The sequence below is a fragment of the Methylobacterium phyllostachyos genome, from assembly GCF_900103445.1.
GTDB lineage: Bacteria > Pseudomonadota > Alphaproteobacteria > Rhizobiales > Beijerinckiaceae > Methylobacterium > Methylobacterium phyllostachyos.
Window position 1 is genome coordinate 1 of sequence record NZ_FNHS01000021.1, and the last position, 54,810, is coordinate 54,810.

General features: G+C 69.4%; 58 protein-coding genes and 1 tRNA gene (1 of these 59 only partly in view). 33 read left to right on the plus strand and 26 right to left on the minus strand.

The annotated features are described in order from the left end of the window. From BLQ49_RS25305 to BLQ49_RS25315, 3 genes are all read right to left on the minus strand, one after another. Window positions 1–707: polysaccharide biosynthesis/export family protein (locus BLQ49_RS25305; protein ID WP_143012320.1), on the minus strand; the 707-nt coding region annotated here is incomplete at its 3' end. A 296-nt stretch (window positions 708–1,003) separates the two neighbouring features. Further along, on the minus strand, window positions 1,004–1,252 hold the full coding sequence (locus tag BLQ49_RS25310; protein WP_091721429.1) for a Flp family type IVb pilin: 249 nt from the start codon (window positions 1,250–1,252) through the stop codon (window positions 1,004–1,006). A 180-nt stretch (window positions 1,253–1,432) separates the two neighbouring features. Beyond that, window positions 1,433–1,708 (minus strand): DUF3072 domain-containing protein, encoded by a 276-nt coding sequence (locus tag BLQ49_RS25315; RefSeq protein WP_091721431.1) that lies wholly within the window; start codon window positions 1,706–1,708, stop codon window positions 1,433–1,435. Window positions 1,709–1,882: 174 nt separating this feature from the next. On the opposite strand from BLQ49_RS25315, the gene BLQ49_RS25320 reads away from it, so the two are divergent. From BLQ49_RS25320 to BLQ49_RS25350, 7 genes are all read left to right on the plus strand, one after another. Beyond that, complete coding sequence (locus BLQ49_RS25320; RefSeq protein WP_091721432.1) at window positions 1,883–2,449, plus strand: gluconokinase; 567 nt, start codon at window positions 1,883–1,885, stop codon at window positions 2,447–2,449. Continuing rightward, window positions 2,446–3,366, plus strand: a complete 921-nt coding sequence (locus tag BLQ49_RS25325; protein ID WP_091721435.1) for a Cof-type HAD-IIB family hydrolase — start codon at window positions 2,446–2,448, stop codon at window positions 3,364–3,366. The genes BLQ49_RS25320 and BLQ49_RS25325 overlap by 4 nt, the downstream gene beginning before the upstream one ends. Window positions 3,367–3,543: 177 nt before the next feature. Next, window positions 3,544–4,476 carry a transglycosylase SLT domain-containing protein gene (locus BLQ49_RS25330; protein ID WP_091721437.1) on the plus strand — a complete coding sequence of 311 codons (933 nt, stop codon included), beginning with the start codon at window positions 3,544–3,546 and terminating at the stop codon, window positions 4,474–4,476. Between the two features lie 334 nt (window positions 4,477–4,810). After that, window positions 4,811–5,695: a helix-turn-helix transcriptional regulator gene (locus tag BLQ49_RS25335; RefSeq protein WP_091721441.1), complete on the plus strand. Its 885-nt coding sequence runs from the start codon at window positions 4,811–4,813 to the stop codon at window positions 5,693–5,695. 278 nt (window positions 5,696–5,973) lie between these two features. Continuing rightward, a complete protein-coding gene (cysE, locus tag BLQ49_RS25340) occupies window positions 5,974–6,825 on the plus strand; it encodes a serine O-acetyltransferase (RefSeq protein WP_091721444.1) in 852 nt (283 codons plus the stop codon). A gap of 90 nt (window positions 6,826–6,915) precedes the next feature. After that, on the plus strand, window positions 6,916–7,131 hold the full coding sequence (locus BLQ49_RS25345; RefSeq protein ID WP_091721446.1) for a DUF3126 family protein: 216 nt from the start codon (window positions 6,916–6,918) through the stop codon (window positions 7,129–7,131). Between the two features lie 123 nt (window positions 7,132–7,254). Then, complete coding sequence (locus tag BLQ49_RS25350) at window positions 7,255–7,584, plus strand: DUF6949 family protein (protein WP_091721449.1); 330 nt, start codon at window positions 7,255–7,257, stop codon at window positions 7,582–7,584. 9 nt (window positions 7,585–7,593) lie between these two features. Here the strand turns inward: BLQ49_RS25350 and BLQ49_RS25355 are convergent, their stop codons facing one another. Beyond that, window positions 7,594–8,301, minus strand: coding sequence for a transglutaminase-like cysteine peptidase (locus tag BLQ49_RS25355; protein WP_091721451.1), 708 nt, complete (start codon window positions 8,299–8,301; stop codon window positions 7,594–7,596). A 317-nt stretch (window positions 8,302–8,618) separates the two neighbouring features. On the opposite strand from BLQ49_RS25355, the gene BLQ49_RS25360 reads away from it, so the two are divergent. Then, window positions 8,619–8,876: a hypothetical protein gene (locus BLQ49_RS25360; RefSeq protein WP_091721454.1), complete on the plus strand. Its 258-nt coding sequence runs from the start codon at window positions 8,619–8,621 to the stop codon at window positions 8,874–8,876. Between the two features lie 7 nt (window positions 8,877–8,883). Here the strand turns inward: BLQ49_RS25360 and BLQ49_RS25365 are convergent, their stop codons facing one another. From BLQ49_RS25365 to BLQ49_RS25405, 9 genes are all read right to left on the minus strand, one after another. Continuing rightward, window positions 8,884–9,516, minus strand: a complete 633-nt coding sequence (locus BLQ49_RS25365) for a transglutaminase-like cysteine peptidase (protein WP_091721457.1) — start codon at window positions 9,514–9,516, stop codon at window positions 8,884–8,886. Window positions 9,517–9,703: 187 nt separating this feature from the next. After that, the gene (locus BLQ49_RS25370) at window positions 9,704–9,940 is read right to left on the minus strand and encodes a hypothetical protein (RefSeq protein WP_091721460.1); all 237 of its coding nucleotides are present in this window, start codon (window positions 9,938–9,940) and stop codon (window positions 9,704–9,706) included. Window positions 9,941–10,013: 73 nt separating this feature from the next. Beyond that, window positions 10,014–11,747 (minus strand): AMP-binding protein, encoded by a 1,734-nt coding sequence (locus BLQ49_RS25375; RefSeq protein ID WP_091721463.1) that lies wholly within the window; start codon window positions 11,745–11,747, stop codon window positions 10,014–10,016. 44 nt (window positions 11,748–11,791) lie between these two features. Then, a complete protein-coding gene (locus BLQ49_RS25380) occupies window positions 11,792–12,229 on the minus strand; it encodes a hypothetical protein (protein WP_091721465.1) in 438 nt (145 codons plus the stop codon). 14 nt (window positions 12,230–12,243) lie between these two features. Continuing rightward, the gene (locus tag BLQ49_RS25385; RefSeq protein WP_091721468.1) at window positions 12,244–13,023 is read right to left on the minus strand and encodes an enoyl-CoA hydratase; all 780 of its coding nucleotides are present in this window, start codon (window positions 13,021–13,023) and stop codon (window positions 12,244–12,246) included. Next, on the minus strand, window positions 13,020–13,913 hold the full coding sequence (gene mmsB / locus BLQ49_RS25390) for a 3-hydroxyisobutyrate dehydrogenase (protein WP_091721472.1): 894 nt from the start codon (window positions 13,911–13,913) through the stop codon (window positions 13,020–13,022). Before mmsB ends, BLQ49_RS25385 begins: the two co-directional genes overlap by 4 nt. A gap of 284 nt (window positions 13,914–14,197) precedes the next feature. Next, window positions 14,198–15,259, minus strand: a complete 1,062-nt coding sequence (locus BLQ49_RS25395; protein ID WP_091721475.1) for an enoyl-CoA hydratase/isomerase family protein — start codon at window positions 15,257–15,259, stop codon at window positions 14,198–14,200. Next, window positions 15,256–16,401, minus strand: a complete 1,146-nt coding sequence (locus BLQ49_RS25400) for an isobutyryl-CoA dehydrogenase (RefSeq protein ID WP_091721477.1) — start codon at window positions 16,399–16,401, stop codon at window positions 15,256–15,258. Before BLQ49_RS25400 ends, BLQ49_RS25395 begins: the two co-directional genes overlap by 4 nt. Before the next feature lie 172 nt (window positions 16,402–16,573). Continuing rightward, window positions 16,574–18,070, minus strand: coding sequence for a CoA-acylating methylmalonate-semialdehyde dehydrogenase (locus tag BLQ49_RS25405; protein ID WP_091721480.1), 1,497 nt, complete (start codon window positions 18,068–18,070; stop codon window positions 16,574–16,576). A gap of 116 nt (window positions 18,071–18,186) precedes the next feature. Here BLQ49_RS25405 and BLQ49_RS25410 point away from each other — a divergent pair, with 116 nt between their 5' ends. Both BLQ49_RS25410 and BLQ49_RS25415 read left to right on the plus strand, forming a co-directional pair. Continuing rightward, a complete protein-coding gene (locus tag BLQ49_RS25410) occupies window positions 18,187–19,131 on the plus strand; it encodes a LysR family transcriptional regulator (protein ID WP_244507762.1) in 945 nt (314 codons plus the stop codon). Window positions 19,132–19,183: 52 nt separating this feature from the next. Beyond that, entirely contained in the window at window positions 19,184–20,347 is a 1,164-nt protein-coding gene (locus BLQ49_RS25415) for an iron-containing alcohol dehydrogenase (protein WP_091721485.1), read from the plus strand. A gap of 146 nt (window positions 20,348–20,493) precedes the next feature. Here BLQ49_RS25415 and BLQ49_RS25420 read toward each other — a convergent pair whose 3' ends face one another. Beyond that, window positions 20,494–21,723 (minus strand): ABC transporter substrate-binding protein, encoded by a 1,230-nt coding sequence (locus BLQ49_RS25420; RefSeq protein ID WP_091721489.1) that lies wholly within the window; start codon window positions 21,721–21,723, stop codon window positions 20,494–20,496. Window positions 21,724–21,981: 258 nt separating this feature from the next. Between BLQ49_RS25420 and cpaB the strand changes: the two genes are divergently transcribed. Genes cpaB through BLQ49_RS25455 form a run of 7 tightly spaced genes read left to right on the plus strand, consistent with a single transcriptional unit; the run spans window position 21,982 to window position 29,940 of the window. Further along, window positions 21,982–22,791, plus strand: a complete 810-nt coding sequence (gene cpaB / locus BLQ49_RS25425) for a Flp pilus assembly protein CpaB (protein ID WP_091721491.1) — start codon at window positions 21,982–21,984, stop codon at window positions 22,789–22,791. A gap of 5 nt (window positions 22,792–22,796) precedes the next feature. Further along, window positions 22,797–24,353, plus strand: coding sequence for a type II and III secretion system protein family protein (locus tag BLQ49_RS25430; RefSeq protein ID WP_091721600.1), 1,557 nt, complete (start codon window positions 22,797–22,799; stop codon window positions 24,351–24,353). A 19-nt stretch (window positions 24,354–24,372) separates the two neighbouring features. Further along, window positions 24,373–25,116 carry a CpaD family pilus assembly protein gene (locus BLQ49_RS25435; RefSeq protein WP_091721494.1) on the plus strand — a complete coding sequence of 248 codons (744 nt, stop codon included), beginning with the start codon at window positions 24,373–24,375 and terminating at the stop codon, window positions 25,114–25,116. A gap of 58 nt (window positions 25,117–25,174) precedes the next feature. Beyond that, on the plus strand, window positions 25,175–26,452 hold the full coding sequence (locus BLQ49_RS25440) for a CpaE/TadZ family protein (RefSeq protein ID WP_091721497.1): 1,278 nt from the start codon (window positions 25,175–25,177) through the stop codon (window positions 26,450–26,452). Between the two features lie 30 nt (window positions 26,453–26,482). Then, the gene (locus BLQ49_RS25445; RefSeq protein ID WP_091721501.1) at window positions 26,483–27,922 is read left to right on the plus strand and encodes a TadA family conjugal transfer-associated ATPase; all 1,440 of its coding nucleotides are present in this window, start codon (window positions 26,483–26,485) and stop codon (window positions 27,920–27,922) included. Between the two features lie 3 nt (window positions 27,923–27,925). Continuing rightward, window positions 27,926–28,918, plus strand: coding sequence for a type II secretion system F family protein (locus BLQ49_RS25450; protein WP_091721503.1), 993 nt, complete (start codon window positions 27,926–27,928; stop codon window positions 28,916–28,918). Between the two features lie 44 nt (window positions 28,919–28,962). After that, window positions 28,963–29,940: a type II secretion system F family protein gene (locus tag BLQ49_RS25455; protein WP_091721506.1), complete on the plus strand. Its 978-nt coding sequence runs from the start codon at window positions 28,963–28,965 to the stop codon at window positions 29,938–29,940. A gap of 21 nt (window positions 29,941–29,961) precedes the next feature. Here the strand turns inward: BLQ49_RS25455 and BLQ49_RS25460 are convergent, their stop codons facing one another. Next, window positions 29,962–30,195: a GcrA family cell cycle regulator gene (locus BLQ49_RS25460; protein WP_091721509.1), complete on the minus strand. Its 234-nt coding sequence runs from the start codon at window positions 30,193–30,195 to the stop codon at window positions 29,962–29,964. A 404-nt stretch (window positions 30,196–30,599) separates the two neighbouring features. On the opposite strand from BLQ49_RS25460, the gene sseA reads away from it, so the two are divergent. Together sseA and BLQ49_RS25470 are read left to right on the plus strand one after the other, a co-directional pair. Continuing rightward, window positions 30,600–31,445, plus strand: coding sequence for a 3-mercaptopyruvate sulfurtransferase (gene sseA / locus BLQ49_RS25465; RefSeq protein WP_091721511.1), 846 nt, complete (start codon window positions 30,600–30,602; stop codon window positions 31,443–31,445). A gap of 111 nt (window positions 31,446–31,556) precedes the next feature. Then, window positions 31,557–32,033: a hypothetical protein gene (locus BLQ49_RS25470; protein WP_091721514.1), complete on the plus strand. Its 477-nt coding sequence runs from the start codon at window positions 31,557–31,559 to the stop codon at window positions 32,031–32,033. Between the two features lie 126 nt (window positions 32,034–32,159). Here the strand turns inward: BLQ49_RS25470 and BLQ49_RS25475 are convergent, their stop codons facing one another. Genes BLQ49_RS25475 through BLQ49_RS25490 form a run of 4 tightly spaced genes read right to left on the minus strand, consistent with a single transcriptional unit; the run spans window position 32,160 to window position 35,385 of the window. Further along, window positions 32,160–32,984, minus strand: coding sequence for an FTR1 family iron permease (locus tag BLQ49_RS25475; protein WP_091721517.1), 825 nt, complete (start codon window positions 32,982–32,984; stop codon window positions 32,160–32,162). 49 nt (window positions 32,985–33,033) lie between these two features. Next, a complete protein-coding gene (locus BLQ49_RS25480; protein ID WP_091721519.1) occupies window positions 33,034–34,467 on the minus strand; it encodes a 4Fe-4S binding protein in 1,434 nt (477 codons plus the stop codon). Then, the gene (locus BLQ49_RS25485) at window positions 34,464–34,805 is read right to left on the minus strand and encodes a cupredoxin domain-containing protein (RefSeq protein WP_091721522.1); all 342 of its coding nucleotides are present in this window, start codon (window positions 34,803–34,805) and stop codon (window positions 34,464–34,466) included. Before BLQ49_RS25485 ends, BLQ49_RS25480 begins: the two co-directional genes overlap by 4 nt. A gap of 16 nt (window positions 34,806–34,821) precedes the next feature. Beyond that, window positions 34,822–35,385: an iron transporter gene (locus BLQ49_RS25490; RefSeq protein WP_091721525.1), complete on the minus strand. Its 564-nt coding sequence runs from the start codon at window positions 35,383–35,385 to the stop codon at window positions 34,822–34,824. Window positions 35,386–35,751: 366 nt separating this feature from the next. Here BLQ49_RS25490 and BLQ49_RS25495 point away from each other — a divergent pair, with 366 nt between their 5' ends. Then, window positions 35,752–37,908 carry a carbohydrate porin gene (locus BLQ49_RS25495; RefSeq protein ID WP_091721528.1) on the plus strand — a complete coding sequence of 719 codons (2,157 nt, stop codon included), beginning with the start codon at window positions 35,752–35,754 and terminating at the stop codon, window positions 37,906–37,908. A 174-nt stretch (window positions 37,909–38,082) separates the two neighbouring features. Here BLQ49_RS25495 and lipB read toward each other — a convergent pair whose 3' ends face one another. Next, complete coding sequence (lipB, locus tag BLQ49_RS25500; RefSeq protein ID WP_091721531.1) at window positions 38,083–38,799, minus strand: lipoyl(octanoyl) transferase LipB; 717 nt, start codon at window positions 38,797–38,799, stop codon at window positions 38,083–38,085. 103 nt (window positions 38,800–38,902) lie between these two features. Here lipB and BLQ49_RS25505 point away from each other — a divergent pair, with 103 nt between their 5' ends. Then, window positions 38,903–39,208: a FliM/FliN family flagellar motor switch protein gene (locus BLQ49_RS25505; protein ID WP_091721534.1), complete on the plus strand. Its 306-nt coding sequence runs from the start codon at window positions 38,903–38,905 to the stop codon at window positions 39,206–39,208. 18 nt (window positions 39,209–39,226) lie between these two features. On the opposite strand, the gene BLQ49_RS25510 is transcribed toward BLQ49_RS25505, so the two are convergent. Beyond that, complete coding sequence (locus BLQ49_RS25510; protein WP_167627785.1) at window positions 39,227–40,000, minus strand: GDSL-type esterase/lipase family protein; 774 nt, start codon at window positions 39,998–40,000, stop codon at window positions 39,227–39,229. An 85-nt stretch (window positions 40,001–40,085) separates the two neighbouring features. Here BLQ49_RS25510 and BLQ49_RS25515 point away from each other — a divergent pair, with 85 nt between their 5' ends. Together BLQ49_RS25515 and BLQ49_RS25520 are read left to right on the plus strand one after the other, a co-directional pair. Then, window positions 40,086–40,721, plus strand: coding sequence for a TetR/AcrR family transcriptional regulator (locus BLQ49_RS25515; RefSeq protein ID WP_091721541.1), 636 nt, complete (start codon window positions 40,086–40,088; stop codon window positions 40,719–40,721). Window positions 40,722–40,843: 122 nt separating this feature from the next. Beyond that, window positions 40,844–40,928: transfer RNA gene (locus tag BLQ49_RS25520), tRNA-Leu, on the plus strand. Window positions 40,929–41,094: 166 nt separating this feature from the next. On the opposite strand, the gene BLQ49_RS25525 is transcribed toward BLQ49_RS25520, so the two are convergent. Continuing rightward, window positions 41,095–41,367, minus strand: a complete 273-nt coding sequence (locus BLQ49_RS25525; RefSeq protein WP_091721543.1) for a hypothetical protein — start codon at window positions 41,365–41,367, stop codon at window positions 41,095–41,097. A gap of 99 nt (window positions 41,368–41,466) precedes the next feature. Beyond that, entirely contained in the window at window positions 41,467–42,033 is a 567-nt protein-coding gene (locus BLQ49_RS25530) for a helix-hairpin-helix domain-containing protein (RefSeq protein ID WP_091721546.1), read from the minus strand. Window positions 42,034–42,515: 482 nt separating this feature from the next. On the opposite strand from BLQ49_RS25530, the gene BLQ49_RS25535 reads away from it, so the two are divergent. The 5 genes from BLQ49_RS25535 to BLQ49_RS25550 all read left to right on the plus strand — a co-directional run bounded on the left by BLQ49_RS25535 (window position 42,516) and on the right by BLQ49_RS25550 (window position 45,799). Next, window positions 42,516–44,048 carry a DEAD/DEAH box helicase gene (locus BLQ49_RS25535; protein ID WP_091721547.1) on the plus strand — a complete coding sequence of 511 codons (1,533 nt, stop codon included), beginning with the start codon at window positions 42,516–42,518 and terminating at the stop codon, window positions 44,046–44,048. 359 nt (window positions 44,049–44,407) lie between these two features. Beyond that, window positions 44,408–44,593, plus strand: coding sequence for a YegP family protein (locus BLQ49_RS25540; RefSeq protein ID WP_091721601.1), 186 nt, complete (start codon window positions 44,408–44,410; stop codon window positions 44,591–44,593). Between the two features lie 159 nt (window positions 44,594–44,752). Further along, complete coding sequence (locus BLQ49_RS25545; RefSeq protein WP_091721550.1) at window positions 44,753–45,034, plus strand: hypothetical protein; 282 nt, start codon at window positions 44,753–44,755, stop codon at window positions 45,032–45,034. Window positions 45,035–45,182: 148 nt separating this feature from the next. Beyond that, window positions 45,183–45,320: a hypothetical protein gene (locus BLQ49_RS29890; RefSeq protein WP_167627786.1), complete on the plus strand. Its 138-nt coding sequence runs from the start codon at window positions 45,183–45,185 to the stop codon at window positions 45,318–45,320. Between the two features lie 26 nt (window positions 45,321–45,346). Beyond that, window positions 45,347–45,799 carry an acyl-CoA thioesterase gene (locus BLQ49_RS25550; RefSeq protein ID WP_208859117.1) on the plus strand — a complete coding sequence of 151 codons (453 nt, stop codon included), beginning with the start codon at window positions 45,347–45,349 and terminating at the stop codon, window positions 45,797–45,799. Here the strand turns inward: BLQ49_RS25550 and BLQ49_RS25555 are convergent. Further along, window positions 45,792–46,331, minus strand: coding sequence for a superoxide dismutase family protein (locus BLQ49_RS25555; protein ID WP_091721552.1), 540 nt, complete (start codon window positions 46,329–46,331; stop codon window positions 45,792–45,794). The two genes, BLQ49_RS25550 and BLQ49_RS25555, sit on opposite strands and share 8 nt — an antisense overlap. Window positions 46,332–46,439: 108 nt before the next feature. On the opposite strand from BLQ49_RS25555, the gene BLQ49_RS25560 reads away from it, so the two are divergent. The 5 genes from BLQ49_RS25560 (at window position 46,440) to BLQ49_RS25580 (ending at window position 51,890) form a co-directional block, all read left to right on the plus strand. Beyond that, complete coding sequence (locus BLQ49_RS25560; RefSeq protein WP_091721555.1) at window positions 46,440–47,204, plus strand: TlyA family RNA methyltransferase; 765 nt, start codon at window positions 46,440–46,442, stop codon at window positions 47,202–47,204. Beyond that, window positions 47,201–48,436 carry a class I SAM-dependent RNA methyltransferase gene (locus tag BLQ49_RS25565; RefSeq protein ID WP_091721558.1) on the plus strand — a complete coding sequence of 412 codons (1,236 nt, stop codon included), beginning with the start codon at window positions 47,201–47,203 and terminating at the stop codon, window positions 48,434–48,436. The genes BLQ49_RS25560 and BLQ49_RS25565 overlap by 4 nt, the downstream gene beginning before the upstream one ends. Before the next feature lie 51 nt (window positions 48,437–48,487). Continuing rightward, on the plus strand, window positions 48,488–48,760 hold the full coding sequence (locus BLQ49_RS25570; protein ID WP_091721560.1) for a hypothetical protein: 273 nt from the start codon (window positions 48,488–48,490) through the stop codon (window positions 48,758–48,760). A gap of 345 nt (window positions 48,761–49,105) precedes the next feature. Then, window positions 49,106–50,110, plus strand: coding sequence for a magnesium transporter CorA family protein (locus tag BLQ49_RS25575; RefSeq protein WP_091721564.1), 1,005 nt, complete (start codon window positions 49,106–49,108; stop codon window positions 50,108–50,110). Between the two features lie 94 nt (window positions 50,111–50,204). Next, a complete protein-coding gene (locus BLQ49_RS25580) occupies window positions 50,205–51,890 on the plus strand; it encodes a methyl-accepting chemotaxis protein (RefSeq protein ID WP_091721567.1) in 1,686 nt (561 codons plus the stop codon). A 182-nt stretch (window positions 51,891–52,072) separates the two neighbouring features. Here BLQ49_RS25580 and BLQ49_RS25585 read toward each other — a convergent pair whose 3' ends face one another. Together BLQ49_RS25585 and BLQ49_RS25590 are read right to left on the minus strand one after the other, a co-directional pair. Further along, on the minus strand, window positions 52,073–53,761 hold the full coding sequence (locus tag BLQ49_RS25585) for a B12-binding domain-containing radical SAM protein (protein ID WP_091721570.1): 1,689 nt from the start codon (window positions 53,759–53,761) through the stop codon (window positions 52,073–52,075). Between the two features lie 244 nt (window positions 53,762–54,005). Then, window positions 54,006–54,810, minus strand: the 3' portion of a protein-coding gene (locus BLQ49_RS25590; protein WP_091721572.1) for an SDR family NAD(P)-dependent oxidoreductase. Its footprint extends 2 nt past the window's final position; 805 of the gene's 807 nt are visible here — the last part of the coding sequence; the start codon is cut by the window's right edge — 1 of its three bases falls inside, at window position 54,810; the stop codon is at window positions 54,006–54,008.

Here is a 54,810-nt window from a genome sequence, read left to right on the forward strand (position 1 = left end):
GACACCACCGTGGTCAGCGGCACGGTGGCGGTCACCGGCCCGCGCGAGAGCCGCACGAAGGTCTCCGAGACCGGCGAGCGGTTGCCGCCGGCGGCCGCGATGACGTCGAGGATGCGGTCGCCGTGGCCCGAGAGCGGCAGCCGGGCGCCGGCCGCACCCTCGCCGGTGACGGTCACCGCCTGGCTGATCGGGCGGGTGACCGAGACCAGCACCTGCGGCTGGATGGCTTTGCCGGCGAGTTCGTTCTCGATCAGCGCCTGGACGTCCTGGGGCCGGCGTCCGGCGACCTTGATGCGGCCGGCATAGGGCACCGAGATGGCGCCGTCGCGCCCGACCGGCTGCTCGGGGATGAGGGCGGACTTGGATCCGGCCGAGAAGCGGTCGGCGACGAGCGGCCCGGAGAACAGGCCGCCGGACCCGGCTTCCCAGATCGAGACCGAGACCATGTCGCCGATGCCGATGACCGGCTCGGCCGAGGGGCGGTGATCGCCGAAGGAGGCGAGCAGGCTGTCGAGCGGGCGGCCGCGCAGGGCCTCGATGACCGCGGGGGTGACGTCGATGATCTCGTAGCGCGCCAGCAGGCCGCCATCCGCGGTGGCCACCTCCGAGCCCGCCTGGATCGCGCTCGCCGTCGGCCCCGCCGCAGGCAGGTACGTGCAGCCCGACATCGCCGTGACGGCGAGCAGGACGAGGGGAAGTGTTCGCATCCAGATGTTGCCCATCGGTAGTGCAGAGCCCGTGCCTAGCCCATGGCGGCCCGGGTGTCCGTAGCGGGTGGGCCACACTCCGCACGGGACGGCCAAGGTTGCCATTTCATCCTCGCTAAGCACAGCTTTTTCGAGGCGGGCAACAGGGATTGACCAAGCCGTTCTAGCGGCGGCAGCCCATGGCGGCATCGGCACGGAGAGACGTGAGGTATCAGGATGAGGGCGCGCATGGGACGGCTGGCGCTTGGCGCCCGGCCCTGTCTCGCCACGCGATTGTGCGACGCGATCGGGTTCGGCTAGTCGGACTGACTGACCGCGGTGCTGATCTGGTTGTACACCCCACCCATCCGGTTGACGTAGAGCCGGATGCTTCCGGCTGCGACCAGGAAGATGAGGGAGCCGATCAGCGCATACTCGATCGCCGTCGAGCCGCGCTCGTCGCGCGCGAACCGCGCCGTTGCGGCGGCTACCGGGTTCAGCAGGCCTGCAGGGCCTCCGAATCGAGCGTCACTTGTCCCCGCCCCGCCGCAGCTCGGCTCATGCATGGTCGAAACAACCTCTCACCGCGCTCCGCCCGCCTCGGGGCAACGCGGCTGATCATTGCTTTTAAATGGCCGGCCATTGCCGGGGCATTAATGAATTTTTCGAAACGGAAGGACTTCGGCGCTTTTGTGCCAAATATACTGGAAGCGGGTGCGCCCGACGATCGGGCGCACCCCGGCCCGTCAGGCGTGACCCGCCTTGTGGCGGAGATCATCGATCCGCTTCGACGCCTCGGCCTTATCGAGGTCGGGATCGAACGCCTCGGGCTCCTTGGCCTCCTCCGTCAGCGTCTTGAGATAGGATGCCTGAGCCCCGGTCATCGGCTCGCCACCGGTGGTCCACTGATCCGGGTCCTTGATCTGGTTCGAGACATCCTTGGGGTCGGTCTTCGGATTCGCTTCGGAGGCCTCGGGCTTCTGATCGGACTTCGTCGGGGTCTTGGCGGTCGACTGGGCCATGGGCTTTGTGTTCCTGAAATGTTCCGTCGTCACGGGGATAAACGCGCGGTCCGGCGGGCGGTTCCGACGGCGCACCGGTCCGCGCGGCGTTGTCCCCGGCCTTTCCTTCGCGGCCCGCGATCCTATTGATGACACCCGGCGCGGCTGGCGTCTCGGAGCGGCGGGGTCGGGACCATGTCACAGGGAACCGCAGCGCGGCGGACCGGACCGGTGACCGGAGCCGCGCAGGTGCTCGTCGTCATGGGTGTCTCGGGGTCTGGCAAGAGCACCGTCGCGGCGCTGATCGCCGAGCGGCTCGGCTGGATGTTCGTCGATGGCGACAGCTTCCACAGCGCGGAGCATGTGGCGATGATGCATGCGGGCCACGCCCTCGACGATTCGGACCGCGCGCCGTGGCTCGCGCGGATCGCGGTCTGGATCCAGCACAGGTTGGAGGCCGGGGAGTCCGGGGTGGTGGTGTGCTCGGCCCTGCGCCGGACCTACCGGGATATCCTGACCCATGGCAGCCGGCGGGTGAGGCTCGTCTATCTCGAAGGGGACAAGGCGACCATCGCGGCGCGCCTCGCCGCGCGCCGCGGACATTTCATGTCGCCCCTTCTCCTGGACAGCCAGTTCGCCACCCTGGAAGCGCCGGGCCCTGATGAGCACCCGATCGTCGTAGGGATCACCGACCCGCCCGAGGCGATAGCCGAGCGCGTCGTGGTCGAGCTTGGGGCGGATAGGAGCGGAGCGAGCCGATGACAGCGGACCCCAGAACGCGCCCCGCCGGCGTGGATGCCGGCTCGCCGCAAGGGAGCGCGTCACGACAAACACGTGGATCCAAGCCCGATCGCAACCTGAACGAGCATGGTTCCAAGGCTTGGGACATCGCCCTGGTGATCTCGGACGTCGACGGTACCCTCGTGACCGGTGACAAGCGCCTGACCGCCGCCACGGTCGCGGCCGTGGGCCGGCTGCGGGCTGCCGGGATCGGCTTCAGCATCGCCTCGGCCCGGCCGCCGGTGGGGCTGCGCGGCCTCGTCGCCCAACTCGGCCTCGACCTGCCGATGGGGGCGTTCAACGGCGCCAGCGTGGTCCGGCCCGACCTCTCGACCCTCGAGGAGCGAACGATCCCCGAGCCGGCTGCCCGTGAGGCCCTCGATCGGCTGCTTGCCGAGGGGCTCGACGTCTGGGTGTTCGCGAACGGGGCGTGGTACCTGCGCGACCCGAAGGGGCCCTACACCGACCTCGAGCGCCGCACGATCGGCGCGGAGCCCGAGGTGGTGGCCGACCTCGGCACACTCATGGGCGCCGCGGGCAAGATCGTCGGGGTCAGCCGCGACCACGCCCATCTGGCGGCCTGCGAGACGCGGATCGGGGCGGCCCTGGCCGACCGGGCCACGATCCACCGCTCGCAGGCCTATTATCTCGACGTCACCCCACCCCATCTCGACAAGGGCCAATTCGTCGCCTGGATGAGCGCGCATCTGGGCATTGCGCCCGAGCGGATCGCGACCTTCGGAGATGCCGGCAACGATTGCCCGATGTTCGCCCGGAGCGGCTTCTCGGTGGCGATGGGCAATGCCGATGACGCCGTGAAGGCGGTGGCGCGCGCCGTCACCGACAGCAACGAGGCGGACGGTTTCGCCCACGGCGTCGACCGCTTCATCCTGCCTTGATCTCACGCGCGACGCTGCGCCGCTTGCCCTGCCCGCGCGACCGATTCTGATCTGTGTCCGACGAGGCACAACGAGCGTCCGCGCCACCTCCGCCCACAGCTTGCCGAAGCAGGGCCGTTTTCCGGCCTCATTTCCCCGCGACCTAGCTTGACCACAGAAACAGCACCGGGTCTCGGAATGCATCGCCTTCTCCTGGCTGCCGCCCTCGCGGTCGTGCCCGCTGCCGCCTTCGGGCAGGCGGCACACGACAACATCGACGCGTTGATCGAGCAGCAGGCCAAGGCGAACGGCGTTCCGGCGAGCTTCGTGCACGCGGTGGTCAAGCGCGAGAGCAACTACAATCCGCACGCCAAGGGCGGCAGCGCGCTGGGCCTGATGCAGATCAAGCACGCGACGGCGCGCAGCCTCGGCTATACCGGCGACGCCGCGGGGCTCCTCGATCCGGCCACCAACCTCCGCTACGGCGTGGCCTATCTGGCGGGTGCCTACCGCACCGCCCAGGGCAACCTGAGCCAAGCCTACCACTACTACAACCGCGGCTATTATTACGCCGCCAAGCGCCAGGGCGTCTCCACCGAGGTCGCCTCGGTGGTGGCCCCCGTGGCCGCCTCGGCGAGCGCGCTCGCGAGCCTGTTCGGCGGCGGCGCGGCGGATGCCGGGAACTCCGCCACCCCGGCCCTGGCCTATGCCCCCACCACCGCCGCGGTCGCGGTGCCGACCGAGACGGTGGAGGTGCCCCTGCCCCCACGCCGCCCGGACGCCCTGGCCGGCATGGTCCAGCTCGCGAGCCTGTCGGTCGAACCGGCCGCCGCGGCGGCGGACCCGGCGGCACAGGTGCAGACCGTGGAGGTGCCGCTGCCGCCGCGCCGCCCGGCCGGACTCGCCGCCGCCCCCACCGAGCTTGCGGAGCTGCGCCTCTCGTCCCAGTCCGAGACCGCGGCCGCGCCGACCCCGATGACGCCCGCCGCCGCGTCGCTCCCCGTCACTGAGGCGGTCGAGGTGCCGCTGCCGCCGCGCCGCCCCAACGTCCAGAAGCTGGCCGCGGCCGGTCCGCGGCGCGCGTCGACCGGCGCAGCCATCCAAGAGGCCGTCGCCCTGCCGGTCGAGTAGCGCCGCCGCTCGAACCGGCACGCTCCCGCATCGAGGCGCCGATATCGCCGTCTGCCCACACAAGGATCATGCTCAAGCCTTGACCATCGAGGCGATCCGCAACACATAGGCTGCACGCCAGCAGCGTGGTTGGGCCGGCGCGGCACAGACCGTCGGCCGGTCGCAGCGGCCGGACACGGGCGGCGCAATACAGATCTCTGGGCAGGATACGCGGGTCTTCGCGCGCACGGTCGGGCCGTCATCGTCCGAACCGCCGGGCGCGACCGATCTCGAAGCGGCTGACAGGCAGGGCACGGACTCTGCTTTCGAGCTGGTTAGGAAAGCGAATTGCGCCATGACCGGCGTGGTGGAACAGGAATCACTCTTTCTCACGGACCTCGGGCGCCGCGTTCGGCACGCGCGCACCGTGCGCGGTCTGTCGCGCAAGGTCCTGTCGCAGACGTCCGGCCTCTCCGAGCGCTACATCGCGCAGCTGGAGGGCGGCCAGGGCAACGTCTCGATCATCCTGCTGCGGCGGGTGGCAAATGCCATGGGCGTGCGGCTCGACGACCTGATTACGGGCAACGACGCACAGCCGGACTGGCCTCTGATCCGCGATCTTCTCGGTCAAGCGAGCCCGGCCCAGGTCGCCGCCGCCAAGCAGGCGCTCTCCGGCGGCAGCCGGCCCGAGGCGGGCGACCGGCCGCGGGTGGCCCTGATCGGCCTGCGCGGCGCCGGCAAGTCGACGCTCGGCAAGCTCGCGGCCGAGCGGCTCGGCTGGACTTTCGTGGAACTCAACGCCGAGATCGAGCGGGAGAACGCGCTCTCCGTGCAGGAGATCTTCGCGATCTACGGCCAGGAGGGCTACCGGCGGCTGGAGCAGCAGGCGCTGCGCCGCCTCACCGAACATCCCGGACCGCTGATCCTGGCGACCAGCGGCGGCATCGTGGCCGAGCCCCTGACCTTCGACCTGCTGCTTCAGGCCTTCTACACGATCTGGCTGCGCGCCCGGCCTGAGGAGCACATGAGCCGCGTGCGCGAGCAAGGCCACCTCGCCACCACGGGCGACCACGCCTCGGCGATGCAGGAACTGCGCGCCGTGCTGGCCAGCCGGGAGCCGCTCTATGCCCGCGCACCCGCCACGGTGGACACCTCCAACATCCCGGTCCAGACGATGCTCGACCGCCTGACCGCAGCCATCGAGGCGCGGTTCGGCCATGCGGTGTCGCCGGTCGCGTAACCGGGTGACAGCCATGCTGGCGACGCAGCCTCCGGACCGCTCCGGCCCTTGATCGCCGCACTGCGGCGCACCACGCTAGGGCGCGTCGTCGAAGGTCCTGGTTTCAAAAGGTTGAACCCTTTTGCGGGTGCAGGGCGCAACCCTGCCGTTGGGCTTCGCCCATTGTCAGGGCCCCGCCCCGACACTCCGCCAAAGGGATGATCCCTTTGGAACCCCGTGACCGGAGATCGGGCGGTGATTTGCCACCCGGGAACCCGCTCTTATTTGGAGACTCGGACATGAGCGCCAGTCCTGTCCGCAACGCGGAGCCCCGCGACCTTGCGCTCGTCGATCCGGTCTGGTCGCGGCTGCGTGCTGAAGCCGAGGATCTGCTGCGAACCGAGCCGCAGCTCGCCTCCTTCATCGTGGCGACAGTCCTGAACCACACCACCCTCGAAGGGGCTGTCGCGCACCGGGTCGCAGCCCGTCTCGGGCATCCGTCGCTGCCGGCCGAGCTCATCGCCCACGCTTTCTACGAGGCGATCGCGGAGGATCCCACCATCGGGCAGGCGTTCCGGGCCGATATCGGCGCGGTGATCGACCGCGATCCCGCGACGCTCCGGGCCCTCGAACCCGTCCTCTACTTCAAGGGCTTCCACGCGCTGCAGGCCTACCGCCTCGCCCACCACGTCTGGAATCGCGGCCGGCGCGACCTCGCCCTCTACCTCCAGAGCCGCGTCTCGGAGGTGTTCCAGTGCGACATCCACCCGGCCGCGCGGATCGGACGGGGCGTGTTCCTCGATCACGCCACCGGGCTCGTGGTCGGCTCGACCGCCGTGATCGAGGACGACGTTTCCATCCTGCACGCCGTGACGCTCGGCGGCACCGGTAAGCAGCGGGGCGACCGGCATCCCAAGATCCGCCGCGGCGTGATGATCGGCGCCGGCGCCAAGATCCTGGGCAACATCGAGGTCGGGGCCTGCGCCCGGGTCGCGGCGGGGTCGGTGGTGCTCCGGCCGGTGCCGCCCAACACCACGGTGGTGGGCGTGCCGGCCCGCGTCGTCGGCACTGCGGGCTGCGACGATCCGGCCCGGGCCATGGATCAACTCGTTGCGCTCGACCAGTTCATCCATCTGGGTGACGGGATCTGAACCTGCGCTTGCCGCTCCGCCGCTGGCGTGGCAAGCCCCACCCCTATCAGACCACCCGCGGCGCCTGCGCCGCCAGGGAGATCCAACAGCGTGACCAAAGCCGAAACCGCAAAGCTCCAGGACTACCTGCGCCGCAAGTTCGCCAACAACAATATCCGCCTGACGGCGATGAAGACCGGCGATTCCGCCGAGGTGTTCATCGGCGAAGAGTCGATCGGCGTGATCGCCGACGACAAGGAAGACGGTGACGATTCTTTCGTCTTCCGGATGGCGATCCTCGACATCGACCTCGAAGAGGATGCCTGAAACCCAGCCGCGCCGGTTCCCCCGGCGCTTGCCTGTGCATGGGTTAACGCTAACCGGCGGTACTGCTTAACAGACAGTAAATGGCGTGACTAAGCTGCGCGAACCTGTACAGGAGCGCGAATAATGGTCGTCACGCCTGCCGCCCTCGACTCGATCCGGACGCTGTGCCTCGGCCTCGCGCTCTCCGGTCTCATCGCCAGCGCCTTCGAACTGTTTGCGGCCCGGCGGGCGAGTTTCAGCCTGCTGGAGCGCGGCGGCCTGCCGGCGGTGGCCGCCCTGCCGATGCTGGCCTTCTCGGCGCCGTTCATCATCCTGCGCAACACCCTGCGGGGCCGCCGCCTCGAGGGGCGGCCAATGCCCTTCGTGATGCTGGCCACCGTCATCGCCTGTGGCTGGAGCCTGCTCTCGGGCCGGGTCGCCCTCGACCTCGCCGCGATGCTGGTCGGCGCCTGAGCGGCGGCCTCAAGGCTCGGCGGTCGCCACCTGGGCTGTCCCGTCCTTACCTTCCAAGGAGACCCAGGCCGCCCCGTCTTGGCCGGCACGCTTGATGAAGCTGTAGCCGGTGCGCCGCCAGGGACGAATCGCATCGGTCTTGTTGTCGAGGATGAAATCGCCGCGATCGGTGCGCACCGTCAGCACCGCGTGCCCCTCGTTGATCTCGTCGATCACCACGGTCATCAGCAGGACACGCCGGGGCAAGCCACGCTCGACCAGCATCCGCCGCTTCAAAAGCTGGTAATCCTCACAATCGCCCGACCCGTCATCGGGGAAGTCCCACCGATCGACGACGCCCCAATGCGCTTGGTCGGTGATCGGCCGGATGCGGGCATTGACCCGGCGGTTGACGCTGAGCAGCGTTCGCCAGACCGCCACGGTGAGCGGGATCACGGTCGGCTCGGCGGTGTCGACCATGCATTCCGCGGGCATCCGCGCGCAGAAATCCGTCCACCCCGCGATAGCCCGCACGGCCCCTGTCGGCTCCTCCCGCGAGGCCTCGCCGGGCAGAACCAGCCGCGCATGGGCATGGGTCGTCGCGCCACTCAAGGCGAGGATCGTGCCGATCAGGGCGAAGCTCGCCGCCTGTCGCCCCCGGCGCGCCGCATCCCTCCAACCCCGCCAGTGCAGGGTACCGAACGTCTCACCCGTCAATCCGCCATCCGCGTGCCGCATGGTCCAAGCCCCGCCGCCCGATGATGACGGAAAGGTGACACGCCGCTTTGCAACGCACAATGGCTCAGTGGGGCGACAACAACCGCCGGACGGCGCAAAGGTTCCGTTTTAATGCGGTGTTGCATCCGCAGAACTCCGCATCCGTGCATGCACCACGCGAATACCCGCATTGCGGCCCGACTGAAGCCCTTGATTCGGATCCGCTTTGCCGGCTTGTCACTAGGCACCTGACGCGAGGGATTCGCGGCGGGTTCCGATCAGAGCAAGACATCTGCCAGTCCATCGGGACGTGGCCCCAGCCAGGACAAGGACACATTATGCAGCCCGCCATCCAGCAGGTGATCAGAGCGCTCGCCGAGGATGGCCGGGCCGGTGCAATCAACATCGCGGAGCACGCGGTGAGTGCCTACTTGGCCGATGCGCCGAGCGACGGCGACCGGGCCCTGTCGCGGGACATCCTGGTCCGCGATCTCGCGAGTCTCCGGGGCGTGGCTCCGCACCTCGCCGGCTTCATCGGCCGGGTCGAGGCCTATGTGGCGAGCCTCGCGCAACCCTCGCTGAGCCGCGCCGCCTGAGGCGCACTCAACGGTTTGCGGTGGTGACTGGGGAGGTGACGCCGCCGAGCGATACCCACGCGACCGCGTCCTGGCTCTCGCGCTTGATGAACACGTAGCCGGTCTTGTGCCAGGGCAGGATCGCGTTGGTCTTGTTGTCGAGCACCAGATCGCCCCGGTCGGTGATCAGGCTCAGCACCGCGTGGCCCTCGCCCTTCTCGTCGATCACCACGGTCATGCGCATCGCCCGGCGCGGCAGGCCGGCCTCGGCCAGCAGGTGGCGCTTGAGCAGCTGGAAGTCCTCGCAATCGCCGATGCCGTCCTCGGCCAGATCCCAGCGATCGGCCACGTGCAGGTGCTCCTGATCGGTCATCGGCTCGATCGCCTTGTTGACCCGGCGGTTGACCGACACGATCGTCGCCCAGGTGGCGGGGGTGAGGCTGATGCGGGCCGGCTCGGTGCGGTCGACCGCGCACTCGGCCGTGTAGCTCTGGCAGAACGTCACCCACGCGGCGATCGGCTTCGCGTCGCCGAGGGTCGTGGCGCCGGCCTCCGTGGGCAGGCTGGCGAGCGTCTGCGCCTCGGCGGTGGCGGTGAGACCGAGCAGCGCCGCCGCGCCCGCCAGCGCCACCCGAACCGTCCTGAGAAACCCCGCGCCCATCGAACCTGTCCCCGTTGTTGAGGCCAGGATTGCGCCGCAGAGCCTCCGCGGCGCTGAAAGCGATGCGCGCAATTTTATCGATTCGGCCCCGGGCCCCGGGTCCTGCGCGACAGCGTCGACGGCAGGCTTGGGAAGCTCGGCAAATCCGCCGGTTCGGCTTCGGGAAGCGGAAACCTTGAGCGTTCGTTTAAGGGCCCAGGAGCTTCACGACGGCGGCACCCGCTCCGAAGAACGCCGCGCCCGCCGCCATGCCGGCCAGGGCGACCTGCCATGGGGCCAGGGCACGGTCGCGTTCCAGCTTGGCCGCCTCGGCCATGAGCTTCTTCTGCTCGGCCACGAACTTCTGCGATTCTTCCATCGCGCGCAGGACCCGTATGACCTGCTCCGCAAAATCGAGCGACTCGTGAGCGGCCGTCTCCGCCATCGACCGTGATCCCCAAAGGATTCGACCGCCGTAATGTCAGCGCTCGGCAGCCTGGCGGCAAGGGCAGAATTCCTCACCCCGCCGTCTGGTCGAGCTTGCGTTCCACCTCGCCCTTCAGCTCCGGGAAGTCGGCCTGCGTGTAGGCCCGACCCCGGTGCGGATCCTCGGTGACCCCTTCGTGCTCCAGGCGGCGCAGCTGGACCCGGCGGATCTTGCCCGAGATGGTCTTGGGCAGATCGGTCACGAATTCGAGCCCGCGCAGCTGCTTGAAGGTGGCGAGCCGGGCGTTGGTGAAGCGGAAGATGTCGAGCGCCGTCTCGGGCCCTGCCGAGACCCCCGCCACGAGCGACACATAGGCCTTCGGGATCGTGTGGCGCATCGGGTCCGGTACCGGCACCACCGCGGCTTCCGCCACCGCCGGGTGCTCGATCAGCACGCTCTCCAGCTCGAACGGGCTGATCCGGTAGCCGGAGGATTTGAACACGTCGTCGGCCCGGCCCACGAAGGTGTAGCAGCCCTGATCGTCCACGAACGCCACGTCGCCGGTGCGGTAGAGGTCCCCCGCCGCGCCCGACAGATGGCCCTGGCCGTCATCATAGCCCTGCATCAGGCCGGCGGGGCGATGCGCGCCGAGTTCCAGGCAGACCTCGCCCTCTGAGGCCGGCTCGCCGTCGGCGTCGAGCACGCGCACCCGGTAGCCCGGAAGCGGCCGGCCTAAGGCCCCCGGCACCACCGGCTGGCCGGGCGTGTTGGCCATGAGCGCCGTGGTCTCGGTCTGGCCGTAGCCGTCGCGGATCGTGAGGCCCCAGGCACTCTTCACGCGCTCGATCACCTCCGGGTTCAGGGGCTCGCCCGCCGCGCAGACCTCGCGGAGCGCGAGCTTCCTCCCGGTCAGATCTTCCTGGATGATCATGCGCCAGACGGTCGGCGGCGCGCAGAGCGTGGTCGCGCCGGTGCGCTCCAGCTGAGTCAGCAGGGCGGCGGCGTTGAACGGCGCTTGGTTGATCACCAGGATCGTCGCCCCGGCATTCCAGGGCGCGAAGAACGACGACCATGCGTGCTTCGCCCATCCCGGCGAGGAGACGTTGCAATGCACGTCCCCTGGCTGGAGCCCGAGCCAGTACATGGTCGAGAGCGCGCCCACCGGATACGAGCGGTGGCTGTGGCGCACGAGCTTCGGTTTCGCGGTGGTGCCGGAGGTGAAGTAGAGGAGCAGCGGGTCGCCGGCCCCGGTCGGCTCGTCGGGCGCGAGGCTGTCCGGGGCGCCGAAGGCGTCGTCGTAGGCGCCCCAGCCCTCTTGGGCGGCGCCCGCGACGATGCGGATGGCGCCGCCCGTGTCGAGGCCGGCGAACCGCGCGATCTGCTCCGGACCGGCCACGATCACCCGGGGGCGCCCGCGGGCGAGGCGATCCGACAGTTCGTCGGCGGTGAGCAGGGTGGTCGCCGGGATGACCACGGCGCCGAGCTTCATCGCGGCCAGCATGGTCTCCCACAGGGCCGGGACATTGCCGAGCAGCAGGAGCAGGTGATCGCCACGCTTCAATCCGAGCTGCCGCAGGTGGTTGGCCACCTGATTGGAGCGCCGGGCGAGTTCGCCGAACGAAATGCTCTGCTCGGCGCCGCTCGCGGCCTCGACGATCCGCAGCGCCGCCCGGTCGCGGCTCTCGGGGCCGGCCAATACGGCGTCGAACCAGTCGAGCGCCCAGTTGAACGGCACCGGCTCGGGCCACGCGAAAGCCGAGACGGCGGCGGCGTAATCGGTGCGGTGGGCCAGCAGCAGATCGCGGGCCTCCTGGAAGCTCGGCATGGTCGTTCCCCCTCCTCGTCGTTGCCTCTCCTGTCCCGGCTTCTTCAGGCCGGGATCAGGTCATCGCCGGCCTCGCCACGCCCGAGGCGCTGGACCATGCCGGTGTGGAAGTCCCGGATCTGCCCGGCGATCGCCCCGACGCTGCGGCCGTTGCGGGTGAAATCGTCGGCGTTCAGCGCGATCAGGCCAGCCGTGTAGCCGGCTTCGTTGTGTTCGAACGGGTCGGCATAGAGCCACGCCCACCAGTCCCGGGCGGGGATCAGGCTGGCCCCCGGCTTAACCCGCAGGGCGGCTAGGAAGCGAAAGTGGCGCGCCAGCTCCTTCCGCCAGACCGCCCGCGTCTCCGGTGCCACGTCGAAGGCCAGCAACTTCACCAAGTGCTCGTTGATGGTCTCCTCGCGGCCCCGCGCCTTCTGGGCGACGATGGCGCGGGGGAAAGCCATCTCGAACCGGTGTTCCGAATCGTGGTCCAGGACGTCCATGGCCTTCTGCCCGTTCAGGTGTTCTCGAACCGGGGCGGCCGCTTCTCCACGAAGGCGGCCATGCCCTCCTTCTGATCCTTGGTGGCGAACATGGCATGGAACACCCGCCGCTCGAAGCGGATGCCCTCGGCGAGCGTCGTCTCGTAGGAGCGGTTGACCGCCTCCTTGGTCATCATGGCGATCGGCAGCGACATCGACGCGATCGTCTCGGCCGCCTTCATCGCCTCGTCGAGGAGCTGGTCGGCGGCGATGACGCGGGAGACGAGGCCGGCGCGCTCGGCCTCGGCGGCGTCCATCATCCGGCCGGTGAGGCACATCTCCATGGCCTTGGCCTTGCCGACGAAGCGGGTGAGCCGCTGGCTGCCGCCGATCCCCGGCATCACCCCGAGCTTGATCTCGGGCTGGCCGAACTGCGCCGTGTCGGCCGCCAGGATGATGTCGCACATCATGGCGAGCTCGCAGCCGCCGCCGAGCGCATAACCGGCGACCGCCGCGATGATCGGCTTGCGTACCGCCGTGAACCGCTCCCAGTCGCCGAACCGATCGCCCGCGTACATCTCGGCGTAGGTCGCGTGCTGCATCTCCTTGATGTCGGCGCCCGCCGCGAAGGCCTTGGCCGAGCCGGTCAGCACGATGCAGCCGATCTCCGGATCAGCATCCGCCTCGGTCGCCGCCCGGATCACGTCCCGGGTGAGCTGGAGGTTGATGGCGTTGAGCGCCTTCGGCCGGTTGAGCGTGATCAGCCGGACGCGCCCGCGCGTCTCCGTCAGGATCGTCTCGTAGGTCTCGCTCACGACTCGCCTCCCTGCCCGCGGAGCATACGGATGATCGCGGAAAAGTCCTCACCCCCGTGGCCAGCGCCTTCGAACAGGCCGTAGACCTGCGCGGCCTCGGCGCCCAGCGGCGTCGCGGCGCCGGAGGCCAAAGCGGCGGCCTGGGCGAGGCGGAGATCCTTGAGCATCAGTGCGGCGGCGAAGCCAGGCTTGTAGCCATTGTTGGCCGGCGAAGTGGGCACCGGCCCCGGCACCGGGCAGTAGGTGGTCAGCGACCAGCACTGGCCCGAGGAGACCGAGGCGACATCGTAGAGGGCCTGGTGCGACAGGCCGAGCTTTTCGCCCAGCGCGAAGGCCTCGCTGACGCCGATCATCGAGATGCCGAGGATCATGTTGTTGCAGATCTTGGCCGCCTGCCCGGCGCCGGCCGCGCCGCAATGAAACACGTTCTTGCCCATGGCCTTGAGCAGGGGCTCGGCCTTCGCGAAGGCGGCCTCGGCGCCGCCGGCCATGAAGGTCAGTGTCCCGGCCTTCGCGCCGCCGGTCCCGCCGGAGACCGGCGCGTCGACCGACAGGCAGCCCCGGGCCTCAGCGAGGGCGTGGGCCTTGCGGGCGCTCTCGACATCGACGGTCGAGGAATCGATCAGCAGGGTGCCGGCCGGCAGCGCCTCGGCGAGCTGGGTCCAGACCTCGATCACGTGACGCCCGGCCGGCAGCATGGTGATGACGACGTCCGCGCCCGCGACCGATTCCAGGGCTGAGCCCGCCACGGCGATTCCCTCGGCGCGGGCAGTCTCGAGTGAGGCCGGAGCCAGATCGAAGCCGCGCACCATATGGCCCGCCTTCACGAGGTTGGCCGCCATGGGGCCGCCCATGTTGCCGAGACCGATGAACCCGATGGTCTGCGCCATCCAACCCTTCCTTGATTGTTGTTGCTCGCCTCTCCCACCCCCGCCCTCATCCTGAGGGCAGACCAGATCCCCCATGCGCTCTCCCTCCCCCCTCTGCGGGGGAGGGTGGCCCCTGCGTCAGCAGGGGTCGGGAGAGGGGAACCCGGCTTCAGGATGGGGCGGAGCAGATGTGACGGCCAGCACCTTGTTTTGCACCGTCGCTCCCCTCTCCCGACCCCCTTCGGGGGCCACCCTCCCCCGCAGAGGGGGGAGGGAGAGCGCGGATGTGAGAAAGCGAAGCGTCATCACACCGGCCCAGTGCGCGCGCCCGAAAAAACCGGCTCCGCTCGCCTTTCCAGCCACCGGGCGATCCGCGCGGGATCGACGGCGTCGAGACTCGCGGGGTTCCAGCGCGGGTTCTTGTCCTTGTCGATCACCGCTGCGCGGATGCCTTCGCGGAGATCCCCCTCCGCCAGGATGGCCAGCGAAGCATGGAACTCGCGCTCCAGGCAGGCCTCCAGGTTCGGCGCGCTGCGGCCGAGGCGCAGCAGGCAGAGCGTCAGGACGAGGCTCGTCGGCGCCTTGGTCAGCATGGTTTTCCGCGTGGCCGCCGCGAAGTCCGAGCCGGCGGCGTCGAGGGCAGACAGGATCTCGTCGACCATGTCGAAGGCGAAGCAGCGGTCGATCACGTCCCGATGCGCGGCCAGAGGCGCCGGGCCGGGATCCTGTGCGAGCCGCGCGATCACGTCCCGCACGCCCGCATCCCCGGCATCCGGCGGGAGGGCCGCGAGGGTATCGATCAGGTCGGGGAGCGCCGCGGAGGGCACCAGCGCGTCGGCAAAGTTGCAAAAGATCGCGTCGGCAGCGCCCATGGGCTCGCCGGTGAGGCCGAGATAGGTGCCGACCTCGCCCGGCGCCCGCGGCAACAGCCACGTCCCGCCGACATCCGGAAAGTAACCGATCCCGGTCTCCGGCATGGCGATGCGGGAGCGCTCGGTGGCGATCCGGTGGGCGGCATGGCCGGCGAGCCCGACGCCGCCGCCCATGGTGATGCCGTCCATCACCGCCACGAACGGTTTTTCGTACTGGGCGATGCGCGCATCCAGCCGGTACTCATCCCGCCAGAATCGTTCGGCTTCGACGAGGTCGGTGCTGTCGTAGAGGGTGCGCAGATCACCGCCGGCGCAGAGGCCGCGCTCGCCCTCACCGGTGAGCAGCACCGCGGCGATACCGGGATCGGCGGAGAACTGGTCGAGCGCCCGGTCGATCTCCCCCACCATGCCGTGGGTCAGGGCGTTCAGCGCCTTCGGCCGGTTGAGTCGCAGGCGCCCCAGGGCGCCGACGCGCTCGACGATCACATCGCTCATCGGCGGCCCCCGGTCAGCCCGCGGGCGATGATCACCCGCATGATCTCATTCGTGCCCTCCAGGATCTGATGGACGCGCAGATCCCGGACGATCTTTTCCACGCCGTACTCGGCGAGGTAGCCGTAGCCGCCGTGCAGCTGGAGCGCTTGGTTCGCCACCTCGAAGGCCGCGTCGGTGACGTGGCGCTTGGCCATGGCGCAGAGCTGCGTGGCCGCCGGATCCTTGGCATCGAGCGCGGAGGCCGCGTGGCGCAGGAAGGTGCGCGACACCTCCAGGCTGGTCGCCATGTCGGCGAGCCTGAATTGCAGCGCCTGGAAGTCGGTGAGCTTCGCCCCGAAGGCGCGCCGGTCGGCCATATAGGCGAGCGCCTTGTCGTGGGCCGCCTGGGCACCGCCGAGCGCGCAGGCGGCGATGTTGAGCCGCCCGCCATCGAGGCCGCTCATGGCGATCTTGAAGCCCTGGCCCTCGGCGCCGAGGCGGTTGCCCACCGGCACCCGGCAGCCATCGAAGCGCACCGCGCGGGTCGGCTGGGCGTTCCAGCCCATCTTGCGCTCATCGGCCCCGAAGGAGAGGCCGGGCGTTCCCTTCTCGACGACGATCGCCGAGATGCCGGCGGGACCGGCCTCGCCGGTGCGGATCATGCAGACGTAGAGGTCGCTGGCGCCGGCGCCCGAGATGAACTGCTTCTCGCCGGAGAGCACGTAATGATCGCCGTCGCGCTCGGCGCGGGTGCGGAGCGCCGCGGCATCGGAGCCCGAGCCCGGCTCGGTGAGGCAGTAGCTGGCGATCCGCTCCATGCCCATGAGGGACGGGAGCCATCGCTGGCGCTGATCGGCGTCGCCGTAGGCGTCGATCATCCAGGCGCACATGTTGTGAATCGACAGGAACGCCGCCACCGTCGGGCAGCCGGTGCTCAGCGCCTCGAAGATCAGGGTCGCGTCGAGGCGCGACAGGCCGGAGCCGCCGACATCCTCGCGGACGTAGATGCCAGCCATCCCCAGCGCGGCCGCTTCCCGCAGGGTCTCGACCGGGAATGTCTTGTCGCGGTCCCAGTCGAGGGCGTGGGGGGCGATGTGCTCGGCCGCGAAGCCGAGGGCCATCTCGCGGATCGCGGTGCGGTCCTCATCGAGCCCGAAACTCATGGGCGTGGCTCCAAAGGTCAGAACAAACATGCCTCAGGAGGCAGGCACGTTCCCCTCCCCCTTGCGGGGAGGGGTCAGGGGTGGGGGTGGTGCAGGATTAAGCGTGCCGGTGCCTTCTGCACCACCCCCACCTCCGGCTCCTCCCCGCAAGGGGGAGGAGAGAGGAGTCGCGCTAGCGCATCGTCGGGATGGAGAACTCCGCCCCGCTCTTGATGCCGCTCGGCCAGCGCTGCGTCACGGTCTTGGTCTTGGTGTAGAAGCGGATCGAGTCCGGCCCGTGCTGGTTCAGGTCGCCGAAGCCCGAGCGCTTCCAGCCGCCGAAGGTGTGGTAGGCGATCGGGACCGGGATCGGCACGTTGACCCCGACCATGCCGACATTCACCCGGGCGGTGAAGTCGCGCGCCGCGTCGCCGTCCTGCGTGAAGATCGCGACGCCGTTGCCGTACTGGTGAGTCGAGGGCAGCGCCAAAGCCTCCTCGTAATCCTTGGCCCGCACTACCGAGAGCACGGGGCCAAAAATCTCCTCCTTGTAGATCGTCATGTCGGGCGTCACGCGGTCGAACAGCGAGCCGCCCATGTAGAAGCCGTTCTCGTAGCCCTGGAGCTTGAAGCCGCGGCCATCGACGGCGAGCTGCGCGCCCTCGGCCACGCCCTTGTTGATGTAGCTCGCAACCTTCTGCACGGCCTCACGGGTGACGAGCGGGCCGTAATCGGCCGAGCCGTCATGCGACGGGCCGATCTTGAGCGACTCGACCCGCGGGATCAGCTTCTCCATCAGGCGGTCGGCGGTCTGCTCGCCCACCGGCACCGCCACCGAGATCGCCATGCAGCGCTCGCCGGCCGAACCGTAGCCGGCGCCGATCAGGGCATCGACCGCCTGGCCCATATCGGCGTCCGGCATGATGATCATATGGTTCTTGGCGCCACCGAAGCACTGGGCGCGCTTCCCCGTCTCGGCGGCGCGGACATAGATGTACTCGGCGATGTGCGAGGAGCCGACGAAGCCCACCGCCTTGATGTCCTCGTCGTCGAGAATCGCGTCAACCGCTTCCTTGTCGCCGTTGACGACGTTGAGGATGCCCGGCGGCAGGCCCGCCTCCAAAAAGATCTCGGCGATGCGGATCGGCACGCTCGGGTCGCGCTCGGACGGCTTCAGGATGAAGGCGTTGCCGCAGGCGATCGCCGGGGCGCATTTCCACAGCGGGATCATCGCTGGGAAGTTGAACGGCGTGATGCCGGCGACGACGCCGAGCGGCTGGCGCAGGGAGTAAACGTCGATCCCCGGGCCGGCGCCTTCGGTGTACTCGCCCTTGAGCAGGTGCGGGATGCCGCAGGCGAACTCCACCACCTCGACGCCGCGCTGGATGTCGCCCTTGGCGTCCGGCACGGTCTTGCCGTGCTCGGAGGCGAGCAGCTCGGCCAGCGCGTCGTGCTCGCCGCGGATCAGTTCGAGGAAGCGCATCATCACCCGGGCCCGCTTCTGCGGGTTGGTGGCCGCCCAGGCCGGCTGAGCCGCTTTGGCGTTCTCGACCGCCGCGCGCATCTCGGCCTTACTGGCCAGCGCGACCTTGGCCTGGACCTCGCCGGTCGAGGGGTGGAACACGTCGGCGAACCGCCCGCTCTCGCCGCCGACGTTCCGGCCGCCGATGTAATGCCCAATCGTGCGCATGCGCGCCTCCCTGTGATGTGGCGTATGATTTTGCCGCACCCTAACAGGATCGCTTGAGCGATAAAGCCGGATGCGCTTACAGCCGCTGTGCATCGATGCACAGCGGGAGTGCGGCCATGGCCAGGATCGGGCCGAACTGGGACGATCTGCGCTACTTCCTCGCGGTGGCGCGCACCGGCACCCTGAGCGCTGCCGCCGCACGGCTCGGCACCGAACACACCACGGTCGGCCGGCGGATCCGCGCGCTGGAGGAAGGCCTCGGCGGCCGCCTGTTCCACCGCAGCAACCTCGGCTACGCGCTGACCGAGGACGGGGCGAACCTCCTCGGCGTCGCCGAGGCGATGGAGAGCGCGTTCCTCTCGGCCATCGCCGCCACGGGGGCCGCCCAGACGGTCTCCGGCACGGTGCGGATCGGCGCGCCGGACGGGTTCGGCAGCGTCTTCCTCGCGCCCCGAATGCATCGGCTGACCGCCCGCCATCCGGGGCTGGAGGTCGAGATCATGGCGACCGCCCGGATCTTCAGCCTGTCCAAGCGCGAGGCCGACATCGTCATCAGCCTGTCCGGCCCGCAGCAGGCCCGGGTGGTGGCGCGCCGGCTCACCGATTACCGGCTGTTCGTCTACGCGGCGGAGTCCTACTGCGCCGCCGCGGCGCCGATCACCGAGGTCGCGGATCTCTCCGCGCATTCCTTCGTCGGCTATATCGAGGACATGCTCTTCACGCGCGAGCTGAACTACCTGGGGGCGCTCGGGCCTCCGGTCAGCGCCCGCCTGCGCTCCACCAACCTCCTGGCCCAGGTCTACGCGACGCGCGCGGGGGCGGGCCTGTGCGTCCTGCCGGCCTTCATCGCGGCGGCCCATCCCGGGCTGGTGCCGGTGCTGCCCGACCGGGTCTCGCTGACGCGCGCGTTCCACATGCACATCCACGAGGACCACAGGAAAGCGGCCCATATCCGCGCGGTCGCGAGCTTCATCGCCGCCGAGGTCGAGGCGGCGGGCGCCCTGTTTGCCGGGCCGGCTGTGTCAGCACCGGCGGTTTCGCCGGATCCAGTCGCGCCCTAAGATCCCGCGAACCCGGCCGATCGGAATTGGCGCCGGATGGGAGGATCACACCATGGTCGCCTCGATCGCCCTGCCCCGGCTGATGCGCGTCGGCGCCGGCGCCTCGCGGCTCCTGCCGGAGGTGCTCGGCCAGCTCGGCCTGTCGCGCCCCTTCGTGGTGACCGACCCCTACCTCGCCGGCAGCGGCCGGGTGGAGGCGCTCACCGAACGGCTCAACGGCGCGGGCACCCGCGCCACCGTGTTCGCCGACACGGTGCCCGACCCGACCGTGGCCTCGGTGGAGGCGGCGCTCGCCGCGCTCAAGGCGGGCGATTTCGACTGTGTGGTCGGCTTCGGCGGCGGCAGCCCGATGGACACCGCCAAGGCGGTCGCCGTGCTCGCCCGCCACGGCGGCCACATGCGCGACTACAAGGCACCCCGCCAGCAGGACGAGCCCGGCCTGCCGATCGTGGCGATCCCAACCACCGCCGGCACCGGCTCGGAGGCGACCCGCTTCACCATCGTCACCGACGAGACCTCCGACGAGAAGATGCTGTGCATCGGGCTCGCCTACCTGCCGGTCGCGGCTCTGGTCGATTACGAGCTGACGCTGACGAAGCCCAAGCGGCTCACCGCCGATACCGGCATCGACGCGCTGACCCACGCCATCGAGGCCTACGTGTCGCGCAAGTCGAACCTGTTCTCGGACGGGCTGGCGCTCCAGGCGATGAAGCTGATCGCCCCGAACCTGCGGCGGGTCTGGACCGATCCCGGCGACCGGGCGGCGCGCGAGGCGATGATGCTGGGTGCGACCCAGGCCGGCATCGCATTCTCGAATGCGTCGGTGGCACTGGTCCACGGGATGAGCCGGCCGATCGGTGCCCACTTCCACGTGGCGCACGGGCTGTCGAACGCGATGCTGTTGCCGGCGGTCACGTCCTTCTCGGTACCGGCCGCCATCGATCGCTACGCGGCCTGCGCCCGGGCCATCGGGGTCGCCAAGCCGGAGGCCGACGACCGGTCCGCCGCCGCGGCCCTGGTGGCGGAACTGGAAGCGCTCAACGACGACCTCGACGTTCCCGGCCCCAAGGAATACGGGATCGACCCGGCCCGCTGGGAGGCGCTGCTTCCCACGATGGCGGCGCAGGCGCTCGCCTCCGGGTCACCGGCCAACAACCCGGTCGAGCCCAGTGCCGACGAGATCGTCGCGCTGTATCGGCGCGTCTGGGCGGGGTGATGCCCGCGGGGCAGAGAATCTGTCGGGGCGGACATTCGGCCCGCCGCCGTCTTTGCGAGCGAAGCGGAGCAATCCAGCAGCGCCACGCGAACAGATGCCGCGCTGCTCTGGGTCGCTTCGCTCCGCTTGCGATGACGGGGTGAGCGCTACTTCGCTGCCGTGAGCGGGCAGCCGCTCTCGGTCGGCGAGGCGAAGGCCTCCTTGCCGGGGACGGTCGAGATCAGCTTGTAGAGGTCCCACTCGCCCTTCGACTCGGCGGGCTTCTTGACCTCGAACAGGTACATGTCGTGCACCATGAGGCCGTCGGCCTGCACGACCCCGTGATGGGCAAAAACGTCGTCCACCGGCAGCGCCTTGAGCTTGGCGTTGACCGCGTCGGTCTCGTCGGTGCCCGCCGCCTTGACGGCCTTCAGGTAGGACAGGACCGCCGAGTAGGTGCCGGCCTGGATCATGTTGGGCATCCGGCCGGTGCGCTTCATGTAGCGCTGGCCGAAGGCGCGGGTCTCGTCGTTGGCGTCCCAGTACCAGCCCTCGGTGAGCGTCAGGCCCTGGGCCACCTTCAGGCCGAGCCCGTGCACTTCCGAGAGGGTGAAGAGCAGCGCCGCGAGCTTCTGGCCGCCCTCGACGATGCCGTACTCCGCCGCCTGCTTGATGGCGTTCGAGGTGTCGAGCCCGGCATTGGCGAGCCCGATCACCTTGGCCTTCGAGCCCTGGGCCTGGAGCAGGAACGAGGAGAAATCCTGGTTCGAGAGCGGGTGACGGACGCTGCCCAGCACCTTGCCGCCATTGGCGATCACCACCTTGCTGGTGTCGGCCTCCAAAGCCGAGCCGAAGGCGTAGTCAGCCGTGAGGAAGAACCACGTGTTGCCGCCCGCCCGGGTCAGCGCGCCGCCGGTGCCCACCGCCAGCGCCCGCGTGTCGAAGGCCCAATGGTAGCCGTAGGGCGTGCAGGCCTTGCCGGTGAGGTCGCTTGACGCCGCCCCGGTGGTGATCGTGATCTTCTTCTTCTCCTTGGACAGGCCCTGGACCGCCAGCGCCACCGAGGAGGTGGTCAACTCCATGATCGCGTCGACGCCGTCGCGGTCGTACCATTGCCGGGCGATCGCCGAGGCGATGTCGGGCTTGTTCTGGTGGTCGGCCGTGAGGATCTCGATCGGCACGCTGCCGATCTTGCCGCCCATATCCTCCACCGCCATCCGGGCCGCCTCGACCGAGCCCTGGCCGCCATACTCGGCGTAGAGGCCGGACTGGTCGTTGAGGATGCCGATGCGCACCGCGTTGCCCGAGAACGCGTCCGCGCCACCCTGGGCGGCGGCTCCGCAGGCCGTTCCAACCAGCGCCGCCGCCAGCACCGCACCGCCGAATGTCTTGATCATGTCTCCCCCCGGTTCACCCGAGTGCCCGCTTCTGAGGCGGTTCCGAATGCAAAATAGATCACACGAGCGGGAGAGGCCACGGTCAAGCTCGACCGGATGCTGAAAGATTGCGCCGGTTGTGACCGCCGCCCCGACTTTCGTACGTTTCCGGACAATCGCGCGGGCGAAGTTACAATAGCTTAACCATAAGTACACGAATCCACGCGCAAGTTCCGGTCATGGGCGGCAATTCGGCCGTCTCCGGCGCGTGGCGATGCGATGAAACCTGCCCGTCTCGCTGTCCTCGGCATCGCCCTCGCGGCGGGCAGTGGGGCGGCCTTCCTGATGAGCGGCGGCGATCCGCCCCCGCCTCCAGCGCCGATCAAAGCCGAAGCGCCGCCGGTACCGATGAACGACGTGCTGGTCGCCGCCACCGACCTGCCGATGGGGCAGGTGCTGCGCGCCGCGGACCTGCGGTGGCAAGCCTGGCCGGATGGCGCCGTGAATCCCGGCTACATGAGCCGCAAGACCAACCCGAAGGCCCTTGACGAGACCGTGGGCGCCTCCGTCCGCTCGAGCTTCCTGGCGGGTGAGCCGATCCGCGCGCAGAAGCTCGTGCGCCCGGAGAGCGGCTTCATGGCGGCGATCCTGCCGCAGGGCCTGCGCGCGGTCGCCATCACCACCGACAGCCGCGGCACCAACTCGGCCGGCGGCTTCATCCTGCCCAACGACCGGGTCGATGTGATCCGCACCTTCCACAAGCCCGTCAAAATGGCGGTCGGTGAGCGCGACTCCCAAATCTCGCAGACGATCTTGACCGACATCCGCGTCCTCGCGATTGGCCAGTTGATCCAGGAGAAGAACGGCACAAACGTCGTCACGGGCGAGACCGCGACGCTGGCAGTCACCCCCGCCCAGGCCGAAGCCCTGACGCTTGCCGGGAAGGATGGCTCGCTGTCGCTGTCGCTGCGCAGCCTCGCCGATGCCGGCGCTCCCGCCGCCGCCCCCGCCGACACGCCCCAGGCGCAGATGCCCGATGACGCACTGACCGTGGTGCGTTTCGGCATCGCGCAGCAGCAGACGCCGTGACCGCCATGCTCGCTCCGCTGCCCCACGCCCGCCCAGCGCGGCGTCCGATCCGCCGCAGGGCCTGTGCCCTCGCTCTCCTGGCCAGCCTGACCGCTCCGGCCGGCGCGCAGGACCGACCGGTCCTCGGGCCCGCCCCGGTCCTAACGGTGGGCTCCGCGGAGGCCGCCTCGACCCGGCGCGTCGAACTGACGGCTGGCCGCTCCGTGATCGTGGACCTGCCGCGGGACGCCAAGGAGGTCTTCGTCGCGAACCCCGCGGTGGCCAACGCCGTGGTCCGCTCGACTCGCAAGGTCTTCGTGATCGGGATGGCCGACGGCGCGACCTCGATCTTCATCATGGATGCCGAGGGCCGCCAGATTGCCGCCCTCGACGTGACCGTGGCCCGCGACCTGAACCTCGGAACCCTGCGCGAGCTGCTCGGCCAGAGCATCCCGGGCGGCCGGTTCGACGTGCGCTCCTCCGGGGCCTCGGTGCTGCTGTCGGGCTCGGTGAATTCGTCGGCGGACGCCCAGCAGGCGATCGACATCGCCAACGCCTTCGTGGGGCTGGGGGGTGGAGGCGGCGGGACAGGCGCGCCGAGCGGCGGCGTCGCGGCTGGCGCCCGGGGCGCGGTGATCAACAACCTCTCCATCCGCAACAAGGACCAGGTGATGCTGCGCGTCACCGTGGTGGAGGTGTCGCGCAACGTCCTGAAGCAGTTCGGCATCAACCTGAACGGGAACTGGTCGGCGCTGAACCCCCTCGGCAACGCGACGACCTCCCCCTCGCTGGTCAATTCGCTGCCCTTCCCGATCACCGGCGGGACGACGCCGACCGGCAACCAACTCCAGGCGTCCGTGAGAGCCGGCGGCTTCTCGCTCCAGGCCACGCTGAAAGCTTTCGAACAGGCCGGGGTCTCACGCGTCCTCGCGGAGCCGACACTGACGGCGATCTCCGGCGAGGCCGCGAAATTTCTGGCCGGCGGCGAGTTCCCGGTGCCATCGGCCGCCTCGAGCTGCGTCAGCGGCCTCTGCTCCGCCCCCGGCATCACCTTCAAGCCCTATGGCGTCGCCCTGAGCTTCACGCCGGTGGTTCTGGCCGACAACCGGATCTCGATCCGCGTCGCCACCGACGTGACCGAAATCGATCCGACGAACAGCTTCAACTACACCAACGACGGCGTCACGACCGCGATCCCCGGAACACGGGTCCGCCGGTCCGAGACCACGGTCGAGCTGCCCTCCGGCGGCGTGATGATGACCGCCGGCCTGATCCAGCAGGTGAACAAGCAGGCCATCTCCGGCCTGCCCGGCCTGATCAACCTGCCGATCCTCGGCGCCCTGTTCCGCTCCCGGGACTACCAGCGCATGGAGACCGAGCTGATGATCATGTGCACCCCCTACATCGCCCGGGCGATGGAGCCGAAGCAGGTCAGCCGCCCCGACGACAACTTCGTCGATTCCACCGACGGTCAGGCGGTGCTCCTCGGCCAGATCAACCGCCTGTACGGCAAGGTCGCCCCCACCGGCGCGGCCCCGCTCGGGCCGAGCTATCGCGGCCGCGTCGGCTTCATCGTCGAGTAGCGCCTTCAGGATCGGATCCATGACCGGACTCCCCCCGTTCTCCCGGCACCGCGCCCATGCCGGCCTGCTCGCCGCCTGCGCCCTCGGCGCCCTCGCGGCCGGCTGCAAGAGCGAGCCGGCCGCTACCGGCGCGATCGAGATCTCGGACTACCGGGCCCGGCACCCGATCGTCCTGGCCGATGGCACCCGCAGCCTCGACGTGTTCCCCACGGGGGTCGGCCATCTCGATCCCCGCCAGACCGCCGATGTCGATGCCTTCATGCTGGAATACCGACGCTACGGGCGTGGAACCCTCCTGATGGAGGTCCCTCGGGGTGTTCCGCCGGCACAGGCGGAAGCGGTCGCCCGCACGGTGGCGGCTTTGGGTCGGCTGGGCGCACAGGACAGGGTCAGCGCCCGCGAGATCGCCGTCACCGGCTACGCCGTCGCGGCCCCGAGTCTGGCCGCGCCGATCCGGCTGAGCTTCCAGCGGATGCAGGCCAAGGTCTCCGATGCCTGCGGGCTCTGGCCCAACGATACGGGAACCAGCAACTTCGCGTTGGACTACAACAACCGCCCGATGTGGAACCTCGGCTGCGCCACGCAATCGACCGTGGCCGCACAGATCGCCGACCCTGTGGATCTCGTGCGCGGACGGCCCGAGGGCCGGATCGATACGGTCAAGCGGGTCCGCGACATCGGTCAATTGCGCGAAGGCAAGGATCCATCAACCGCATGGCGTCAAGATGGGCAGACCGACGTGAAATCTCAGGTCGGACAATAAGTTTACGTCCTGCTCGATCCCGACGCCGCACCCCGAACGCGAACCTGAAAGCGCCGTCATGGCAGACCTGTCCGAGACAGCCGAGCGCACGATCGCCCCGGTGCCCCGGATCACCATCCAGGCGTTCTGCGAGACCAGCGAGACCGCCGCGATGATCGAGGGGGCGGCCCTCGACCGGCGCATGCAGAAGACGCAGGTCAAGGTCCGGATGGGCGGCGGCGCTGCGGCCATCGAGGCCTACCGGCACGCGCCGACGCCCAACGTCATCGTGCTGGAAACGCAAGGGCCGCGCTCGAAGCCGCTCGAATGCCTCGATGCCCTGGCCGAGGTCTGCGACGAGGGCACCCGCGTCCTGGTGATCGGCCATCTCAACGACGTGACGCTCTACCGGCAGCTGATCCAGCGCGGCGTGTCCGACTACCTGATGGCGCCGGTGGACCCGCTGACCCTGATCGGGGCGATCTCCGACCTGTTCACGGCCCCGGGCGTCAAGCCGGTGGGTCGCACGGTGGCGGTCTGCGGCGTGAAGGGCGGCATCGGCGCCTCGACGGTGGCGCACAACTTCGCGTGGTCGGTCGCCCGCAGCCAGGGCGTCCAGACGGTGATCGCCGATCTCGACATCGCCTACGGCACCGCCTCGCTGAACTTCAACCAGGATCCGCCTCAAGGCATCGCCGAAGCGGTGTTCGCCCCCGAGCGCCTGGATTCGGCCCTGGTCGAGCGGCTGCTGTCCAAGTGCAGCGACACGTTGAGCCTGCTCTCGGCACCCGCGAGCCTCGACCGCACCATCGACCTATCGGAGCCGGCCTTCGACGCCCTGATCGAATATCTGCGGGCGAGCGTGCCCTGCGTGGTGCTCGACGTGCCGCACCAGTGGAACGCGTGGACGAAGCGCGTGCTGACGGCGGCCGACGAGATCCTGATCGTTGCAGGGCCCGACCTCGCCAGCCTGCGCAACGCCAAGAACCTCCTCGGCGCGCTCAAGCATGGGCGCCCGAACGATGCGCCGCCGCGGATCCTGCTCAACGGCGTCGGCGTACCGAAGCGCCCCGAGATCGGCACGCCCGAATTCGCCAAGACCCTGGAGGCTCCGGTCGCGCTGACGATCCCGTTCGAGCCCGCCCTGTTCGGCACCGCCGCCAACAACGGCCAGATGATCGCCGAGATCCAGGCCGGCTCCAAGGTGGCGGAGCTGTTCAACGACCTCGCCGCCCTGACGCTCGGCCGCGCGGAGACCCGGCGCAGCGGGCGCGCGAGCCTGCTGGAGCCGCTGCTGGCCCGGTTCGCCGGCACCAAGCTCGGCGGCATCAAGCTCGCCGGCGGGAAGGCCTCGTGATGCGGTCCGACCGCGCCCTGGAACCGGCCCATGTTCGGTAGACGCCAGACCGGCGGCGCGGCCGCCGCACCCCTGCCAATCCCGAAATCGCCGGCCGCCCCGCCGGCCTCGGCCCCGCGCGACGCCGCGCCGCCGCCACGGCGGCCCGAGCCCGCGACCCCTGTGGTGGTCGAGACCGCGCGGTCCGAGGATTACTACCGCACCAAGAGCCTGATCTTCGGCGCCCTGATCGAGGCGATCGACCTCACGCAGCTCTCGCGCCTCGACGGCGAGACGGCCCGCGAGGAGATCCGCGACATCGTCACGGAGATCATCGGGCTCAAGAACATCGTCCTGTCGATCGCCGAGCAGGAAGAGCTGCTCGACGACATCTGCAACGACGTGCTGGGCTACGGCCCGCTCGAGCCGCTGCTCGCCCGCGACGACATCGCCGACATCATGGTCAACGGCGCCAACCGGACCTTCATCGAGGTCGGGGGCAAGATCCAGCTGACCAGCGTCCGGTTCCGCGACAACCAGCAGCTGATGAACATCTGCCAGCGGATCGTCAGCCAGGTCGGCCGGCGCGTCGACGACGCCTCACCGATCTGCGACGCGCGCCTGCCCGACGGCTCCCGCGTCAACGTGATCGCGCCGCCGCTGGCCATCGACGGCCCGGCGCTCACCATCCGTAAGTTCAAGAAGGACAAGCTGACCCTGGAGCAGCTCGTGCGCTTCGGGGCGATCTCGCCCGAGGGCGCCGAGGTGCTGAAGATCATCGGCCAGTCGCGCTGCAACGTGGTGATCTCGGGCGGCACGGGCTCGGGCAAGACCACGCTGCTCAACTGCCTGACCGCCTTCATCGAGCACGACGAGCGGGTGATCACCTGCGAGGACGCGGCGGAACTCCAGCTCCAGCAGCCGCATGTGGTCCGCCTGGAGACGCGCCCGCCCAACATGGAGGGCCAGGGGCAGGTCACCATGCGCGACCTCGTCAAGAACTGCCTGCGCATGCGGCCCGAGCGGATCATCGTCGGCGAGGTGCGCGGACCGGAGGCCTTCGACCTGTTGCAGGCGATGAACACCGGCCACGACGGCTCGATGGGTACGCTCCACGCCAACAGCCCACGCGAGTGCCTGTCACGTATCGAATCGATGATCTCGATGGGCGGCTTCACCCTGCCGTCGAAGACGCTGCGCGAGATGATCTGCGGCTCGATCGACGTGGTGATCCAGGCCATGCGCCTGCGCGACGGCTCGCGGCGGATCACCCACATCACCGAGGTGCTCGGCATGGAGGGCGACGTCATCACCACGCAGGACGTGTTCCTCTACGACATCGTCGGGGAGGATGCGAACGGCAGGCTGGTCGGGCGCCACCGATCCACCGGCATCGGCCGCCCGAAATTCTGGGAGCGCGCCCGCTATTACGGCCTGGAGCGCCGGCTCGGCGAGGCGCTCGACGCCGCCGAGGTGGTCGATCGGAGCTGAGGCATGCCAGATCTCGCTGCCGTGGGCGTCTCGAACCTGCCGATCGCCGCGGGCCTCATCGGTATCGCGGTGGCGGCGGTGGCCTATGTGGCGGTCCTGCCCCTGCTCGGTGGTGAGCGCCGGGCGACCAAGCGCCTGAAGGCGCTTGCCGTCTCTCCCTCCGGGGCGGCCCTGCGGGGTGTCGCGGTCAACCGGCGCGAGCAGGTCGCCAAGACGCTCAGCGAGATCGAGGCGAAGGCGAAGGGCGCCTCCAAGGCGACCGTGGAGCTGAAGCTCGCCCGCGCCGGCCTCGATTGGACGAAGCGAACCTTCTACATGGTCTCGGCCATGAGCGCCGGGATCCTCGGACTGATGCTCTTCGTGCTCACCGACAGCCCGATCGTCGGGGCCGCCGCCGCCTTCGCGGGGGGCTTCGGCCTGCCGGCCTGGCTGCTGCGCTACCTGCGGATGAAGCGCATCGCGAAGTTCAACAAGGAACTGCCCAACGCCGTCGACGTGGTGGTGCGCGGCATCCGCACCGGCATCCCGGTCGGCGATTGCTTCCGCATGGTCTCGCGCGAGGCCGAGGAGCCGGTGCGCAGCGAGTTCAGGACCGTGGTGGAGACCCAGGCGCTCGGCCTGTCGCTCGGCGAGGCGGTCACGCGCCTGTTCGACCGGGTGCCCACGCCCGAGGTCAACTTCTTCGTCATCGTGATCAACATCCAGCAGCAATCAGGCGGCAACCTCTCGGAAGCCTTGAGCAACCTCTCCATGGTGCTGCGCGACCGCGCCAAGATGCGCGGCAAGATCCAGGCGATGAGTATGGAGGCCAAGGCCTCGGCCTCGATCATCGCCTGCCTGCCCTTCGGGGTGGCGGGCATCACGACCCTGACGAGCCCCGATTACATCTCGCTGCTCTGGACGACCGATATCGGCAAGATCGCCCTGGTCGGCGCTGCGATCTGGATGTCGATCGGGGTCTTCACGATCAAGAAGATGATCGCGTTCGATTTCTGACGGCGAGCCGCAAGGCTTGCCGCGCCCTTCCCGGATCCGGTCCCATGATCGACGACATCGCCGCGAAGCTGTTCGATCCCCGGTTCATGGGGACGCTGCTGACCGCCATCGCGGCGGCAGCGACCGCCTTCGCGGTGGCGCAGCCGTTCTTCGAGACCGACAAGCTCGAGAAGCGGATGAAGCTCGTCGGCGACGAGCGCGAGCAGATCCGGCGGCGCGAACGCGCCAAGGGCGCCCAGGCCGCGACCCGGGGCACGCTGCGCGTCGAGCCCAAGGCCTACATGAAGTCGATCGTCGAGCGGTATCAGCTGCAGCGCTGGCTCGCCACCGACACGGCCAAACGCAAGCTGATGCAGGCCGGCTATCGCGGCCAGGGGGCGGAGACCGCCTTCCTGTTCTTCCGCCTCGTCGTGCCGATCGGCGCGGTGATCGGCGCGGTGTTCTATCTGTTCGTGCTGGAGGCGCTCGACGTCTCCTACCTCATGCGGTTCGGTCTGGTGATCGGCGCCGCCTACGCGGGCATCAAGGCGCCGGAGCTGTTCCTCGTCAACGCTGCCAAGAAGCGTCAGGCCGAGATCCGCAAGGCGTGGCCGGACGCCCTCGACCTCACGCTGATCTGCGTCGAATCCGGCATGGCGATCGAGCACGCCTTCCGGAAGGTGAGCACTGAGATCGCCACCTCCTCGGTGGTGCTGGCCGAAGAACTCGCGCTGATGACCGCCGAGATGTCGTTCCTGCCCGACCGGCGCCAGGCCTACGAGAACCTCGTGCTACGCACCGGCCTCGATCCCGTGAAAGCCGTATCGACCGCCCTGATCCAGGCCGAGCGCTACGGCACGCCGGTGGGTCAGGCGCTCCGGGTCTTGGCCCAGGAAAGCCGCGACCAACGCATGACGGAGGCGGAGAAGAAGGCGGCGGCGTTGCCGCCCAAGCTGACGGTGCCGATGATCCTGTTCTTCCTGCCGGTGCTGTTCGTCGTCATCATCACGCCGGCCGTGATCCAGATCATGCGGTCGCAGTGACGGCCGGGCGCGACGCCCGGCTCAGCGGATGCGGCCCGGCCGTGTGGGCTCGAACACGATCCGGCGGTGGTAGGCACACCAGCTCTTTCCGTCGGACACGGGCGCGCCGCAGCAGATCGCCCGGTCGTTCGGCTCGCCGATGATGTACTTGCACACGAAGGCCCCCGATTGCGCGAACGGCACACGCAGGTCGGCCGACGGCTCCTTGATGGTCTCGGCATCGCCGATCTGGGACATGCGAACGAGTTGATTCATGGTATCGATCGGCTCAATAAGCATCCTGCCGGGCGGGTGCGGGGCCCCTGCAGATGGAGAAGGTGGAACGCCTTTCCCTCAAGGCGGCGACCCCGAAACGCGTCCGTCGGAACGGCATCCGGGTCAGCCCGCTCGATGCCGGCCTGCAACGGCCGGCGCGATCGGCGTCATCATGTTGTCGTAACTGGGGTTAAGGCTCTTTAAAACAAGACCAGCCTGCGCGCGTTGCATCGGAGCACGGTGCGGGATGCGTAGCTCATCGCGGACGCCGCCGGTTCGATTGGCATTCGCCAGGCTGACGAAACGATACGAACGCTCCGACTCAGGCGTCCTCTGGACGTGCAAGCCGGATCGACCTGTGGTTTGCTGCGGCCTTCCCGAGACCAGTGCCGGATCCGCCGCCCATGGCCCACGCGCCCCTCGTGTCACCCGATTGGCTGCACGACCGCCTCACCGCCCCCGACATCGTGGTCCTCGACGCCTCCTGGTATCTGCCGGCCGCCGGCCGGGACCCTGAGGCCGAGTTCCGCGCAGCCCACATCCCCGGAGCCCGGCGCTTCGATCTCGATGCCATGAGCGACACCGAGTCGAACCTGCCGCACATGCTGCCCCGCCCGGAGGTCTTCGCCGCGCGGATGCGGGCGCTCGGTGTCGGCGACGGCCAGCAGATCGTCGTCTACGATGGGATGGGTCTGTTCTCGGCGCCGCGGGTCTGGTGGATGCTCAAGGCCTTCGGGGTGCGCGACGCCCTGGTGCTGGATGGCGGTCTCCCGGCCTGGATCGCAGCCGGCTATCCCACCGAGGAGGGCGAGCCGCAGCCCCGCGAGCGCCGGCACTTCACCGCCCGGCTCGATCACGGTGCGGTGGCGGACGCCGATGACGTCGCGCGCGCCCTGGCCACCGGCTCGGCCCAGGTGGTGGATGCCCGCTCGGGCACGCGGTACCGCGGCGAGGAGCCGGAGCCGCGCCCCGGCGTCCGCCCCGGCCACATGCCGGGCGCCCGCAACCTGCACTACGCGGCTTTGCAGCGCGACGGCCGGATGAAGAGCCCGGAGGAACTGGCCGCGGTCTTTGCGGAGAACGACGTGGATCCGGACCGGCCGATCGTGACCACCTGCGGCTCCGGGGTGACCGCGGCGATCATCGCGCTGGCCCTGGAGACGATGGGCCGGCACGCTCGCGGCCTCTATGACGGCTCTTGGTCCGAATGGGGCGCCGACCAGAACCGGGCGGTGGCGACCGGGGCCTGACCCTCCGGCTCGTCAGCAATCAGCGGGCGGCGCCCGGACCGCCTTGAACAGGACATGATCCAATCCGATATATCGAAAGCGCCTGCGGTTGGGCGCTCTACGGAGAAGATCATGCCGCATCACGACACCACCGCCCTCTCGGGCACCATCCAGCACGTCTTCGCGCACCGCTTCACCCTCGAGGCGGACGGGACGACACATTTGGCCGATCTGGGCCCCAAGGGCGCGGACGCGTTCCCGCTCACGGCCGGCCTTCGCGTCAGCCTGGAGGGTGAGCGCCGCCCTTCGGAGATCAAGGTCACGCGGATCGCGGCCGATGGCCGGGAGCCGGTGCTGATCCAGCACAAGAAGCCCCACCATCCGCCCGGTCCGGCGCGGCCGGACGTTCCGGCCGATCCCGCCCAGGCCCTCGCGGCCGCTGCCGCCAGCGGCTGGACGGTGACCGACACGCCGCGCCGGAAGCCCAAGCATTTCGAGCTTCTGGCGCACCGGGGCGATGACGTGGCCACCGAACTGCACGTCGATTTCGCCGGGACGATCTACAAGCAGAAGCCGGCCGATCCCGCGAAATGGGCCGCGGGCGCCTAAACACGGACTGATCGAAGGTCCCGGATCCAAAAGGTCCGGGACCTTTTGCGGGTGCAGGGCAGAGCCCTTCATAGAGCCGTGCCGGATGACAGCCAGGGCTTCGCCCCGGTCTCCCACCAAGCAGCGTCAGGCGGCCCGCACGGCGCGCCGCTTGTCGGCGGCGCTCCACTGCATTAGCCCGATCATCACGGCGATGGTCGCGACGTAGACGAGCCCCTGCAGGGCGGTCGGCCGGTCGGTGTAGCCGACGAGCGCGTGCAGGATCCGGCCCGGCCAGGAATTCTCGGCGATCACGCCGGAGCTGTTCCAGAGAGTATGGCCGAGGACGTCGATCACACCGGCATTGGCCAGGAACTGGGCGGCCTGCGCGGCGAGGCCCGCGGCCAGGAAGATGATCAGCACGCTCGTCACCGAGAAGACGTAGCGGCTCGGGATCGAGGCCAGCCCGAAATACGTCACCGCCGAGAGCAGCGCGCCTGCCCCTATGCCGGCCACGGCGCCGAACTGGATATCGGCTCCCGAGGTGCCCGAGGCCACGAGGCCGTAGAGGAACAGCACCAGCTCGGCGCCCTCGCGCAGGATCGCGGCGCCGATGACAATCGAGAGGGCGGCGGCCTCGCGCTCGCCCGAGCGCACCGCCGCGCTGGCCACGCGCAGCTCGCCCGCCAGCTCCTTGCCGTGCTTACTCATCCAGGTGTTGTGCCAGACGAGCAGCAGCACCGCGACGATCAGCACCGCGGCGTTCAGGATGTCCTGCCCGCTGCCCTCGAAGGCGTCAGAGATCTTTTCCGCGAACAGGGCGACGAGACCGGCGCCCACCAGCCCGCCCACGATGCCTAGCAGCACCCAGCGCATCCGGCCCGGGATGCCGCGGGTCGCCGCCAGCACGATCGAGATGATGAGGCCCGCCTCGATGACTTCGCGGAAGGCGATGACGAAGGCGCCGATCATGGCGGTCTCCAGAGATTGCGAGGTGTTGCGAGATGCCGCGCGGACCGCGCTACCAGATCCAGAACATGAGCACCCAGTTGACCACCGACAGGGCGGCCGCACCGGCGATGCAGGTTGTAGCCGCCGCCCGCCGGATCCCGGCGGCGCTGAGGCCAGCCACCCGCCACGCGAGCCAGACGCTCCACAGGCTCGCCCCGGCGAGCAGGCCCGCGCGCATCTCGGCCACGTAGGGGATTACGATGCCGTCGCCGCGCAGGAACGTGACGGTGAGCGCCGAGAGACCCAGGAAGACGCCACAGCCCGCCACCGGGATCAGCGTCTGCGTCAGGTGGTGGAAGCGCCGGAGCGACCAGCCCCCGAGGGACAGGGTCGCCAGCGCCACGATCCCCGACAGGGCAAGCCCGAGGATCACCGTCGCCGCGCCGATATAGGCCAGAAGCAACCCGCCATCGAGCAGGGTCATGACGTCGTTGCGGTCGGGGTAGTTCGTCAGCACGAACCAGGGGGCCGACATCTCCAGCGGCCACGTGATTCCATGGTCGATGAGCCAGGTGGCGGCCCATTGCTTGGCCTCGACGTACCAGGGGCTCGCCGACCATTGAAACGCGCCCACTGCCAGGGCCAGCATGCCGAACAGGATCAGTACGGTTTGGTCGAGATCCGGCTCGGTGCCGGCCACGTGCACGATCTCGTGGTTGGGCGAGCGCAGGGCGAGGCGCACCGCCCCGCGATGATTGCTGCACCGCCCGCACATGTGGCAGGCGCCGGAGCCCTGCATCGTCTTCACCGGCACGAGCGGCGCGCAGTTGAACGCCTCGCTGCCCCGGGTCGGCTTCGGCGAGGCCGCCCAGGCGGCGCGGTCGACTTGGAAGCTGATTGGGGCCAGCTTCGACAGCACCGCGAACACGCCGTTGACCGGGCAGAGATAGCGGCACCAGACCCGCTTGTTGCGCCCGTAGAGCAGCCCCACCACGATCGCCGCGAGGGTGGAGCCGCCGAGCACGGCCAGAACCGGCTTCGGGTAGCCGTAGACGCTGGTCATCTGGCCGTAGACCGTGGTGCCGGCAAACGCCAGGAACGGCCAGCCCTGCCACGTGATCCAGCGCGGCACCGCATAGCCACGGCTCCAGCGGCTGGCGAACTCGCTGAGCGCCCCCTCGGGGCAGAGCACGCCGCACCACGCCCGGCCAACCAGCACCATGCTGAGCAGCACGAACGGCCACCAGATCCCCCAGAAGGCGAACTGCGCGGCCAGAGTCAGGTTGGTCCAGATATGGGCGGCGTTACCGGGCAGCGGCAGCAGGGCGGGCACGATCACCAGCACCGCGTAGACGCCGACGATCAGCCACTGCACGCCGCGGATCACCCAGCCGTACCGGCGCATCGCATTGCCGAGCGCGGCGAGCCGCGCGTCGATCCAGGCGCGGCGTGCGACACGCGGGGCGGCAGGCAGGGCCGCGGGCGCCGTCGTCGACGCGCTCATTTGGCCACCAGGGTCGCCTTGGCGTCGGGGTGGAAGTCGTCGAACACCTGATAGGTGCCGGCATCGAGGGTGCGGAACACGATCGCCGAGGTCGAACCGGCCGCGAGCGCCTTCTCGCGCCTGAGTTCCGTGCTCTCGAACTCGACGGGCGACTTTCCGGTGTTCGAGATCTCCAGCTTGAACCGGGTGTTGGCCGGCACCTCGATCACCGCCGGCAGGATCACGCCGTCGCGCATCTCGACCTTGATCACCGGCATGTCATCCGCGCGCGCAGACCCGGCCGCACAGGCGGCGAGACTCAGGGCAGCGATTGCGGCGATGCGCGGCGGGCGGGACACGGACACCTCCGGAAGCTTAATAGGCGCCCTTCTTGCCGACGCCGGCGAAGGTGAAGTCCTGCACGACGTCGAAGGGCTCGAACCACGGGCCGACCCCCGTCTCCTTGTCGACGTGGCGGCCGAAATGGCCGTCCTTGCCGGGGGGCGCAACCGTGACCTTCAGGCGATAGCGACCGGGGCCGAACAGCTTGACGTTGTCGCCGTAATGCGGCCCGTCATTGGCGACCATCGGCATCAGCATGCCGGCGACCTTCTGGTCGGTCGGCTTGTCGCCGTCGAGCTTCACCGCCTCGAAGTGTACGTCGAGCGCCGGCACCCAATCGCCCTCGGCGAAGCCGTTGCGGTTGTCCTTGGCGGCGCGGATATCCGTCTCGAGGTGGATGTCTGACTGCGCGGCCGCGCGCATCATGCCGGCAGGCTCCATTTCGATCGGCTGGAGGTAGACGGCCGCGACCTCCAGGCCGTTGCGCGTCACGTGCGGGCCGATCGGCACTTCCTTGGCTGCGGCGGATCCCGCGATTACGAGGGCGGCGGCCGCGGCGAGGCCACGGAGAAGCGATGGGGCGATAGAGGCGCGCATGCCTCAGCACATAGACTCTCACGTCCGAAGTTCAAACAGGAATCGCACAAGCATCAAATAATAACAATTCTAATCTGAAGGCCTTTCGAGGTGCTGCGCCTGTATTTCCCAGTCTCAGTCTCGCCGACGGCCGATTGTAATCTGTCGTCCCGAAGACTTTTCGCCCCTCTGTGGCCGCCCGGATCTTGACCGGCGGGGCGATCTCGGGATCGTCATGCAACTGCCACGCTAGGGGCCGAGAAGGTGACCGAGGAACGGAAGCAGCGATGCCGCACCTGCGACACCGCGTTCGCCGCGCCGGCGCGCCGTGGCTTGCGCGGAAGCGAAGCGGGTTTTAGCAAAAGCTATATTGTTGCTGTGAGTCGTATGAGCATCCGTCCCGCGTCCTCGGTTCGAGCACGATCCCAGATCCGCATCCCGGCCTTGCCCCAGGTCGCGGCTCTCCTGCTGACGCCTGCGATCACGGCACCCGCGGTTGCGGCGGACCTCGCAGCACCGCGTCCGGCGGCGGAGGTGGCCGCCTACACCGATTGGTCGGGCGGTTACATCGGCCTCGAGGGCAGCGCGGGCGGCTCCTACGGAGCCTACACGTTCGGCCCGACGACAATCGGCGGGCGGCCGGTGCCGGCCTTCAAGAGCGGCGATTCGACGGGACGCAGTGACCAGGGGCGGAACGCCACCACAGCAGTGGGCGGCCTGTTCGGCGGCTGGACCTGGCAGACTGGCCCGTGGGTCTACGGCGTCGAGGCCAGCCTCGACGCGGCGAACCTGAAGCGGCCGGTCCCCTCGACCATCGCGGGCTTCGGCTACGCGGATGTCGATCCGGCCTTCAACATCGTGCGGGCCAAGACCGACCTCTACGGCACCGTGCGCGCGCGGCTCGGCTACAGCTTCGAGCGCTACCTGATCTACGGCGCCTTCGGCCTCGCTGGCGCCAATGCGCGCTTCCTCGCGACCTATCCGGATCTCGATACGGGCGGTCAGGCTACGGCGCAGCGGGAACTCGGCTATCTCGGCTTCACCCTCGGCGCGGGGGTGCAATATGCCGTCAGCGACCATCTCGCCCTCGGAATCGACTACCGCTACATCGATCTCGGCGGCAGCCGGCGCTTTCCGTTGGGCGCAGTGCCCGGAGACCAGGGCGGCCCAGTCTCGACCCGGGCGAGCTTCACGTCGAACCAGATGTTCCTGCGGCTGATGTGGTTCCCGGACGGGCTGAGGGTGCCGCCCGACCCGGACGAGACCGCCCCGCACGATCCGGACAACGGCGATACCGGCCGCTTCTCGCTGCACGGGCAGACCACCCTGATCGCGCAGGGGGTGCCGGGCTTCCGCTCACCCTACGAGGGCGCGCAGAGCCTGATCCCCCATCAGGCGCGGCAGACCACCACGGCCACGATCTTCCTCGGGTTCAAGCTCAGCGATACGACCGAGCTCTACTACAATCCCGAGTTCAGCCAGGGCTTCGGCTTGTCGCGGACGCTGGGGGTGGCCGGCTTCGTCAACGGCGAGGCGCAGAAGGCCGGCGCCCCGTTCCCGAAGCTGCGCTCGAACCGCTACTACGTGAAGCAGACGATCAATCTCGGCGGCGAGACCGTGGAGGTGCCGGACGGGCCGAATCAGGTCGCCACCCGCTACGATGCCGAGCGGATCACCCTGATCGCCGGCAAGTTCGCGCTGGGCGACTTCTTCGACGGCAACATCTACGCGCACGATCCGCGGGTGGACTTCTTCAACTGGTCGCTGTGGGGCTCCTCGGCCTGGGACTTCCCGGCCAACCTCCCCGGCTTCACGCAGGGTGTCTACGCCGAGTACAACCGGCCGGAATTCGCGATCCGCGCCGCCTACACCCAGGTGCCCAAGGAGCCGTCGAGCGACGTGCTCGACCCGCGGGTGTTCCGCCGCGCCGGTCTCAACGCCGAGTTCGAGCAGCGCTACGTCCTGCCGGGGCTGGAGCAGCCGGGCAAGCTGCGATTCGGGTTCTTCTCGAATGTCGGCGTCTCGGCCAACAACCGGGAGGTCGTGACGCTGACGCAGCTCGGCGCCTTCGACGACATCAATGACGCGGCGGCAGCGACGCGGCGCCCCCGGCGCAAGACCGGCGGCTACATCAATCTGGAACAGGCGCTGACGCCGGAACTCGGCCTGTTCGCCCGGGCCAGCCTGAACGACGGGCGCACCGAGAACATCTCGTTCACCGATATCGACCAGAGCTTTTCCGGCGGCCTGTCGCTGAAGGGCAAGGCCTGGGACCGGCCGGACGACACGATCGGGATCGGTGCGGCGATGAACGGGCTCTCGCCCTCGCACCGGGCGGCCTTCGCGGCGGGCTTCTACGGGCTGCTGATCGGCGACGGGCGGCTCAACTACGGCACCGAGCGGGCGCTGGAGACCTACTACGCCCTGAACCTGACCAAGTTCGTGACCCTGACCTTCGACTACCAGTTCATCAACAACCCCGGCTACAACCGCGACCGCGGGCCGGCCCACTTCTTCGCCTCTCGGTTGCACGCGGATTTCTGAACGCGGCGGGGACCGACTTCCGGCCGAAGGGCTTCGTGCCGCAGCCGTCCCTGCGAGCGGCGCGACGCAACCCAGTGCACCACGATAGCCGGTGCCGCGCTTCCCTGGATCACTTCGCTGCGCTCGTGATGATGGGCGGGGCAGCTGCACCGATTGCCCTGATCGGCCGCTGTGTCAGTCCACCTCCAGAACTGTCACCCCGAAAATCTCCTCGAAGGCAGCGCGGAGTTGCATGTCGACCTCGGCCATACTGACCGGCAAGCCCAGATCGACGAGGCTCGTCACCCCGTGTTGGCGCACGCCGCAGGGTACGATGCCGTCGAAATGGGAGAGGTCCGGCTCGACGTTCAGGCTGATACCGTGAAAACTCACCCAGCGGCGCACCCGGATGCCGATCGCCGCGATCTTGTCCTCGACCCCCTGCCCTTTCTCGGGACGGCGCACCCAGACGCCGACGCGGTCCTCCCGGCGCTCGGCACGGACGTTGAAGGCCGCGAGCGTCTCGATTAGCCACGCCTCCAGGCTCGCCACGTAGGCGCGCAGGTCGCGGCTGCGCCGGCCGAGGTCGAGCATCACGTAGGCCACGCGCTGGCCGGGCCCGTGATAGGTGTATTGCCCGCCCCGCCCCGTCGCGTAGACCGGAAAGCGCTCCGGCGCCACGAGATCCTCAAGGCGGGCCGACGTCCCGGCCGTATAAAGCGGCGGGTGCTCCAGCAGCCAGACGCATTCGGGCGCTGCGCCGCGGGCGATCGCTTCGGCCCGCGCCTCCATCCAGGCGACCGCTACCTCGTAACCCACGGGTGCGTCGCTGACGCGCCAGTGCACCGGATCGGAGCCAGGCTCCTTCGGGAAGGCGAGCGGACTGACCGCGAGGCGGGGCGCGTTTACCAAGGGTTCACCATCCTGCACCGATGGTCGAAGCCTTCAACATCCGCGGCCGTCGGTTGCAAGTCTTCGACGGGCAGGGTTCGGCTGCGAGACGGGGTGATGAGCGGTGGCGGTCTTCGAGTCGCTGAAGGTCGATCTGACGGTGGTGCTGGGCCGCACCCGCATGCCGCTGCACATGCTGCTGCGCATGGGCCGCGGCGCCGTGATCGAGCTGGACGCCAGCGACAGCGACATGGTCGAGATCCTGGCCAACGATCATCCGATCGCCCGCGGCCAGATCGTGGTGACCGGCGACCGCATCTCCGTCGAGGTGACGGAGCTGATCCGCAAGGCGGCCTCGATCGTGGAGCCCGGCGCCAGCATCGGCGACGGCGCGGCCTCGCTTCTGGAGAGCGGCTACGAATCCGCGTGAGCGGCTGAAGCACCCCACCTACCGCGGCAGCTCAGGGCCGAGGATCGCCCGTATGGCCGGCGCGAGGGCGCTTGCGAGGCTGCGATGGTCGTCCGGCGACAGGTGCAGCCCATCCGCCCCATGGGCGGCCCCACCGATGGCTGACGCGGCGTCGACGCATGGCAGCCCGGCCTCCGCCGACGCGCGCTGGAAGGCGGACGCGAACTGAGCAGACTTCTCGCGACCGCCAGCATAGCGCCGATTCCAATCCTCGATCGGCAGGGTCGCGATCTGCACGGGTGAGACCAGCAGGGCCTTCGGAGCCGGATAGGCGGTTCCGATGCCGCCCGACGCGGCCTGCACCTGCCGGGCCAGCATAACGGCGGCCGCCGCGATCGCGTCCGGCTGCCGCTGGTAGCGGGCCTGAAGGTCGTTGGTGCCGAGCATGATGACGACCAGATCGAGCGGCATATGGGCCGCCAGGGCGGCTGACAGATGCTTGAGGCCGTTGAACGTGTCCGGGCGGATGACGCTGCCTGGCCAATCCTCCCCATCGAGATCGGTGGTGCGCAGATTGAGGCCGTCTTCCACGATCTCGTAGCCGCTGCCGAGTTCCCGCTGGAGTAGGCCGGTCCAGCGCTGCTCCCGGGGATAGCGATGCGTCGGCTGGCCATCGGAACGCGCCACGTAGCCCCACGTGTTGCTGTCGCCGTAGACGAGGATCCGGCGCGGCTCCGCTCTGGCCAGATTCGCTGTGCCGAATAGAGCGCTGATCGCCAGCGTCCCGATTGTCGTAGCGATGCGCCAGCTCAACCTCGACCCCCATTTTTTGTAACGATCACTGCGAAAATGACCCATCTTGCCTGTGGGGAGTCAAGCCCCTATTGCAGCAATCGCTATGGAAATCAGCGCGCCTGAGGGCCGACGGCTGCGCGGCCGTCCGCGCCAGTTCGACCGCGACAAGGCCGTCGCGACGGCGCTGACGCTGTTTCAGCAGCGCGGATACGAAGGCACATCGATCGCCGACCTAACCAGGGCCATCGGCATCTCGGCGACCAGCCTCTACGGCGTCTTCGCAAGCAAGGAAGCGCTCTTCGAAGAAGCGGTCGAACTCTATCGGAAGCGTGACGGCGCGTTCGCCGAAGCCGCGTTGGATCGATCGGGCTCTGTGCAGGAGGCAGTCCACGCACTCCTGATGGAGGCGGCGCAACACTACAGCAGGGGAAGCGGACCCCGTGGCTGCTTCATATCGCTGGGCGTTTTGTGCTGCGCCGTGGAGCATCGTGCCGTCGCGGATCGCATGGCGGCCCGGCGCCTTGCAGCCCGCGACAGGATCAAGATCCGGCTCGACCAGGGCAAGCAGGCGGGTGAATTGATAGACTCCGCCGACACGCAGGCCCTGGCAGCGTTCTATGCCGCGACGCTCCAAGGGCTCTCGATCCAGGCGCGGGACGGCGCAACGGAGCAGGCGCTTCGCCAGATCGCGGATCTGGCGCTCGCGCCCCTTCGCTCCAACCTTGTGTCGACGCGGTGAGCGAGACGCTTGTCGGCGGCGGAGCGATCTGTTATCCGCTGCGCCGCCGACAACGTCCGGCCTCCGGGATCTCCCGCGGGCCGCCTTTGTCGAGCGAGCGGACACGGGTCATCGCGTCCGATGCGGCCATGGCGGAATTGGTAGACGCGCTAGCTTGAGGTGCTAGTCCCGCGAGGGGTGGAGGTTCGAGTCCTCTTGGCCGCACCAATCTCTTTTCTCGATAGAAAGAGATTCGGTGCAAACCGACGGAATGGGGTACCCAACTGCCGAGCAGTGGCCCCGAACGACATCACGCACAGCACGGGCGGTCACACGGATCCGGGAAACCGGGAATCGTCGGCCTGCGGATGATGAGCATCCCGCCCGCACAGCCTTAGCGGCCTGACGTCGTACCGGACGTGCCGTGCTGGTATCCCGACGCGTTCGGCGGCCCCTTCATCTTGCCGTTCTGGCCAGCCGTGTTGTCCGGCGTGGTCGCGCCGGCCGTCCCGGTGGTCTCGGCCTTACCGAAGCCTGCAGCATTGGGTGATCCTTGCATCCGGGGCGTTGTACCGGATGCGCCGTTGGCGCCCGTAGTCTCGGCGGCCAAGCCGGCGGTTCCCATCGATAGCAGGCTCACGGCCGCGATCAGTGCGGTCTTTCGCATGGCAGACTCCTCGGGCGTTCCACGATCACGTCTCGCGCGTGATCTGTGCATCAACGTCCGCGACCGCCGCCTGTTCACTGAGCGAGTCCGGCCGTCAGCCTATCGGACCGTGACCGCGTTCTTGATCGTGTCGTAATCGGTTCGTTTCAGGACGCGGCGCGACAGAAGCTCATCGGGCGAAGTATAGGGGCGGAACTCCACGATCCTTCGACCGATCATGCCGGCGCCGAGCCCGTTCAACTGCTCGACCGACGCCGTGTTGAGATCGACGCCCTCACCGGGCGGCACGGAGGGTTCGTGAGGGGTTCCGGGGGCCGTCTCGGTTCGCAGGCCCGTCGCGGACGCATCGTCGGGTTGCCGCGCGGGCGAACCAGGATCGGCCGACGGACGGGGCTGTCCCGACGGAACGGCCGGAGAAGCCGCGGACGGGTATGATGCCGGGGGCATCGCCGCCATCCCCGAACCGGAGGGCGATCCCGGCGTGATGGCGCGAATGGATTGCCCCCTGGCATCCACGGGGGATCGCTGCTGCTGCGACAGCGGGATGCTGGCGGTCCGCTTGTCCGGGCCGACCTGAGTCCGCGGGCCGAACCCGATCCACAGGGCGGCCAGGATCACGGCGATCACCGCCAGACCGGCACTCACGGACAGAATAGATCGGGTCATGCCCCATCCTCTTTGGCGGCCCCGAGATAGGGTCGAAGCCGCAACACTCTCCGTGCTTCCTCAAGGATCGCGCGCGCCGATTCAAGGTTCGTCCGCTCCTCGCATGGCCTCGGCCTGGCGCGCCGCCGCCGTGGTTCGGGGTCGCACCGAGCCCCGGCAGCAATGGGCTCGCGCGCGGCGGCTTCCGTGCAGCCGTGCGCCGTCCGAAGCCGTGCCATGCGCCGGGACCGGCCGTGCCGCATTGACTTCGCAGCCGCACACCCGCATATCGGCGATGCAGCGTCAGCGGCCGCCATGGCCCGCTTGAGGGGGCTGCGTGACGGATCGGGCGCCTCCCGGCGTGATCCGGCCCCCCTCTTCATAACGTGCATGCACCCGGGCCGCCCCATCACGCGGGCTGCCCCCTGCCAACGGACCGGCCTGAACATGGCACCGCTCGCATGGCGAGGCGCCCGGCCGATCCTGCTGCATCGGATACATCCTTGACCCAATTCACCGATTTCGGCCTCGCCCAGCCCGTGCTGCGGGCGCTCAGCGAGGCCGGCTACGTCGCGCCGACCCCGATCCAGGCTCAGGCGATCCCGCCCGCCATGGAGGGCCGCGACCTCTGCGGCATCGCCCAGACCGGCACCGGCAAGACTGCGGCCTTCGCATTGCCGATCCTGCACCGTCTCGCCCTCTCGGACCGCCGGGCCCCGCGCCGCGGCTGCCGGGTGCTGGTGCTCTCGCCGACCCGCGAGCTCGCCAACCAGATCGCCGAGTCGTTCTCCGATTACGGCCGTCACCTGTCCTTCACCAACACGGTGGTGTTCGGCGGCGTCACCATCAGCCGCCAGGAGCGGGCGCTCGCGCCGGGCGTCGACATCCTCGTCGCCACGCCGGGCCGGCTGATCGACCTGATCGAGCGCCGCTCGCTGACGCTGGAAGGCGTCGAGATCCTCGTCCTCGACGAGGCCGATCAGATGCTCGACCTCGGCTTCATCCACGCCCTCAAGCGCATCGTGAAGATGCTGCCTGAGAAGCGCCAGAGCCTGTTCTTCTCGGCCACCATGCCGAAGAACATCGCGGGCCTCGCGAGCCAGTACCTCACCAACCCGGTCCAGGTTGCGGTGACGCCCGTCGCCACCACGGCCGAGCGGGTCGATCAGCAGGTGATCTTCGTCCATACCGGCGCCAAGCAGGCGCTGCTCGGCCACATCCTGCGCGATCCGGCGATCGAGCGCGTCCTCGTCTTCACCCGCACCAAGCACGGCGCAGACCGGGTGGTGCGTGGCCTCGACAAGGTCGGCATCGCGGCCGCCGCGATCCACGGCAACAAGAGCCAGCCCCAGCGCGAGCGGGCGCTCCAGGCCTTCCGCGACGGCGATTGCCGGGTGCTGGTGGCCACCGATATCGCGGCCCGCGGTATCGACGTCGAGGGCGTGAGCCACGTCATCAACTTCGATCTGCCGAACGTGCCGGAGAGCTACGTCCACCGGATCGGCCGCACGGCGCGCGCCGGCGCCGACGGGTTGGCGATCTCGTTCTGCAACGACGAGGAGAAGGCCTACCTGCGCGACATCGAGCGGATCACCCGCCAAAAGGTGCCGGTGGCGGGCTTCCCCGAGGGCTTCAATCCGCCCTCGCGCCAGGAGGCGGCCGAGATCGCCCGCGAGGAGGAGCGCCGGCCCGAGCGGCAGCAGCAGCGCCCCGCCGGCGGCCGTCCGGGCCAGCGGTCCCGGCCGCAGCAGGGTCGTCCCCAGCAGGGACGCCCGGAAGGCGGCCGCGGCTTTGGTGGCCAGGGTGCGCCCCGGCAAGGTCGGCCCCAGGAGGGGCGGGCTGACAACCGTGGTCCCGCTCCGCAGGGTCGCGAACCCCGCGCCGACCGGCCGGCCCGGCCGCAGGGCGAACAGCGTCCGAACCAGGCCCGCCCGAACCGCGAGGGTCGGCCCCAGAGGGCCGAGTCCCGCCCGCGCAGCGGTGGCGGCAACGAAGGGCGCAGCATCGGCTGGCTGGAGCGGGCGCCCCGCTCCTGAGCCGAGCGCGCAGAACCTCGACATCACAGCCGCCCGGGATGGTTCCGTCCCGGGCGGCTTTTTCATGCGGCGACCGGTGACAGGTTCGGGACGCCGCACGCGCAATCGTGTCGCGACAACGTCCCGTCCTGCCTCCGCAGCCGGTGAAGCCCGCGTTCGGATCGTTCGGAATTGCGAACTCAGACCGCCCGGGAGACGGGAAAAGCGTTCCGACAGCGTCGCGGCGTCCGATGATCGCGTATCGCGGGGGGGCGCGGGTCGGATAGAGCCGCCGCGCGCCGATCATCGTCAGGGATTGATCCTTTCCTTACGGTCCCCGCATCCCATCTCACCAAATGGATTATCAGGGGGCCGGAACGATGCGGTTCGAACTCTATCGGGACGCCAAGGGCGAATGGCGCTGGCGCCTGCGCGCGCGCAACGGCGAAGTGATCGCCGAATCGGGCGAAGGCTATATCCGCCGCGAGGATTGCGAGCATGGCATCGCCCTGGTGCGGCAGAGCGCCGAAGCCCGCATCGAGGACATGACCACCAAGATCGCCTGAGCGCGACAATCGAAAATCAACCCTCTCGTCCCTCCCCGGCGGTTACGCTGCAACGCTTTGCCTCGCCCACGCGTTGCAGCGTCTCGGATCGAGCGGAGGGGTCTCACTCCCCGTGTGGTCCGTCGTCCGAGACGCAATGACACGAAGGGAGTCGAGACCGTGCTGAGGAAATTCCTGCTCGCGGCCCTGCTGGTGCTGGGCTTCGCGGCCGCGGCGCCGGAGGGCGCGTCCGCCGCGCCGATCGGTCCGGGCCTCGCCCTGCCGGCCAATGCCGCCCCGGCGGTGACCGAGAAGGCCCAGTACTACTACCGCCGCCGCTTCTACGGTCCGCGGCCCTACTACCGCCGCCCCTATTACGGTCGCCGCTTCTACGGCCGCCGTTTCTACGGCCCCCGGCCCTACTGGCGCCGCCACTATTACCGTCGGCGGTTCTTCTACTAAGCCTTTCTGCGCCTGAGCGGTCCGGCGGCTCCCGCAAGCCGCCGGGCTTTTTCGTGCCGTGATTCGGGATGCGCGGTCGGCATCCTTGCTTTATCGTGCAGGGAACGGGATCAGCGGCGTCAGATCGCTCCACCCGGGAGGACGCCCGATGAACGATATCGCAGAGCGCGCCGAGCCTAGGGCGGCAACGCAGGACCTCTGGCAATCGATCCCGCTCGAATGCATCCTGAGCGCGGTCGCCGTGCTGCTGGCGGCGGGGCTCAAGCTCGCCGGCCTGCTGTCCTGACGGCGCGAGGCGGGTGGGTGAACACGATGCAGCACGTCGGGATCTCTTCGGCCGCGAGCGTGCCGCCCCCCCAGGATGAGGATCTGCCCCGGGGCGACCTGACGGTGCGCACCATCGCCATGCCGGCCGATACCAACGCCAACGGAGACATCTTCGGCGGCTGGGTGCTCTCGCAGATGGATCAGGCCGGTGGCATCGCGGGCGTCGATCGCGCACAGGGCCGCGTCGTCACGGTGGCGCTCGACGCCATGACCTTCATCCGGCCCGTCCGTGTGGGGGATGTACTGTGCGTCTACACCCGGATCTCACATGTCGGCCGCACCTCGATGAAGATCGAGGTCGAGGCCTGGGCGCGGCGCTTCTGCACCCAGGTCCGCGAGCGGGTGACGCAGGCCACCCTCACCTTCGTGGCGATCGACGAGACGGGCCGGCCCCGGCCGATCCCGCCCGCGACGCCGTCGCCCCAGGCCGCTACTTGATCACCGCGCAGGCGATCCGGTCGCCGGCGCCGCCGATCGGCTGGCTGGTGTGGTCGTCCTCGTTGGCGTGGATGATCAGCGCCGAGCCGTCCCCGTCCTTCAGCCCGCCCTCGCCGTTGAGGGGCGTCTCGCTCCAGACCTCGGCGTTGGCCGAGCCGTCCTGCGCCGCGTAGAGGTTCGGCAAGTCGCCCTCGTCCGGCCCGTCCGGGTTGAGCAGGCCGTGCTTGCTCTGATCGTGGTTCACATGGGCCTTGGAGTTCATGAACTTCGGATCGGAGCAGTCGCCGACCGCGTGGAAGTGCAGGCCGTGCCAGCCGGGCGGCAGGCCCCCGGGCTGGATCGCCACGCGCAGGACCAGGGCGTTGGCACCGTCGCGGATCGCCAGCGAGCCGATCGTGTCGCCCTTGGCGTTCTTGATCGGCGCCGAGAAGGTTTCGGCGGCTTTCGCAGCCTCCTTGGGGGGTTCCTGGGCGTGGGCACCGCCCGCGGCGACGGTCGCGAGCAGTGCGAGCAGCGGCAGGGTACGGATCATGCGGTGGCTCTCCTGTAAGGCTCGGTCTAGTTAGGAAGCGCGCCGGCCAGCAACAGGGCCGCGCTTGGAAACCTCTGCCCAGTTTTGCCGGGATCGCACGAAGCCGTGATGACCTCAGACCGGACCATACCGGATCGGACCGCGCCCGCGCGGCGCGCCGACCAGTTCCTGGTGGAGCACGGCCATTTCGAGAGCCGGGCCCGGGCGCAGGCCGCGATCCGGGCGGGAAAGGTGTGCGTCGACGGCCGGCCGCTCACCCGCGCCTCGGAGACGATTTCCCCGGGTGCCCGGATCGAGGCCGCCGCCGAACACCCCTACGCCTCCCGCGGCGGGCTCAAGCTGGTCGCAGCCCTGGACGTGTTCGGGCTCGATCCCGCCGGCCGCACCGGCCTCGATGTCGGAGCGTCCACCGGCGGCTTCACCGACGTGCTGCTCGCCCGGGGTGCGCACCATGTCCATGCGGTCGATGTCGGCCGGGGGCAGCTCCACCCACGGCTCGCCGCGGATCCCCGCGTCAGCAATCTGGAGGGTACCGACATCCGCGGCCTCGACCCGGCGGCGCTGACGCCGCGCCCCGACATCGCCAGCGTCGATGTCAGCTTCATCAGCCTGCGCCTCGTCCTACCGGCCCTACCGGCGCTCCTGGCGCCGGGCGCGAGCCTCGTCGCACTGATCAAGCCACAATTCGAGGCCGGTCGTGCCCGGATCGGCCGGGGCGGCCTCGTGCGCGATCCGGCCGTCCACGCGGAGGTCTGCGCGGCGGTGCGTGGGGAGCTGGAGGGGCTTGGCGCCACGATCCTGGGGCTGATCGGCTCACCGGTGACCGGTGGCGACGGCAACACCGAGTTCCTGATCGGCGCGAGGCTTCCGTGAGCGAGACCGTCACGATCCGGGATCTCGGAGCCCGCGGCGACGGCATCGCCGAGGACGGGACCATCGTCCCGTACGCGCTGCCCGGCGAGCGCGTGGCGATCCGGCGCGAGGGGCGCCGTGCCGAACTGCTCGGCATCGAGCAGGCCTCGGCCGACCGCGTCGCACCGTTTTGCCCCTATGTCATGCGGTGCGGCGGCTGCCGCACGCAGCATCTCACGCGGCCGGCCGAGCTTGCCTGGAAGCGGGGCCTGATCGCCCAGGCCCTGTCGCAGGCCGGGCTCGACGTGGAACCCGAACCGGCCATCGACGCGCACGGCGCGGGGCGGCGGCGACTCACGCTCCATGTCCGGGCGGTCGAGGGCCAAGCCCAGGCCGGCCTGATGGAGGCGCGCAGCCACGCATTGGTGCCGATCGACCATTGCCCGATCACCGTCCCGGCCCTGCACCCGGCCCCGGATGTGGCGCGCCGCCTCGCCGCTCCCCTCGGCCACGGTCGCAAACCCCTCGACGTGGCGGTCACCGCCACCGACCAGGGCCTCGACGTGGATCTGCGCGGCCACGGCCCGGTGAGCGCCGGCGTCGGCGCCGCCCTGGTGCGGATCGCGGGCGAACTCGGCCTCGCCCGGCTGTCGCTCCACGGCGAGCGCCTGATGGAGGCCGAGCCGGTCTCGGTGACGGGCGGTGCGACGCGCCTCTACCCCTCCCCCGGCGGTTTCCTGCAGGCCACCGCCGCCGGGCAGGCCGCGCTCACGGACCTGACCCTCGCGGCCCTCGGGCCCCGTGCACGCAAGGTCGCCGACCTGTTTGCGGGCTGCGGGCCGCTCAGCCTGGCGATGGCCGGGCGCGCCGCGATCCATGCCGTCGAATCCGACGCGGCGGCGCTCGCCGGCCTCGACCGGGCCGCCCGCGCGGCGACGGGCCTGAAGCGAATCACAACCGAGCGCCGCGATCTGTTCCGCCGGCCGCTGCTGCCCCTGGAGCTCGACGCCTTCGACGCGGTGGTGTTCGACCCGCCCCGGGCCGGCGCGGAGGCGCAGGCCCGCCAACTCGCCGCGTCGCGGGTGCCGCTGGTGATCGGCATTGCCTGTGACGCCGGCACCTTCGCCCGGGACGCCGCCACGCTGGCGGCCGGCGGCTACAGGCTGGAGGCGGTCACGCCGGTCGACCAGTTCCGCCATGCGGGGCATGTCGAGATGGTGGGCGTCTTCCGCCGCGCCGCGCGGCGCCCGTGACCCAGGCAACCTGCAGCAGAGTCTGACGTTCTCTCGGCGAATGGAGGTTCCATGACCCGAGGATCCCTGCCCCCGTTGGCACTCGCCGCCCTGAGCCTCGTCCTCGCCGGGCCGGCGGCGGCACAAACCGTCGCGCCCGACCAGACCGGCACCGGCAGCGGCCCGGGTTCGACGATCACGGCGCCGTACACGAACCAGTACGGCGTCACCAAGCCGCCGGGCACGTCCATGGGCCCCGGCGAGGTCCCATCCCACCAGCAGCAGCGACGTGAGCGGGCGCTCACCAACAAGATCGACAACAGTATTTGCGACGGCTGCAATTAGAGAGCTTGCCGCCGGGCTCATAACACCCGCATCCCTGCGCGCGGAGCAAAGCGATTCAGGGCGGCGGAACACCGGTGAGCGTGGCGTGGACGGATTGCTATGCGCCGCGCACGGAGATGCGGCGCGTTCTTCGGTCAACCGGCCCTTGCTTGTATGTGCCAGGCCACGGGTGGTCGCTCGACCCAGCCTCATGCCGGGTCGCCGCCCTCGCAACGAACTGCGATGTCACGGAAGCGTCAGAAAACACCGCCACACCCACGGCGCAGCTTGCGTCGGGGGGCGCCGTGCCGGATGCGGATGAAACCCTGCGCTGTATCGTGACCGTCCCGCACGCGAGACCCGTTCGTGATCTTCATCCACCAGCCTGCCACCGGCGCCGGATCCGCGCTGCTTGAACGCCGCATCATCGATCTTCAGGATCCCATTCCCGAGGATACCGTCTGGCTCGACCTGATCCGTCCGAGCCGGGAGGAGGAGATGAAGGCCGAGTCCTTCGCGGGTATCGAGGTGCCGACCCGCGAGGAGATGAAGGACATCGAGCCCTCGGAGCTGCTCTATGTCGAGGAGGGCGCCCGCTACATGACCGGGCGCGTGCTCTCGAAGGTCAGCGATTCCGAGGAGCCGGGCCTCGCCGGCATCACCTTCATCCTGCGCGGCAACCGGCTGGTGACGGTGCGCCACGAGGAGCCCCAAGCCTTCCGGATGTACACGCAGCGCGCCGGCCGCTCGATGGGCAACGGCAGCACCGCAACCCCCTCCGGCGAGACCATCCTGGCCGGCCTGATCGAGGCGGTGATCGACCGTGCCGCCGACGTGCTCCAGCTTCAGGGCGAGCGGATCGACCGGCTGTCGGGCAAGATCTTCGAGGTGCAGGACGATCCCTCGGCCCGCAATACCGCCCTGCAGGAGACCTTGCGGGCGCTTGGCCGGCACGGCGACCTCATCTCCAAGCAACGCGAGAGCCTCGTCTCCATGGAGCGAATCCTGCTCTCGCTTTCGGCGACCTACCGCACCAACAAAGCGCCCCGCGACCTGCGAGAGGATGTCCGCTCGACCCTGCGGGATCTTCAATCCCTGGAAGAGCACGCGACCTTCCTCAACAACAAAATTCAATTTTTGCTCGACGCGACGCTCGGACTCGTCAACCTTGAGCAGAACAACATCATCAAGCTGTTCTCGGTCATGGCCGTGGTGTTCATGCCGCCGACGCTGATCGCATCGATCTACGGCATGAATTTCAAGTCGATTCCGGAACTCGAATTGTCATTCGGCTACCCGATGGCGCTGGTCATGATGGTTGTTGCAGCTGTATTTCCATACTTCTTCTTCCGCTGGAAGAAGTGGCTCTAGCCTCGGATGCCCGCGAAAATCGGGAAATAATTAAGATCTTTAACGGAGAACCGGGACCTGACGGCGCGGCACGACCGCGAAGACGGATGCCCCCATGCGTTTCTCCCTCAAGACGGTCCTCTCCGGCGCGATCGGCCTGCTCGCGCTCGCCGCTGCGGGCCAGGGGATCGCCAGCGTCGCGTTCCTGTCCGAGATCGAGGGGAACGCGCAGGCGGTCTCGCAGCAGGCCCTGCCCACGCAGAACCAGGCCGAGGCCATCGGGACCGCCGTCCGGGACGCGCGCCTCGGCCTCTACCGGCTCGCGGTGGCCTCCCCCGACGCGGCCGCCCTGGACAGGAACCAGACGGCGCTGACCGATACGCTCGGGGCGCTCTCCAGCCTGCGCCAAGCCTTCCAGGAGCGCCTGACCGCGCCGCAGGACCGGGCGATCTACGAGCGCTTCACCACGGCCTGGAATGCTTACCAGAACATCCAGTTGCAGGTGGTCGAACTGATGATTGCGGACGACCGGGCCGGCGCCCTCGCGCTGGTGCTGGACCCCGCCACCGGAGCGCGGAACGACGAGGCCGTCACGAGCCTCACCGAGGCGATCGCCTTGGCTCGGTCGCAGACGGAGGCCAACGTCGCCGAGACCGCGCGGGAGGCGACGCGGGCCAAGCTGATCGCCCTGGCGGCGACAGTGGTGGGTCTAGCGGTGGCGGCTGCCGCGCTGCTGTTCGCCGTGTTCGGCATCGCCCGTCCGATCGAGCGCATGACCGGCGCGATGAAGCGCCTCGCCGAGGGCGACGAGACCGTACCGGTCCCGCAGGCGGGGCGCCGCGACGAGATTGGCGCCATGGCGTCGGCCGTGCAGGTGTTCAAGGATAACCTCATCCGCAGCCGCGCACTGGAGCGGGATACCGCCCTCGCCCGGGAAGACGCCGAGACGCAACGCCGGCGCGCCGTCCACGCGATGGCCGGATCGTTCGAGGCGGCCGTCGGCGGCGTCCTGGCGCGGGTCTCGGACGCTGCCCGCGGCCTGCGCGCGGATGCCGAGGCGATGACCGGAACGGCCACGCACACGGCCGAACGCTCCGCGACCGTGGCGGGTGCGGCCCAGGAGGCGGCTCAGCATGTCGGGACGGTGGCAGCGGCGGCGGAGCAGCTCGGCGCCTCGGTCCAGGAGATCAGCCGGCAGGTGGACGGCTCCGCCGAACTCGCCCGGAGCGCGGTGGTCCAGGCGGGCAACACCGCCCATCTCGTCCAGGAGCTGAGCGCTGCGGCGGGCCGGATCGGCGACGTGGTTCGCCTGATCACCGACATCGCCGGCCAAACCAACCTGCTGGCGCTGAATGCCACCATCGAGGCGGCCCGGGCCGGCGCGGCCGGCAAGGGTTTCGCGGTGGTCGCCGCCGAGGTCAAGCAACTCGCCGAGCAGACCGCCAAGGCCACGGGCGAGATCACCGGTCAGGTCGGCCGCATCCAGGGAGCGACAGGGCAGACCGTAACGGCGATCGACGGCATCGCGGCGCGCATCCGCGAGATCGACGGCGTGGCGAGCTCCATCGCTGCCGCCGTGGAGCAGCAGGGCGCGGCCACCCGGGAAATCGCCCGCAACGTCTCCGAGGCAGCCTCCGGCACCAGCGCGGTCACCGGCACGATCGATGCGGTGGCCCGGGCTGCCGACGAGACCGGCACGGCCGCCACGCGGATGTTCGCCTCGGCGGCGAGCCTCTCGGAGCAATCCGCCGAACTCCGCCGGGAGATCGACACCTTCCTGGCGACCGTGCGCGTAGCCTGAAGGTCAGCTCGGGCTCGCCAAGTTCATCCGGACGCGCCCGGAGCCGATCAGGCCGGCCGTGAGAAGGCGTGAGCCGCCCGCCGCCCCGGCTTACGGGGCCGGCGGCAAGAGGGGTGGCGCGCGGTCCGGTCCATCCGCATCAGGATGAGGGTACCGTCGGGATCACCCGCGCCGTCGAGCCGTCACGCCACCGCGGCCAAGTGCTTCACCTCTGCCTTGACCACCACCTTGCCGACCGGGGCCGCCTTGCCGCAGCCCTCGGCCTCGGGGGCCAGGACCGGCGGCTGCACCCAGCGGCCGGCATCGAGGTCGGCGATCCGGCCGTTGATCTCGCGGATGACGTAGCGCGAGAACGGATAGACGTGCAGGTAGATCACCATGTTGGTGACCACCGCCTCCAGCGCGGCCGGGTTGCGGCGGGCGGTCTCCAGGAACACGCTCCAGAAGTGCTTGGCGAGTTCCGGCCGGCGCACGGTCATCCGCCAGCAGACGCGCAGCAGCGAATAGAGATCGTGGGCGACATGGCGCCAGTCGAGTTTTTGCGCAGCGAACTTGGGCCGCTTCACCCGCCGCGCCACCACCCGCACCCGATCGAAGAAGCTCGCCGGGTCGTAGATCTCCTGGAGGACGTCGCGATAGTCGGCGAGCACGTCGCGCTGCGGGCGCAGCGTGACGAAGTTGATCCCCTGCGTGCACTGGTCGCCCTGGTCGGCGGTGGTCGCCGCGTAGTTCTCGTAGAGCCGGCCCTCCTTGCGCAGGCGGCGCGAGAGCTGGGTGTTCGGCAGCGCGAAGAGCAGGCCCACCATGGCGATCGGGATGCCGGTCTGGCTGATGCAGAGCGACATCGCCTTGGAGATGCTGTCCTGCTCGGTGTCGAAGCCGACGATGAAGCCGGCGGTGACGAACATCCCGTTCTCGTAGAGCTTGTGCACGCTGTCGGCGATCGAGCGCTTGGTGTTCTGCTTCTTCTGCGTCTGGATCAGCGTCGCCTCGTCGGGCGTCTCGATGCCGGTGAACAGGGCGAAGAAGTTCGCGTCCCGCATCATCCCGAGCAGTTCCTCGTCGTCCGCGAGGTTCAGCGAGGCCTCGGTCGAGAACTTGAACGGGTAGCCGTGATCCGCCTGCCATTGGATGAGGTGCGGCAGGAACAGCTTGATCGCCTTCTTGTTGCCGATCAGGTTGTCGTCGACGAAATCGACATGGCCGCGGTAGCCGAGGCTGTACAGCCGGTCGAGTTCGGCCAGCATCTGCGGCGTGGTCTTGGTCCGCGGGGCGCGGCCGTAGAGCTCGATGATGTCGCAGAACTCGCAGGTGAACGGGCAGCCGCGCGAGAACTGGACGCCGATATACAGGTAGTGGCTGAAGGTCAGCAGGTCGAAGCGCGGGATCGGGCTCTTGGTGACGTCCGCCTTGAACTTCTCCGCCGTGAGCCGGCCGCGGCGCTCGCCCGATTCCCAGGCCGCCACGAATTTGTCGAGGATGCCCTCCGCCTCACCGAGCACGAGGAAGTCCGCCTTGTCGTAGACTTCCGGCGTCGAGGTCGGCGCGGGGCCGCCGACGCAGACCGGGGTGCCGAGCGCCACGCACTTGTCGATGACGACGAGGCAGTCCGGCTCCTGGGGCAGCATGCCGCCGGTCATCACGAGGTCGGCCGCCAGGATCTGGGCGTCCGTCAGCTCTTCGCAATTGCGGTTGACCAGCGTCACCTGCCAAGCCGGCGGCAGCATCGCGGCGAGCGTGATCAGGCCGAGCGGCGGCGCCGGGGCGCGGGCGCCCTGCAGCTCCATGGCCTCTTTGAAGTTCCACATGGAGTTTTCGTAGAACTTCGGGAACACCATCAGCACGCGCGGGGCCGTGTTCGCTTCCGACATGCCAGTTCCTCGTTCACGCGCGCACCCGGTCTCGACCGAAGATTGGACCAGGCACAGGATCGGCCCCTGACCTGCGGGCGAATTGAGGCCGTTTTTCGCTCCCGCAGCAATTCGAGTCGACGAGGTCAACACGACGCCCGCCCAAATCGGGTTTATCAACCCTGCCGGCCGCCGCATCCGCGTATTCCGGCTGATTGTCGACGCGATGCGCCATTTCGGCGACAGGCCGCTGCGCGGCGCGATTTCACGGGAGCACCCGGAACCGCTCCGGTTGGGTCCCGTCGGCATCGGTGAAGCCATAGATCCGAGCGAGGTCGCCGGCGTGCAGCACTGCGCCAGCTTGGGCGGCGACATCCGGGTCGGCAGCGAGCGCGGCAAGCGCCCGGCCGGCGTAGAGCGGCCCTTCGGTGGCGCGGTCGTCCTGCCCGAGGTCGCGCGCCCGCTCGGTGGCGACGAAGCCCGGCGAGAGACCGAGCGCCGTGACGCCGTGCGGTGCCAGCTCCCGGGCGAAGGCCAGGGCCAGCCGGTTGGTGGCAGCCTTGGCCGAGTCGTAGAAGATATCGCCAAGATACGCATCGGTCCCGAAGGAGACCAGTGCGATCAGGCCGGCGCGTGCCGCCACCATGGCCGGGGCGACGGCGCGGGCGAGGAGTAGAGCCGGCAAAGGACCGGCCTCGAGGAAGCCGAGATAGGGCTCGGCGGAGCGGCGCCAGAATGGCTCGCCCCAGCCGGCGCCGTCCGGGTAGCGCTCGCCGTCATAGCCCTCGTTGCCGCCCCAGACGCTGCAGGCCGCGACATCGATCCGGCCGAACCGGCGGAGCGCCCAATGGACCAGCGCGTCGGTGGCGCGCTCGGAGCGGTGGTCGCAGAGATAGTGGTGGCCGCGCCCACCGGCCTCATCGACCATGCGGGCGGTGTCCTCGATGGATTCCGACCGCATCTCGGTGCGCGCGCCGGTCTCGCTGGACCGGGCGGTGACGATCACGGTGGCGCCCGCCTCGCCGAGCGCCCGGGCGAGCCCTCGGCCGACACCCCGCGAGGCGCCCGCC

Coding starts and splice junctions, on each gene's coding strand:
- BLQ49_RS25410 (WP_244507762.1), top strand. CDS start 18,187: ATGGCCAGGATCGGGCCGAACTGGGACGATCTGCGCTACTTCCTCGCG.
- BLQ49_RS25315 (WP_091721431.1), bottom strand. CDS start 1,708: ATGGCCCAGTCGACCGCCAAGACCCCGACGAAGTCCGATCAGAAGCCC.
- BLQ49_RS25395 (WP_091721475.1), bottom strand. CDS start 15,259: ATGAGCGATGTGATCGTCGAGCGCGTCGGCGCCCTGGGGCGCCTGCGA.
- BLQ49_RS25360 (WP_091721454.1), top strand. CDS start 8,619: ATGCAGCCCGCCATCCAGCAGGTGATCAGAGCGCTCGCCGAGGATGGC.
- BLQ49_RS25530 (WP_091721546.1), bottom strand. CDS start 42,033: ATGACCCGATCTATTCTGTCCGTGAGTGCCGGTCTGGCGGTGATCGCC.
- BLQ49_RS25335 (WP_091721441.1), top strand. CDS start 4,811: ATGACCGGCGTGGTGGAACAGGAATCACTCTTTCTCACGGACCTCGGG.
- BLQ49_RS25470 (WP_091721514.1), top strand. CDS start 31,557: ATGCCGCATCACGACACCACCGCCCTCTCGGGCACCATCCAGCACGTC.
- BLQ49_RS25580 (WP_091721567.1), top strand. CDS start 50,205: ATGCGTTTCTCCCTCAAGACGGTCCTCTCCGGCGCGATCGGCCTGCTC.
- BLQ49_RS25555 (WP_091721552.1), bottom strand. CDS start 46,331: ATGATCCGTACCCTGCCGCTGCTCGCACTGCTCGCGACCGTCGCCGCG.
- BLQ49_RS25475 (WP_091721517.1), bottom strand. CDS start 32,984: ATGATCGGCGCCTTCGTCATCGCCTTCCGCGAAGTCATCGAGGCGGGC.
- BLQ49_RS25325 (WP_091721435.1), top strand. CDS start 2,446: ATGACAGCGGACCCCAGAACGCGCCCCGCCGGCGTGGATGCCGGCTCG.
- cysE (WP_091721444.1), top strand. CDS start 5,974: ATGAGCGCCAGTCCTGTCCGCAACGCGGAGCCCCGCGACCTTGCGCTC.
- BLQ49_RS25585 (WP_091721570.1), bottom strand. CDS start 53,761: ATGTCGGAAGCGAACACGGCCCCGCGCGTGCTGATGGTGTTCCCGAAG.
- BLQ49_RS25365 (WP_091721457.1), bottom strand. CDS start 9,516: ATGGGCGCGGGGTTTCTCAGGACGGTTCGGGTGGCGCTGGCGGGCGCG.
- BLQ49_RS25400 (WP_091721477.1), bottom strand. CDS start 16,401: ATGAGTTTCGGGCTCGATGAGGACCGCACCGCGATCCGCGAGATGGCC.
- BLQ49_RS25480 (WP_091721519.1), bottom strand. CDS start 34,467: ATGAGCGCGTCGACGACGGCGCCCGCGGCCCTGCCTGCCGCCCCGCGT.
- BLQ49_RS25330 (WP_091721437.1), top strand. CDS start 3,544: ATGCATCGCCTTCTCCTGGCTGCCGCCCTCGCGGTCGTGCCCGCTGCC.
- BLQ49_RS25415 (WP_091721485.1), top strand. CDS start 19,184: ATGGTCGCCTCGATCGCCCTGCCCCGGCTGATGCGCGTCGGCGCCGGC.
- BLQ49_RS25370 (WP_091721460.1), bottom strand. CDS start 9,940: ATGGCGGAGACGGCCGCTCACGAGTCGCTCGATTTTGCGGAGCAGGTC.
- BLQ49_RS25320 (WP_091721432.1), top strand. CDS start 1,883: ATGTCACAGGGAACCGCAGCGCGGCGGACCGGACCGGTGACCGGAGCC.
- BLQ49_RS25350 (WP_091721449.1), top strand. CDS start 7,255: ATGGTCGTCACGCCTGCCGCCCTCGACTCGATCCGGACGCTGTGCCTC.
- cpaB (WP_091721491.1), top strand. CDS start 21,982: ATGAAACCTGCCCGTCTCGCTGTCCTCGGCATCGCCCTCGCGGCGGGC.
- BLQ49_RS29890 (WP_167627786.1), top strand. CDS start 45,183: ATGAACGATATCGCAGAGCGCGCCGAGCCTAGGGCGGCAACGCAGGAC.
- BLQ49_RS25540 (WP_091721601.1), top strand. CDS start 44,408: ATGCGGTTCGAACTCTATCGGGACGCCAAGGGCGAATGGCGCTGGCGC.
- BLQ49_RS25460 (WP_091721509.1), bottom strand. CDS start 30,195: ATGAATCAACTCGTTCGCATGTCCCAGATCGGCGATGCCGAGACCATC.
- BLQ49_RS25380 (WP_091721465.1), bottom strand. CDS start 12,229: ATGGACGTCCTGGACCACGATTCGGAACACCGGTTCGAGATGGCTTTC.
- BLQ49_RS25570 (WP_091721560.1), top strand. CDS start 48,488: ATGACCCGAGGATCCCTGCCCCCGTTGGCACTCGCCGCCCTGAGCCTC.
- BLQ49_RS25525 (WP_091721543.1), bottom strand. CDS start 41,367: ATGCGAAAGACCGCACTGATCGCGGCCGTGAGCCTGCTATCGATGGGA.
- BLQ49_RS25375 (WP_091721463.1), bottom strand. CDS start 11,747: ATGCCGAGCTTCCAGGAGGCCCGCGATCTGCTGCTGGCCCACCGCACC.
- BLQ49_RS25550 (WP_208859117.1), top strand. CDS start 45,347: ATGCAGCACGTCGGGATCTCTTCGGCCGCGAGCGTGCCGCCCCCCCAG.
- BLQ49_RS25310 (WP_091721429.1), bottom strand. CDS start 1,252: ATGCATGAGCCGAGCTGCGGCGGGGCGGGGACAAGTGACGCTCGATTC.
- BLQ49_RS25355 (WP_091721451.1), bottom strand. CDS start 8,301: ATGCGGCACGCGGATGGCGGATTGACGGGTGAGACGTTCGGTACCCTG.
- sseA (WP_091721511.1), top strand. CDS start 30,600: ATGGCCCACGCGCCCCTCGTGTCACCCGATTGGCTGCACGACCGCCTC.
- BLQ49_RS25495 (WP_091721528.1), top strand. CDS start 35,752: ATGAGCATCCGTCCCGCGTCCTCGGTTCGAGCACGATCCCAGATCCGC.
- BLQ49_RS25490 (WP_091721525.1), bottom strand. CDS start 35,385: ATGCGCGCCTCTATCGCCCCATCGCTTCTCCGTGGCCTCGCCGCGGCC.
- BLQ49_RS25560 (WP_091721555.1), top strand. CDS start 46,440: ATGACCTCAGACCGGACCATACCGGATCGGACCGCGCCCGCGCGGCGC.
- BLQ49_RS25440 (WP_091721497.1), top strand. CDS start 25,175: ATGGCAGACCTGTCCGAGACAGCCGAGCGCACGATCGCCCCGGTGCCC.
- BLQ49_RS25515 (WP_091721541.1), top strand. CDS start 40,086: ATGGAAATCAGCGCGCCTGAGGGCCGACGGCTGCGCGGCCGTCCGCGC.
- BLQ49_RS25435 (WP_091721494.1), top strand. CDS start 24,373: ATGACCGGACTCCCCCCGTTCTCCCGGCACCGCGCCCATGCCGGCCTG.
- BLQ49_RS25430 (WP_091721600.1), top strand. CDS start 22,797: ATGCTCGCTCCGCTGCCCCACGCCCGCCCAGCGCGGCGTCCGATCCGC.
- BLQ49_RS25405 (WP_091721480.1), bottom strand. CDS start 18,070: ATGCGCACGATTGGGCATTACATCGGCGGCCGGAACGTCGGCGGCGAG.
- BLQ49_RS25455 (WP_091721506.1), top strand. CDS start 28,963: ATGATCGACGACATCGCCGCGAAGCTGTTCGATCCCCGGTTCATGGGG.
- BLQ49_RS25450 (WP_091721503.1), top strand. CDS start 27,926: ATGCCAGATCTCGCTGCCGTGGGCGTCTCGAACCTGCCGATCGCCGCG.
- mmsB (WP_091721472.1), bottom strand. CDS start 13,913: ATGGCGCAGACCATCGGGTTCATCGGTCTCGGCAACATGGGCGGCCCC.
- BLQ49_RS25420 (WP_091721489.1), bottom strand. CDS start 21,723: ATGATCAAGACATTCGGCGGTGCGGTGCTGGCGGCGGCGCTGGTTGGA.
- BLQ49_RS25445 (WP_091721501.1), top strand. CDS start 26,483: ATGTTCGGTAGACGCCAGACCGGCGGCGCGGCCGCCGCACCCCTGCCA.